Genomic DNA, 57,671 nt, shown 5'->3' with positions numbered 1-57,671 from the left:
GCGTAACAGCCATCCCTCTATCGCCCTGCAAGGTTTAGAAGCGAATCTGCCTAATAACCAAGACGCTCGTTTTGCAGTGGATGAAATCCATATTGAATTCGATTTGATTCAATCTCTTCTGAGTTTTAAACCGGTTGTCGCTGATTTAACGATCGATGATTTAGCGTTAGATATCCGCACAGTCGATCTTTTGTCGAAATCAGAAGACAAAGAGCCGCAAGCGAATGTCAGCAAAAATGAAACCAAGCTGATAGACCAATTAGACTCCCTGTTGCTACGTCAGTTTGAAGACTTCACCATCACAGATTCTCGCATTTGGTATAAATCTGTTTCAGGTGAAACTCGCCGTTTGGATATCGAGCAATTACGTTGGAGTAACCAAGGTAAGCACCATTTAGCAGAGGGCACGGTAAGCATTGCGGACGCAAGTCTCAACTCATTGTTAGTACGCGCTAACTTCAAAGATTACGGTTCTCTGCGTGATGTGTCGGGTGAGTTTTATGTCAGCGCGAAAGACGTCTCGGTAACGCCTTGGCTAACCACTTACATGCAAGATGAGTCTGGCGTTGAGTCAGGCAAAGTCAGCTTGAACACTTGGCTGACTCTCGATCGCAGTCAACCAAGTTATGCCTATGTCGACTTACAACCTTCCGAGTTAGTGTGGGACGAAAATGGTCGTCATGACCTGCTATTAGAATCTGGCATTTTCAAGCTATCTCCTGATAAAGAAGGCTGGAAAGTAAATGGTCACTCACTGCAAATTCGCACGGATGACAGACCATGGCCAGAGTTGGATGTTGCCTTTGATTGGCAACCGGATGGTTGGTTACTCAACCTTTCCCAATTAGATATTGAAGCGTTAACACCACTGGTTAAGTTGGCGCCAAAGTCTGAGTCCACCACCGATGTACTCAACAAGCTGGCACCAAAAGGACGAGTGGAAGACATTCGTTTATCAATGAATGGCGGCTTAGATACCTTGCGTTACTCTGCTGAGTTAGATGAACTGGGCTTAACGCAATGGGAACTGCTTCCTGGCTTTAGTCATGTGCAAGGTAAAGTATCGGGTAACCTAGAACAGGCAAAAGCGAAAGTTACCGTTATTGATGATGTCTTCCCTTACGGAGATGTATTCCAAGCGCCACTGAACATTAAACAAGGTGAAGTCGACATCATTTGGCAGCAAGATGAAGATGGCTGGCGTTTGTGGTCCGATAAAGTGACGGCGGCGACACCTGACTTACAAGTGCTGGGCGCATTCCGCCTCGATTTCCCGAAAGAGCAAAGCCCATTCCTTTCGTTTTATGCTGAAGCTGACCTCTACAACGCAGGTGAAACATGGCGCTACCTTCCGACTTTAGCGCTTGGGCAAGATCTCACGGACTACCTATCTACCGCGATTCAAGGTGGTAAGGTCAATACCGCAAAACTGCTTTGGTATGGCGAGTTGGCTAACTTCCCATATAAAGAGCATAACGGCATGTTCCAAGCATGGGTTGGATTGAAGAACGCGAAGTTCAGCTTCGATACTGCTTGGCCGACCATCACAGATTTACAGCTCGATTTGTTGTTTGAAAATGACGCCATGTACCTAGATTCGAAGTCTGCCACGTTAAATGGTGTGAAAGCGAAGCGAATCACAGGGCGTATCCCGGAGCTTGCAGAAGGTGGTCATATTGAAATCGAAGCCAAGGCTAGTGCTCCGGGTAATGAAGTTCGTGACTACATGATGGCAACGCCATTAGTTGACTCTGTTGGCGCAGCCTTGACCGCGCTGCAAGTCAGTGGTCCGGTATATTCTGAGTTCCAACTCAATATCCCATTTGATTCAGACCGAGATGCGAGAGCTTGGGGGTATGCCGATCTTAAGAACAACCGCGTAGATATCGATGCGCCGCCGATGACGTTAGAAAATGCAACTGGGCGTATTAAATTCGATAACGATGTAGTGACCACATCTGGCTTGTCAGCGGAGCTGTTGAAGCAACCAATCTCACTAGACTTCCGAGGTGAGAACGCTGAGCAAGGCTATAACGTAACCATCAATACCCTTGGTGATTGGGAGGTGGACCCACTTAAACCTTACCTTGGCGAGCGTTGGTTAAGTTTGGTTTCTGGTCATGCGCCGTGGCAAATGGACATCGATTTACAACTTAATGATGTCGGCTTTACATACCAAGTCGATGTGCTTGCTCAACTTAGTCAGCTCGCGAGCGAATACCCATATCCATTGGCGAAAAAACGTGGTGAGAAAGGACAAGCGAAACTGCAAGCTTCTGGCAACCAAGAAAGCATCTCGGCTCGATTACAAATCCCTAATGCGAAGTACCAGACGGAAATCGATATCTCTGGCGATGTACCTCAGCTAACCGCGACTAATCTGGTTATTGGTAATGGTGGCTTCAAGATCAGCCCAGTTGTGGGGCACGACGCTTCGATTCGTTTAGATGATTTGAGCCTCGATAAGTGGGCGGACTTAATGCACGTTCCACAAAGTACGACGCAATCAGTATTGTCGAGTATGAAAACGCCGACGATTCCGTTGCCAACGCGCGTCAGTATGGATGTGCAAAACCTAGAGCTCGGTGGTATTGAGTTCCACGACGTCGACTTAAATGCGCGTAAGAAGAACCTAAGTTGGCAGCTTGAAGTCGATAGCCAAGAGGTCAAAGGTAAAGCCAATTACCTCAAACCGTATGATCTGTCTGTTTCATTGGATCACCTGCACTTGTACATTCCGGGCTTCGATGAGATGACCAAGGAGCGCAGTTCTCTGTTTGCTAGCGAAGATCAAACGGCGCCACTTATCTCAAACTTTGACCGCAAGTTCCATGCAGAGATGCCAAACTTAACCTTGAGCATCGATGATTTTTGGCTGCAAGGTTACAAGGTCGGTAAGGTGAACGTGGATGTTGAACGTGGCAACAACCGACTTGAATGGAAGAATGTGAACTTTAGCAGTGGCCAAAACCGCGTTGATATGAGTGGTTGGTGGGAGCTGACGAAAGAACGCAGTCATTCAAACCTGACCATGAAAGTGAAGGGTGAAAACAACAGTGATTTAATGGAGCGGTTTGGTATCACTTCAGGTATCCAGCAAGCGCCGTTTGAAATCAATGCCAACCTTGATTGGGATGGCGCACCTTGGTCGATGAAAACGCAAAGCTTGCAAGGGGATGTCTCTACCGAGTTTGGTAAAGGCGTGATCACCGAAGTGAGTGGCGCGGCGCGATTACTGGGGCTGTTTAGTCTTGATTCGATTATTCGTAAGATGCAGCTCGACTTTACTGACGTGTTCGACAAAGGGATGGCATTCAACTCAATTACGGGTACAGGCAAAATCCAAGATGGCGTGTTTATCACCAACGATATTGTGATGGATGCGTTAGCGGGTGAGATGAAGATCCGCGGCATTGCCAATATGAACACACGTTTGGTGGATGCAGAAGTGAACTTCACTCCGGATATTACTTCGGGTTTGCCTATGTTGACGGCCTTTGCGGTAGCGCCTCAAACGGCGTTGTACGTACTGGCGATTTCGACCGTTATCTCTCCTGTAGTGGAAGTCTTCACGCAAGTAAACTACGAGGTGAAAGGCCCGCTAGATTCACCTACCGTAAAAGAGATTTCACGAAGCAAAGGTGAATACAAGTTGCCAGAAAAACTGCGTGAGCAAGCGAAGTAATTACGTGGTCAGTCTTCTGACGAACAAGGAATTGAATACATGGAACGTGTTGGCATCATTCAAATGACATCGGGTCCAGATATCGAGCAGAATCTGGACTTCATTGCCAAGCAATGTGCATTGGCAGCTGAGCAAGGTGTGAAGCTGGTTGTGACACCAGAAAATACCACACAATTTGCTAACCGAGAGGCGTATCACCAGAACGCAGAAACTTTGGGTGACGGTCCGACTCAACAGCGCTTATCTGAGATCGCACAGCACGACCAACTGACTTTAATCGTGGGCAGCATGCCGATTCGTACTGAACAAGGTGTGACTACCACGACATTGGTTTTCTCACCGCAAGGCGAGTGCATTGCTCACTACGATAAGCTGCATATGTTTGATGTGGATGTCGCTGACGGGCACGGCAGTTATCGCGAGTCGGATACTTTTACCGCTGGCAATCGCATCGTGACGGCAGAGACCAATATTGGTACGGTAGGCTTAAGTATTTGCTACGACGTACGCTTTCCTGAATTGTTTAAAGCGCTACGCTTAGCAGGAGCGCAAGTTATTGTGGTGCCCGCTGCGTTTACCGCTGTCACGGGAGAAGCGCATTGGGAAGTATTACTTCGAGCACGTGCGATTGAAACCCAATGTTGGATTCTAGCCTGCGGGCAAACGGGGACGCATTCGTGTGGTCGCCAAACTTGGGGACAATCCATGGTGATTGACCCTTGGGGGCGCGTTCACCAACAATTGAATGACCAAGTAGGATTGCTGGTGGCGGAGATAGATTTGTCACACAACCAGCAAGTAAGGCAGAATATGCCGCTGACTCAACACAGTCGCTTTCAAAATGAATTGAAACGGAAATAAAAGAGCTAACTATGAGCATAAACCAAATAGAACAGGCACTCCTTGCCCCAAACGGTCTGACAGAGCAAGACATCGCTGACACACTAGCGAGCATTGCGACGCGCCAGATCGATTATGCGGACATTTACTTTCAGTCCAGCTGGCACGAGTCTCTGGTTCTAGAAGACAGCATCATTAAAGATGGCTCTTTCAATATTGACTGTGGTGTCGGTGTACGAGCAGTCACAGGCGAAAAAACCGGTTTCGCCTATTCAGACCAAATTCAACTGGACGGTTTGAAGCAAAGTGCGATTGCCGCGCGTGGTATTGCGCAGCAAGGTCAAAACGGCAAAGTGCACGCATTCAAACGTTCTGATAACCAAGCTTACTACGATGCGGTAAACCCACTAGCAAGCTGGGAAAAGCAACAAAAAACCGAACTGTTGTTGTCTCTGGATGCGTACATTCGTACCAAAGAGCCAATGATCAAAGAAGTATCGATCAGCATCAGTGGTGTGCATGAGCAAATGTTGGTTGCTGCAACTGACGGCACTTACGCTGGTGATATTCGCCCGCTTGTTCGTCTTTCAATCAGTGTTCTTGCTGAAAAAGGCGATCGCCGTGAACGCGGCAGCGCTGGTGGCGGTGGTCGTTTTGGTTACGACTTCTTCCTATCTGAAACAAACGGCGTGAAACAAGCCTTCCAATTCGCTGATGAAGCGATTCGTATGGCGCTAGTGAATCTAGAAGCAGAAGCGGCACCTGCAGGCATGATGCCTGTGGTACTTGGCTCTGGCTGGCCGGGCGTATTACTGCACGAAGCGGTAGGCCACGGTTTAGAGGGAGACTTCAACCGTAAGGAGTCGTCAGTGTTCTCTGGCAAGATGGGTGAGCAAGTGACGTCTCCACTTTGTACTATCGTGGATGATGGCACGCTAAAAGACTTACGTGGCTCATTGAACGTCGATGATGAAGGTGTGAACGGTCAATACAACACGCTTATCGAAAATGGCGTGCTTAAGGGCTACATGCAAGATAAGTTGAACGCACGTCTAATGGGTGTAAATCCTACAGGTAACGGTCGCCGTGAGTCTTACGCGCATCTACCAATGCCACGTATGACTAACACTTACATGCTACCGGGTGAGCACACACCAGAAGAGATCATCTCTACGGTGAAGAAAGGTCTGTACGCACCAAACTTCGGTGGCGGTCAGGTGGACATCACTTCTGGTAAGTTCGTATTCTCAGCATCAGAAGCGTACTTGATTGAAGATGGCAAAATCACTCGTCCAGTGAAAGGCGCAACGCTTATCGGCTCTGGTATTGAAGCGATGCAGCAAGTTTCTATGGTGGGTAACGACCTAAGCATCGACAGAGGCGTTGGCGTGTGTGGTAAGGCGGGGCAAAGTGTACCGGTTGGCGTTGGTCAGCCTACATTGAAGCTCGATTCCATCACCGTGGGTGGTACTGAATAAACTTCATCTGAAGTAGAATTAAAAAGAGCGCTCATTGAGCGCTCTTTTGTTTTAGGGGGAGAGGATTCGCTATAGGTTCTCTTCCGCAAACTCAGCTAAGCGACTTCGCACCACACCATTGAGGTGAATATTGGCGCTGCCCTCAAAGTTCTTGAAGCGTTCTACCATATACGTCAAACCAGACGTCACTGGGGTTAGGTAGTGAGAGTCAATCTGTGCCAAGTTACCCGAACACACAATCTTAGTGCCTTCACCACAACGGGTGATGATGGTTTTGATCTGTGAAGCGGTTAAGTTTTGGCACTCATCGAGCAAGACGAACGCATTCTGGATCGAGCGGCCACGCATAAAGTTAATCGACTTAAACTGAATGTTGGCTTTATCACAGATGTACTTCATCGAACCTTCGGTGCAATGGTCGTTCTTGTGCAGCGCTTCCAAGGTATCGGTTACAGCTGCTAACCAAGGCATCATTTTCTCTTCTTCCGAGCCCGGCAAGAAGCCAATGGACTCACCAATGTCTGGCGTGTTACGCGTTACGATGATCTTATCGAACATGCCTTTTTCAATGGTTTGTTCCAATGCTGCCGCCATGGCAAGGAGCGTTTTACCACTACCTGCAGCGCCGGTCAGAATCACCAAGTCAATATCTGGATCGAGCAGGGCATCCATCGCCATGCCTTGATAGATATTCTTAGGTGTAATGTCCCAAGCGCGGCGATGCATCATGCGCTCACGACTCAGGTCGAGTAAGGTGAGCTTATCCTCATTGATGGTTTCTACTCGGCCTACAAAATCACTCTCTTCATCAATCACGTATTGATTAATAAAGGTCGGGTCGAACGGTTCGCGGCTAAGTTTATGGAACGTTTTTCCACCCAGCGCGTAGCTCTCAACTTCATCCACGCCACTCCAAAAATCGCCTTCACGTTGTTGGAAGCCTTTGGTGAGGTATTGGATATCATCAATCAGTTGGTCCGTACGATAGTCTTCAACGAAACGCACGCCAGCACCTTTGGCTCGCAAACGCATGTTGATGTCTTTGGTTACGAGCACGACTTCGCGTGGTGCGCGTTTGTTTTGCAGATAAAGCACCGCATTGAGTATGCGGTTGTCACCGGCTTTGTCGGCGAAGGCTTTGACGGTTTCCTGCAATTCGAAGTCCGCCAAAATAGAGATGGTGCCTTGGCTTGGGTTGTCTTTAGAAACGGGAATGCCTTCTGAGATTTCATCTGGCGTGGCTTCTCTAAATAAATCCTCCAAAGCGCGAATCGCAACGCGTGCATCCCGTGCAACATCGCGTTTGCTGTCTTTGATTCGGTCGAGTTCTTCCAACACAGTCATTGGGATGACGACATCGTGTTCTTGGAAAGAGAAGATGGCGAAGGGTTCATGAAGAAGAATGTTGGTATCGAGTACAAACAGTTTCCGATCGGTATCGCCCATAGCGTCTCCTTGCCGCAGCGCGGCTTTGCTGGCTAGTAGTTAAGAAGGAACAGACTTCCTAACTCTGATTGCTTGCAATAGAGGTTGTCGGGCAATGTCGGTTAGTGCGCAACCGAGTAGCAAGACAACTTACTGCAAACCCGTGTTGATCCTAATCGTGTACTTAATGCGCTCAAATCATGCACGATGACTCTAAGCGCCCCTCAATAGAAGTATACGTAATATTTACTTCTTACAACTTAATAATTGTCATGAGTTTTTTACAATTTGATTGCATTCCTAATTCAGGAAAAAAAGTTTGCCCTCTGGGCGGTTTCGGCGTGACCTAAATCACAGCTTCAAGTAAGATTAGCGACCTTTTTCTGCGTATAGGCTACGCCCGATTTATCATGTTCAGCTGGCTTAAAAATGCACAGCACAAAGTGGCATGACAAGCACGATTGGCATAGCAGAAGCCAGAATCAGATCTAAACTAATATCCATGCCCATCGGGATGGGTAGAGACCAACAAGAAACAACAACGAGGTAGTCAATTCATGACATTTGCTTTGGGGCAGCGCTGGATTAGCGATACGGAAAGCGATTTAGGTTTAGGTACCGTAGTAGCAATGGATGCTCGTACTGTGACATTGATGTTTGCAGCATCAGAGGAAAACCGAGTTTACGCACGTAACGATGCACCAGTTACCCGAGTAACGTTCAACGTCGGTGATGTCATCGATTGCCAAGAAGGTTGGTCATTAAAAGTTGAAGAAGTACTGGAAGATGAAGGTCTATACACCTATTTCGGTACTCGTGAAGACACGCAAGAAACGGCGATCGTGCTGCGTGAAATCTTCCTAAGCAACCACATTCGTTTTAACAAACCGCAAGACAAGTTGTACGCAGGTCAAATCGACCGCATGGACAACTTCGTACTTCGCTACCGTGCGCTACAAAACCAATTTGAACAGCACAAGAGCCCAATGCGTGGCCTGTGTGGTATGCGCGCAGGTTTGATCCCGCACCAGCTTTACATCGCGCACGAAGTCGGTCGTCGTCACGCGCCTCGAGTATTGCTAGCGGATGAAGTAGGTCTTGGTAAAACCATCGAAGCGGGCATGATCATCCACCAGCAAGTGCTGGCGGGTCGTGCCGAGCGTATTCTTATCGTGGTTCCTGAGACACTGCAACACCAGTGGCTCGTTGAGATGATGCGTCGTTTCAACCTGCACTTCTCTATCTTCGATGAAGAGCGCTGTATTGAAGCGTTCGCAGAAGCGGAGAATCCATTCGATACGCAGCAATACGTGTTGTGTTCACTGGATTTCCTACGTAAGAGCCGCAAGCGTTTTGAACAAGCGCTAGAAGGTGAGTGGGATCTATTGGTTGTCGATGAAGCGCACCACCTAGAGTGGAGCCAAGACAAACCAAGTCGCGAATACCAAGTGGTAGAAGGCTTAGCAGAACGCACTGCGGGTGTACTACTTCTGACAGCGACACCAGAACAACTTGGTCGTGAGAGCCACTTCGCTCGTCTACGTCTTCTAGATCCAGATCGTTTCTACGATTACGACGCATTTGTTGAAGAAGAAGAGCAATACGCACCAGTGGCGGATGCTATTACGTCGCTATTCTCTGGTGAGAAACTGCCTGACGAAGCGAAAAACCAAATTACAGAACTGCTTTCTGAGCAAGACGTTGAGCCGTTATTCCGCATTATCGAAAGCGACAGTGATGAAGAAGCGAAAGCGTCAGCGCGCCAAGAGCTGATTGATAACCTGATGGACCGTCACGGTACTGGTCGCGTTCTGTTCCGTAACACGCGTGCTGCAATCAAAGGCTTCCCGAAGCGTAATGTGCATCTAATGCCAATGGACATTCCGCAGCAGTACACCACATCAATGCGTGTATCAGGCATGATCGGTGGCAAGATGACACCAGAAGCACGTGCGGTGAAGAACCTTTACCCAGAAGAAATCTTCCAAGAGTTTGAAGGCGAAGATTCAAGCTGGTGGCAGTTCGACTCACGTGTGAACTGGCTACTTGAGAAAGTAAAAGAGAAGCGCAGCGACAAAGTGCTGGTTATTGCTTCTCGTGCAAGCACAGCGCTGCAACTTGAGCAAGCATTGCGTGAGCGTGAAGGTATTCGTGCAACTGTATTCCACGAAGGTATGTCGATCCTTGAGCGTGATAAAGCAGCGGCTTACTTCGCGCAAGAAGAGGGTGGCGCACAGGTTCTTATCTGTAGCGAAATCGGCTCAGAAGGTCGTAACTTCCAGTTTGCTAACCAACTTGTGATGTTCGATTTGCCGTTCAACCCAGACTTGCTAGAGCAACGTATTGGTCGTTTGGACCGTATCGGTCAGAAACGTGATATCGACATTCATGTACCTTACCTAAAAGGCACATCGCAAGCTATTCTGGCGCGTTGGTTCGATGAAGGTCTGAACGCGTTTGCTGAAACCTGTCCAACAGGTCGCGCGGTTTACGATAAGTACTCTGATGCGCTGATTGAAATGCTGGCGTCTGGCGATGTTTCAAACCTTGATGAAGTGATTGAAGAATCTGCGAAGATGAACAAAGAGCTGAAATCACAACTTGAGCAAGGTCGTGACCGCCTACTAGAGATGCACTCAAATGGCGGTGACAAAGCGCAGCAAATCGTTGAGAAAATCGCATCGACAGATGGCGACACAAACCTAGTGACATTCGCGTTGTCTCTGTTCGACACCATTGGCTTGAACCAAGACGACAAAGGCGAGAACGCACTTGTGGTAACGCCATCTGAACACATGATGGTGCCAAGCTACCCAGGCTTGCCATACGAAGGCGCGACAATCACGTTTGACCGTGATACTGCGCTGTCTCGTGAAGACATGCACTTCATCAGTTGGGAACACCCAATGATTCAAGGCGGTATCGATTTGCTGATGAGCGAAGGCGTGGGTACCTCTGCGGTTTCTCTACTGAAGAACAAAGCGCTACCAGTCGGCACTATCCTACTTGAACTGGTATACGCGGTGGATGCACAAGCACCAAAACGCAGCGGCATTGCTCGTTTCCTACCAAAGACACCAATTCGTATGATGATGGACGGTCGTGGTAATGATCTGTCTTCTCAGGTTGAGTTTGAAGGTTTCAACCGACAGCTTAGCCCTGTAAACCGTCACCTAGGCAGCAAGCTAGTGACATCAGTACAGAAAGACATTCACAGCCTAATCGAAGCGGGTGACGCATTGGTTGAGCAGAAAGTGGAAGAAGTTCGTAAGCAAGCGCATCAAGACATGCAACAAAGCTTGAATGCAGAGCTTGAGCGTCTACAAGCACTGAAAGCGGTTAACCCGAACATCCGTGATGAAGAAATTGAAGCGATTGAAGAGCAAATCAAAGAGCTAACAGGTTACATCAACCAAGCTCAGGTTCAGCTAGATTCGCTACGTCTGATTGTGGTCAGCCACAACTAATCAGCGTTCATACAAACGAAAAAAGGTCTTCAATTGAAGACCTTTTTCTTTATCTGAGCTTTGTTTACCCATGAGCTAAGTTAGTCGCTCGTAGATAATTACATCAACCACTTCCACCAAATAAACAGTGCTAAGAAGCCGAATAAGTAAATCAAACCCGCAATCGACAACCACTTCAATTTACGACCCAATGCCAATGGCTTAGGTAAGTCCGTTTTACTCACGAGAATGTAGTTCAATAGCGCGAAAAATGGTGTCGTCATAAATGCCAGTACCATGGCAAAGTCCAACATTGGCAGCAGTGCCGAAGCCCAGAACACCACAATACCTAAAGCTAGTAGCGATACGATCAGCATGATCGCAGACGTCGCTTTTGGATCGGTTTCTGGCTGTGAACGCAGCAGGCGTTGAGAGTCTGAAATGACGCGTGAGTAGCCATCAATCACCGTAATCGTACTGCCGAAGATACAGAAGAACGCAATCACTGCAATTAGGTAACGTGACCACTCACCAATGGTCGAAGCGTACAAGCCAACAAGCTGGTGGGAGAAGCCAACACCGGAACTCTTAAGTTCAATGCCTGAGCCGTGTAGCATTAGCGCACCTAGCGATACAAACACCAAAGCCAGTACCGCTGTGCCAATGTAGCCGACATTGAAATCAAACAGGGCAGATTTTGCCGTAACTTCTTGTTGGCTAGTTTGGCGTTTTAACCACGCAGACGTCAAACAAGAGATTTCGATTGGAGCAGGCATCCAGCCCATGGTCACAACGATAAAGCCGATTGCTGCAATTGACCACGGAGAAGGGGATTCAAAGTTCGCAACAGGCTCTACAGGGTTACCAAATGCAATCGCCACCGCCAGCAAAGTCGCAATGGTCAGTACTGTCATGATGGCTTTAGAGAGCGTATCTAGTGCTTTGTAATGACCAGCAAATAGGATCACCAAGCACGTGACCAATACGATGATGCTGAGTGATGCCATCGACAGTGAAAATGGAATGAAGTAGCCCAATAAGCTAGCACTGAACATCAACAGGGCTGCTGTATTGATTACCGCTGAAACAGCACTAAGAAACAAGAACAACCACAAGTATGGGCGACCAAGCTTTGCATAGCCTTCAACCAGAGTTTTACCTGTGCCCATGGTGTATTGCACGCCTGCTCGGAAGAATGGGTATTTAAAAAGGTTTACCAGCAGGATGAGCGCCGCGAGTTGCCAGCCGTAGATCGCCCCAGCTTTGGTGGATGCAACAAGGTGAGAGCCACCGACGGCGGCAGAGGCCATAAGAATGCCAGGACCAAGGGAGCGGAAGAATTGCGAGACTTTGGATTGGGGTTGATCGGATACTGCGGATTCCATTTATTATTGTCCTTTTTGTGTCAACTAGTGCTTATAAATAACATTACCGTTCAGCTTGTCAATTTATATTTACGAAGTGATTTTTTTAATTTTTCTCTTCGTTATTGACTTGGCTGTTTTTGTTATTTCTAAAAGTTATATCGATGGTAAAAAGAGGCAGGATTTAAGCGATTTTTCTGCATGCATCTTTGCATCTCTTGGGTATAATCAGCGCGTTTTTATTCTGTAGAGATCCAGCCCATGGCAATGCTTGAGTACAATCCACCAACCGACCCTTGGATTGATGTCGTTTTTGAAGATGAGCAAATTTTGGCGGTAAACAAGCCATCTGGTTTGCTTTCTGTGCCGGGGCGTCTTGCTGAGCATCATGACAGCATGTGGAGCCGCTTAGCCGAGCAATACCCTGACATTCAAGTTGTGCATCGCTTAGATATGTGCACTTCTGGCTTGATGGTGCTCGCTAAAAACAAACGTGCAGAAAGTGCGTTAAAAAAGCAGTTTCAATACCGATTAACGCATAAGATTTATTACGCGCGCGTTTGGGGACATTTAGAGCAAGAAGAAGGTGAAATCGATCTGCCGTTGATTTGTGATTGGCCGAATCGTCCATTGCAGAAAGTGTGCTTTGAAGATGGCAAACCTTCTAAGACGCTGTTCCAAGTAGCAAAGCGAGAAGAACATCCCGATGGTTCAAAGACGACGATTGTACGTTTGTTGCCGATCACTGGTCGCTCACACCAATTGCGTGTTCACATGCAAGCATTAGGTCACCCGATTGTGGGCGATGAGTTTTACGCAACTGAAGAAGCGAAAGCCTTCTCTGAGCGCCTTGAACTGCATGCCGCTGAGTTGAGCTTTTACCATCCGAAATGCCATTGGCTGCGCAGCATCTTTGTTCCTTGTGATTTTTACCCGGAAGCGGAAGCGATGATCTTTGACTATTTCGACCCAGCGCGTAAATTACCAGATTACAAAACACTGCCTCGCCCATAAATTCATCTTTAGGCAGTGAACAAGGAGTTGTTATGTCACTGCCTAAAGTGGTCTTCCTCGACCGCGCGACCATCCCCACTCAAATTCAAATACCTCGTCCAAGCTTTGCCCATGATTGGGTGGAATACGATCTGACTTCTTCTGAGAAAGTTGTTGAGCGTCTTGCTGATGCGGATATCGTGATCAGCAACAAGGTGGTGCTCGACCAATCTGTTCTCATTCAACTTCCTAACCTCAAGATGATTGCCGTCGCGGCAACGGGCTTTAATAACGTCGATATCAACTATTGCGCCGAGCACAATATCGCGGTTGCTAACGTGCGTGGCTATGCGACTCGGTCTGTACCAGAGCACGTTATCGCGATGCTGTTTGCCTTGCGTCGTAACTTGTTTGGTTATCATCAAGATATTGCTGCAGGTGAGTGGCAACGCAACAAGCAGTTCTGTTTCTTTACGCATCCGATTGGAGACGTCGCAGGCAGCACCTTAGGTGTGGTTGGCAGCGGCGCATTAGGTCAGGCAACGGCACAATTGGCAAAAGCATTGGGGATGAATGTGTTGTTTGCTGAGCGTAAAGGCGCAACGGAGTGCCGAGAAGGCTATGTTTCTTTTACCGAGATGTTGGAGCAAGCGGACGCTATCACTTTGCATTGTCCACTGAATGATGAAACACGTAATTTGATTGGCGAAGCCGAACTCAAGCTGATGAAGCCTACATCGATTTTGATTAATACCGGACGTGGCGGCTTGGTGGATGAACAAGCTTTAGTGGATAGCTTAAAACAAGGTGAGATTGCAGGGGCAGGGTTTGATGTCTTTACCCAAGAGCCAGCTGATGAGAGTAATCCGTTGATTGCCAATATGCACTTGCCGAATCTATTGCTGACACCACACGTCGCCTGGGGCAGTGACTCATCGATACAGCGTTTAGCTGAGATCTTGATTGAGAATATTAACGCCTTTGAACGTGGCGAAAACCTTAATCGTTTGGTGTAATGCCAGAAAATAGGAATGAAAAAAGCAGACACAAAGGTCTGCTTTTTGCTTTCTTAAACGTCGAATTAAATTTCTTCTTCTTCGTGCGCTTTTAGAATTTGGAAGATTTCGCGGTAAGATTTTGCTGGTTTACCGGCTTTCTTCTCTTTCGCTGCTTGGCGAGCAAGTTGGCGTAGACGCTGGCGATCCGCTTCTGGGTACAGTTCCATCACGTCATCAATCGCTTTATCGCCTTCTTCTACAACACGATCACGCAACGCCTCTAGCTTGTGCAGAGCGGCTGTCGCTTGTGAGTGCTTGTTGCGGACTTTGTCCAGTGCCGCTTGAATTGGCTCTGGATCTTCGTAACGCATTAACTTACCGATGCGTTGCAGTTGACGACGGCGTGCTTCGTTTTTAAAGCGCTGCGCATCAGCAATTGCTTCGCGTAGGTCTTCGCTCAATGGAAACTTTTCGAGAACTGCTGGCTTAAGGCCGACAAGCTCTTCGCCAAGCTTTTGCAGCTCTTCCATGTCTCGCTTCATCTCGGATTTACTTACCCAGATGATCTCTTCTTCTGGTTCCCATGGCGCTTTTTGATTCTTACGTGCCATTTCAGTTGCCTGTGTTTTGATTAATATTATGACTATTTTAACAAGAATCGTGGGGAGAAAGCGAAATTCTTGTTATTCTATTGTACATCGAATACATGATGTGAAAGACAATGGATATTAAACAGCAGGTTGCTGAGCAACGTACCGAGCTAGAACAAGCCGTTTCACGTGCACTAGAAATCGCTGCGGCGAAGTCTGATGCCGCTGAAGTCGCAATCACCAAGAGCACGGGTTTGAGTGTTTCCACTCGCATGGGTGACGTGGAAAACGTTGAATTCAACAGCGATGGCGCACTGGGCATTACTGTCTACCGTGGTCAACGCAAAGGCAGCGCTTCCACATCTGACTTGAGCGAAGCCGCTATTGAGCAAACGGTATTAGCGGCGCTAGACATTGCTCAATACACATCAGAAGACCCATTCGCAGGTCCCGCTCCAAAAGAATACATGGTGAAAGAGGTGCCTGACTTAGACCTTTTCCACCCAGACGCACCCGATCCAGATTACGCTGCACAAGTGGCGATTGCCGCTGAAAAAGAAGCGTTGAACTACAGCGATGCGATTAAGCAAAGCGATGGTGCGAGCTACGACAGTCACTACGGCGTAAAGGTTTACGGTAACAGCCACGGCTTGCTAGCAAGCTACGCATCGAGCCGTCATAGCACCAGCTGTTGTGTGATTGGTGTAGGTCAAAACGGTGAGATGGAACGCGATTACAGCTACACCGTTGCTCGCCATCGTGACGATCTTTGGTCACCAGAAATGGTCGGCCGCAAAGCGGCAGAGAAAACCATCAGCCGCCTTGATGCGCAAAAGCTTAAGACAGGCAAATACCCAGTAATGTTTGCTGCGGACGTAGCGACAGGCTTGATTGGTCACCTAGTGATGGCTATCAGCGGTGGCAACCTGTACCGCAAGTCTTCTTTCCTATTGGATCATCTTGGTAAGCAAGTATTGCCAGAGTGGTTCAACATTTCTGAGCGTCCACACGTACTACGTGGTCTGGCTTCAAGCCCATTTGATAGCGAAGGTGTATACACACAAGATCGTGAAATCATCACTGATGGTGTATTGGCTACTTACTTGTTAACCAGCTATGCGGCTCGCAAGATGAAGATGGATCCAACAGGTCACGCTGGTGGTATCCACAACTGGTACGTAAATTCTACCGGTCAGAACTTCGAGCAAATGCTGAAAGAGCTGGGCACGGGGTTACTGGTAACCGAAACCATGGGTCAAGGCGTGAACGTTGTGACTGGCGATTACTCTCGCGGTGCAGCTGGTTTCTGGGTTGAGAACGGTGAAATCCAATACCCAGTGTCTGAAATTACCATCGCGGGTAACCTGAAAGATATGTTCAACCAGATTGTTGCTGTGGGCAGCGACGTAGAAACACGTTCGCAAATCCAAACCGGTTCAATCTTACTGGATACTATGAAGGTTGCTGGTGAATAAGCTTGCTAACCGCTAGATACAAAAAAGCCTGATGTGTTCATCAGGCTTTTTTATTGCTCGTTATCTATAGGTCATTACTGATATTAAATCATTAAGGTTGCGAGACCGAGGAAGACCGACAGACCGATTACATCAGTCACGGTCGTTAGTGCCATACCACCAGCGAGGGCTGGGTCAATGTTCATTTTCTTCAGTAGGATTGGAATGGTAACGCCCGCAATACCTGCCACAAGCAGGTTGGTTAGCATGGCTGCAGAGATAATCCCGCCAAGCATCCAGTTACCTTTCCAAGCAACCACAATACCACCGATGATCAGCGCCCACATGATGCCGTTTAGCAAGCCGATGGCGGCTTCTTTCATCAAGAGTTCGCGTTTGTTCGAGTCACCGATATGACCGAGCGCTAAGCCACGGATAACAAGCGCTACGGTTTGGTTACCGGCCACACCACCCATGGAAGGCACGATGGTCATCAAAACGGCAATCGCGGCCATTTGATCAAGCGTGGCTTCGAACATGTTGGAGACAGAAGCAGCGGCTAGTGCAGCAAGTACGTTGGCACCTAACCAGATACTACGTTTACGCGCTGATTTAACTACCGGAGCGAAGGTATCTTCGTCGTCATCCATACCTGCCATACTCATCATTGAGTGTTCGGCATCTTCACGGATAACGTCGACCACGTCATCGATGGTGATACGACCGACGAGGTGCTGATTTTCATCGACAACAGGAGCTGAAACCCAGTTACGACGTTCAAACAGGCTTGCTACGTCGGAGTCACTGGTGTCTACTGTAATTGCATCATCGGCGTCTTCCATGACTTCACTGACTTTGACATCAGGCTGCGTCGTGATCAAAGTTGTGATAGGCAGTTCACCAATCAGTTTGCTGTCATCATCTATCACGTACAGTGCATCGGTCGCTTCGGGTAGTTCGCCTTTCATGCGTAGGTAACGCAGGACTACGTCGACATCAACGTCACCACGAATGGTGATTACGTCGGTGTTCATCAGTCCACCTGCGGTATCCTCAGGGTAGGATAGGGCGGTTTCCACGCGCAGACGATCGGCAGAGTCCATCTGGGAAAGAACTTCGCGTGAGACGTCGTCAGGCAAGCTACGCAGTACGTAAGCCACGTCATCGGTGTCCATGCCTTCTGTCGCTTCTGCAAGCGCTTCAGGAGCCATTTTGGACACAAGGCTGTCTTTAACGTCTTCGTTTAGCTCGTCAAGAATCTCACCGTAATCTTCTGGGTCGGTAAGTTGCCAAAGAACCTCACGACTTTTACGCGGAGAGGCTTCTAAAAGGTGGGCAATATCCTCAGGCTCCATGTCCTGAAGTTGGCGACGAACATGGACGAAGCGGCCGTTTTCCAGCGCTTCAGTGACTTCTTGGAGGGCTTGGTGAGCTTGGTCGAATTCTATTTGCTCTGCCATTCATTCCTCCCAATTCCTGATATTTACAATGCTTTGAATAATAACTTAATTCTAGGCACCTTTTAATAACAACTTATGAAAGTCGACAAAATTATTTATCGGAATTTAAGTAGGAGGTGAAACTTATGTGGGATATCTGGCTAGAGATAATAAAAAAGCGAGTGAATCACTCGCCTTCATCAAACTTATCTTCAATCAAATGACAAACCGCATCAAGGGCTTGCTCAGATTGATCGCCAGTGGCGTGGATAGTCACGTATTGTCCTTGGGCGGATTCCAGCATCAACAGCCCCATGACGCTGTCTGCGGTCGCGGTTTTGTCTTCTTCGTTGTCGATGGTGATTACTGCATCGAAGCTTTGCGCCAGTTCTACCAGTTTAACCGCAGCACGGGCGTGCAAGCCTAAGCGGTTTTGGATCAATACTTTACGACTTATTTCCACCGTTATTCCTTAACGTTCTTTTCCAATGAAGTGTGGCGAATTTGTACTTGATGGCCTTTGTCAGCGAAGAACTCACCGATTTTTTGAGTGAGATAAACCGAGCGATGTTTACCACCAGTACAACCAATCGCAACTGTGAGGTAGCTACGGTTGTTTTTCTCTAGCAGTGGTAACCAAGTCTCAATGAAACTCTCAATTTGGTATTTAAGATCAAGTACAGACTGGTGTTGTTCTAGGAAAGCACCGATGGGCGCATCTAAGCCAGTCAGCGGGCGCAATGCCGGTTCCCAATGTGGGTTTGGCAAGAAGCGTACATCGAACACGTAATCGGCATCAGAAGGAAGGCCGTATTTGAAACCGAATGATTCAAACACCATGACTAAGTCTTTACGATCACGACCTTGAACGCGCATACGGATCGTTTCGCTGAGATCATGCAAAGATTGACCGCTGCTGTTCAGCACTAAATCAGCGTGCGCTTTAAGTGGCATTAAGATCTCTTGTTCAAGCTCAATGGCCTGATCAAGCGATAATGACTGACTACCAAGCGATAACGGGTGAATCCGTCGCGTTTCACTGTAGCGAGTAAGGAGCGTTTCTTTATTCGCGTCTAAGAACAGTACTGTCACATCCAGTTCAGCTTTCAGCTTCTCTAGGGTGGTGTTCAGTTCTTTGAGTTTCTTAGGAATGTTTCGAATATCAATGCTTACTGCAACGTTCTGTTTGCTCTCTGATACGGATTGAACAAACGCGTCAAGCAAGTTTACTGGTAGGTTGTCTACACAGTAATACCCCAAGTCTTCTAGTACGCGCAGGGCAACACTCTTCCCGGCACCGGAATGCCCGCTAACAACGATTAATCGCATGGTGATCGTCCTGATTACTGATGAATCATAATGTCGTAGAGTTCTTCATCACTCTGAGCGTTACGCAGGCTCTTCAGCACTTGCTTGTTGCTCAGGCGTTCTGCCATAGAGGATAGTGTTTTGAGGTGCTCTTTGCACTGTTCTTCTGGAACAAGAAGAGCAAAAAGAAGGTCGACAGGTCGGTTGTCGATAGCATCAAACTCAATCGCCTCGTCACATTGCAGTAATACGGCGATGGCTTTGTCGCTAGATTGCATTCTTGCGTGAGGGATAGCAATACCGTTGCCGATACCTGTACTACCCATTTTTTCTCTGCTGAGCATACACTCAAACAGTTCTGTAGAATCTTGACCCGTGTTCTCAGCAACAATTTGGCTGATCATCTCTAGGGCACGTTTCTTACTTGTACAATGGACTGCACTTTTGGTGCAGTCCAGTGACAGTATCTCGCTCAATTGCATGATTAATGACTGTTTAGTTTTTCTTTGTGCTTGTTAAGTTGACGAACTAATTTATCCACCAGCGAATCAATTGCTGCATACATACTTTCGTCGTTCGATGACGCGTGGATTTCGCCCTGATTGATGTGGAGCGTAGCTTCCGCTATTTGGTTGAGTTTTTCAACTTTTAGTACGACTTGGACTTGGTTAATGTGGTCGAAGAACCTTTCGAGCTTCTGAAACTTAGATTGAACATAGTCTTGCATTGAATCGGTAAGATCAACGTGATGGCCTTGAATATTGATTTGCATAGACTTTCCTTTTCAGTTGGTGCCTTAAAGTAGGCGTTTACGCTGACTTGAAGGGGCGATACCCAAGGATTCGCGATATTTCGCTATCGTTCGTCTCGCGACTTGAATCCCTTGGTCAGCCAGAAGAGCAGCAATCTTGCTATCACTTAGTGGTTTAGCGGTATTCTCCGCTGCGACCAGTTTCTTGATAAGAGCACGAATTGCTGTGGACGAACATTCTCCACCATTGTCTGTACTAACATGGCTAGAGAAGAAGTACTTCAATTCAAAAATGCCACGTGGGGTATGCATAAACTTCTGTGTTGTCACACGAGAGATTGTCGATTCATGCATGTCCACATCCAATGCTACATCGTTTAGTACCATTGGTTTCATGGCTTCTTCACCATACTCGAAGAAATCTTGTTGATGTTCAACAATACATCTTGCAACTTTGAGAAGCGTCTCGTTTCTGCTTTCTAGGCTCTTAATCAGCCATTTTGCCTCTTGCAAATTGCTGCGAATGTACTGGCTATCCGCACTGTTGCCTTTGCCTAGTTGCGCATATTGTTGATTTACTTTTAGTTTCGGAATGCTGTCAGGGTTAATGGATACGGTCCACTTACCATGATCTTTAAATACAGACACATCCGGAATGACGTATTCAGTGTCATCAGGTGTGATACGGCTGCCTGGGCGAGGGTCAAGTTGTTGAATCAACTTCAATACTTCACGCAGATCAGCTTCTTTAAGCTTAGTCTCTTTGATAACAAGCTTGTAGTCGCGATTACCAAGGTGATCGATATGATCGCTAAGAATCATCTTCGCTTCAGCAAGCCATGGCGTGTCTTCAGGGAATGTCGCCAGTTGCAGTAGCAAGCACTCTTGTAGATTGCGAGAAGCAACGCCAAGTGGGTCAAACTGCTGAATACGCTTACGTACTGCTTCTACTTCATCCAATTCCACTTCTTCGTTGTCGAAGCTCTCGTGAATTTCTTCAGGAGAAAGGGTTAGGTAGCCGTAGTCGTCGATAGCATCGATGATCGCGAGGGCAATGGTGCGGTCGGTTTCACTGAAAGGTGTTAAATCTAACTGCCACATAAGGTAATCATGCAGCGACTCGGTAGTTTCACCTTGGTAGACAGGCATGTCGTCATCAAGCGCTAGGCCTGTGCTGCCGGTGTTTGCGCTGTAAACGTCATCCCAAGTGGTATCGATTTCTAGCTCAGAGCTGATTTCTGATTTCTCAATCACATCTGAACTGTCTGGCAGATCGGGCTCTGAGGCATCGTTGGCTTCGTTCGCACTGTTATCAGCAGATTCAGACGCTGATTTGTCTTCACCGTTTGCTTGAGGTTCTTCGTGGCCTTCTTCAACTTCCAGTAGCGGGTTGGAGTCCAACGCTTCTTGGATTTCTTGTTGAAGATCGAGCGTCGACAATTGCAACAAACGAATCGCTTGCTGCAGCTGCGGCGTCATGGCTAACTGTTGACCTAGCTTGAGTTGTAATGAAGGTTTCATTCAGTGTTACTTACCTTGTAATGCTCAGAATCTTACCGTTCCTAATGTAATCATAGACGGAATTGTTCGCCGAGATAAACTTGTTTCACCTGCTCGTTATTGAGAACTTCATCCGGAGTTCCCGATGCAATTAGGTGTCCTTGGCTTACGATATAGGCTTTTTCACAAACGTCCAAGGTTTCGCGAACGTTATGGTCAGTGATTAACACGCCAAGGCCGCGATCGCGCAAGTGTTCAATGATTTTTTTGATGTCGTTAACCGAAATTGGGTCAACACCCGCGAATGGTTCATCCAACAAAATGAATTGAGGGTTAGCGGCCAGTGCTCGAGCGATCTCTACGCGGCGGCGCTCACCACCCGATAGTGCCATACCCGCACTGGTGCGTATGTGCTGTATGTGGAATTCTTCCAATAAATCTTCAAGCTTATCTTGGCGTTCTTCTCGAGTAAGCTCTTGGCGAGTCTCGAGAACGGCCATGATGTTGTCTTCTACTGACAGCTTACGGAAGATCGACGCTTCTTGTGGTAGGTAGCCAATACCTAAACGAGAGCGGCTGTGCATCGGAAGGATACTGATATCTTGATTGTCGATAGTAATGGTGCCTTCATCACGTGGCACCAAACCCACAATCATGTAAAACGATGTGGTTTTACCCGCACCGTTTGGGCCCAAAAGACCAACAATTTGGCCAGACTCTACTTCGAGACTTACATCGGTAACGACCTTGCGCTTTTTGTAGCTCTTCGCAAGGTTCTTTGCGCTCAGTACTGCCATATTAGTTCTCGATTTGGTTCGGTTGTAGGATGGTGGTTACGCGCTCATCCTTCGAGCTGTCAGCGACGAGCTTCTGTTGACCAATTTGGTAACGGATCGACGAACCTTTGATGGTATTACCGTCTTGTGCTAGTTGCGCTTGGCCTTTCATGGTCAGTTCATCAGTAGAGATTCGGTAGTCTAACTCAGTTGCTTGACCACTGAGTGTTTTGCCATCGTCCATCAACTGAGAAAACTTCGCAGGTTTGCCAAAAGCTTGGATCTGCTTAATGGACTCAGTCTTAGGATCGCGAGTCACAACGATTCTGTCAGCATCGATATTGATGCTACCTTGCTTAAGCGACACATCACCTTTAAAGATCACCTGGTTACTCTTCATATCCACCTGTTGGGTGTCTGAATTGATGTAAACCGGCTGTTGAGTATCCGACTTAAGTGCTAACGCTTGTGGCGCTGCTAAAACCAATGCCAATAGGCTAAGGTGTAACGGTTTCATATCGACCTTGAACTTCATCAGTCAGAGTCGCAGTGTGAGCTTTTAAGTTGCCCTGCATTGCGCCTCCGGTAGTTTCAAATTGCGGTCCAACCAACATCACTTGTTGATCGGCTTTAAAATCACGATTGCTTAGATTGATGACCAGTTTGTCTGTTGCCATGGTGTCGAAACTCGCATCAGGCAATAGATTCTGCATAAGTACTTTGTCGTACAAGGTCAGAATTTGGTCTTCATCTAGTACTGCTCTTGTTGCAGTAACTTTCCACTCCACAACGCTACCTTCGCGGTAAACCATAAGCGTTGGGCTTTTAAAAATCGTGTCTCCACTCTTGGCATAATGATCCAAGTTAGTAGAACGGATGATGTAACTGCGGACACCATTTTCACCATAGGTGATGTTTTCTAGTCCAGTACCACTGAACATAGGCAGTTCTAAATTTGGTGCTACTTGGATATCTTCATTACCTTTTGGCGTGAGTAGGTAATAACCACACCAAGCGACAACAAAAACCAAGAGCAAATAAATAAGGCGAGTAAAACTCATAAAATAAAGGCCTTTATCTTAGCTCAGTACTTCCCTGACCATTGCCTTAATCTGTTAAATCAATTCGTTAAGTCTTTTGGGGGCGTGATCTTACATCACGCCTGCTTTAAGTAAATCATGCATATTCAGTGCGCCAACAATTTTATTGTCATCGCACAAGATCAGAGCATTGATGTTCTTGTGTTGCATTAAGTTTAGCCCTTCCACTGCCAGCATTTCTGGGGGCGCGGTGGTAGGGTTCTTCGTCATTACGTCACCGATCGCTGTGGTATGGATATCAATGCGTTTGTCCAGAGTACGGCGCAAATCACCATCGGTGAATATACCAAGCATAGCATCGTGCTCATCGACAATAGCGGTCATACCCAAGCCTTTTTCCGAAATCTCGAGTAAGGCGTCACGAATCAGAGCATCCGGTGATACTTTTGGTAGTGCATTACCGAAGTGCATTATATCAGACAGCTTAAGCAGCAATTTTCTTCCCAGTGCACCGCCAGGATGCGACAAGGCAAAGTCTTCTGCTGAAAAACCACGAGCTTGTAATAGCGCAACCGCAAGGGCATCGCCCATTACTAACGTCGCTGTTGTGCTGCTTGTCGGAGCAAGGCCCAGCGGACAAGCTTCTTTAGGGACTGTAATTTGCAAATGCAGATCGGACAGTTTCGCCATATTTGATTCTGGCTTGCCTGTCATGCTGATGATTTTGATGTTCAGGCGCTTCAAAACTGGGAATAGAGACAAAATCTCATGAGACTCTCCCGAGTTTGAAATCGCAATAACAATGTCACCAGCGCTGATCATGCCTAGGTCACCATGTGCAGCTTCGCCAGGGTGAACGAAAAATGCCGAAGTTCCAGTGCTTGCAAGGGTCGCAGCAATTTTGTTGCCGATATGACCTGATTTGCCCATGCCCATTACGACAACTTTGCCGTTATTGGAAAGAATCAATTCGCAAGCTTGTTCAAACTGCGCGTCAAAGTATTGGTCAAGTTGTTGTAAGGCCGTTACTTCGATATCGAGAACTTGTTTAGCAGCAGCGCGAAAATCAAATTGAGTGGACATATCAGTGCTCCAATTTGTCTTTACTTATTATGTTATTAAGCGGCCATGTTTGCGAATAGGTACACTTGGTAAGCCAAGAAACACACAAACAGGATGCCACCTTCAAGGCGGTTAATGCTGCGTGATTTGCCAAGACACATCGCTACTAAGAGTAGAGATACACCCAGCATCACCCAGAAGTCACGACCCATTGCGTACTCGCTCAAGGTTGAAGGGTTAATGATGCCTGGTAGGCCCATTACCGCAAGAATATTGAATACGTTTGAGCCGATGATGTTACCCACAGCCATGTCGTCTTCGCCTTTTAGAACGCCAGCAAGAGATGCGGCAAGCTCAGGAAGACTAGTACCAATGGCAATGATGGTTAGGCCGATAACGAGATCACTCATACCGAAGTATTTAGCAATAACCACGGCGTTATCAACCAGCATGCTTGCTGCCAAAGGAAGCAGTATCAAGCCAATCACTACCCACATAACGGCTTTTGAGTTGCTCACACCGTCTGGAACTTCAGACTCTTGCTCATCAACGAAAGCATCGCCCGCTTTTTGTTCTTTGCGGCTGATTTGCAGCATGGCAAATAAGAAGCCACCAAACAAAACAAACAGCAGTACACCTTCGTAGAAACCTAGATGACTGTCCCAAAGTAAAATACCCGCTAGAACCGTCACTGCTATCATCAAAGGCAGTTCACGACGAATAACGGCAGAACTGATAGAAAGTGGTTTAATTAGTGCAGTAATACCTAGGATCAGAGCGATGTTGGCAATGTTTGAACCCAGAACGTTACCTACAGCAGTGTCGGTTTTGCCATCCCATGCTGCAGTCGCAGAAACCATCATTTCTGGCGCTGAAGAGCCCATTGCTAGAATGGTCATACCGATCACTAGAGGTGAAATACCGACGTTGCGGGCCAGAGCGGCAGAACCAAAAACAAGTTTATCTGCACTCCAAACAAGTAAAACAAGACCGACGATAAGCAACGCTACGGCTTCGAGCATGATGATTCCTAAGTAATAAAATAAGTGAAATGAGTAACCGCTAATTTTGACCTTTTGCGGCCAAAAATGGAAGATAAACAACAAATAAATTAAAGGTTAGTAACGAAATTGTGTTTAATTGTTGCTCATATACTCGTCGTTTAGAATACGGTTAATCTGGCATGGGATATAAACACCTTCCTTTCATTTCGTCATATTTTATGAAGGTTTGCTTGAATTTCGCAGGCTTTATTTAATTGAACAGTGCTTTTAATTAACGTTCAATGTGCTTATGATTGCAGCCTAATAAGTGTACCGAAGTCACTTTAGGATATTCTCGACGTAATATCTTGAAAACAATCGGGGTTGAGTTGGATTGCAACTCTGTGAGAACCGCTCACAAACAGTAGAAGAGATAGTATGTCGAACAACGATTTAGTTACCGTTAACAATCTCACTTTTTCACGCGGCGAACGCAAGATCTTCGATGGTGTTGATTTGCATGTGCCAAAAGGAAAAGTGACCGCCATTATGGGGCCGTCAGGGATTGGTAAAACGACACTGCTGCGCCTGATAGGCGGGCAGCTTTATCCTGAGCAAGGAGAGATCTGGTTTGATGGCGACAATATCCCATCACTATCTCGCAAAAAGCTTTATCACGCTCGAAAGAAGATGAGCATGTTATTTCAGTCGGGTGCTTTGTTTACTGATTTGAACGTGTTCGACAACGTGGCGTTTCCTTTACGTGAACACACAGAACTTTCTGAAGAATTCATCCGTACCATGGTGCTGCTAAAGCTTGAGGCTGTTGGCTTACGTGGTGCAGCAAAGCTGATGCCTAGCGAATTATCTGGTGGTATGGCGCGACGTGCTGCGTTAGCACGTGCAATTGCGCTTGATCCAGACCTCATCATGTACGATGAACCGTTTGTAGGGCAGGATCCAATCACCATGGGTGTGCTGGTTGAATTGATCAGTAACCTTAACCGAGCATTAGGCGTGACTTCTATTGTCGTTTCCCATGATGTGCCAGAAGTGATGAGTATTGCCGATTGGGTTTACTTGATGGCTGACGGCAAAGTGATTGCCTTTGGTTCCCCTCAAGAACTGAGAGACAACCAAGACCCTCGCGTTCAGCAATTCTTAAAAGGTGAAGCTGATGGGCCAGTGCCATTCCGCTTCCCTGCTCAAAGTATCGAAAAGGACTTATTTGATGGCCGATAGCTTTATTCAATTTGTCGCTTCTCTGGGAAGACGTACGCTCGACATCTGTGAAGCATTTGGTCGCGCGACTTTAATGCTCATTGGCGCCTTGGTGACTCGCCCTCAGCCGATAAAAAACTTTCCGTTACTGATTAAACAGCTTTACTCGGTTGGCGTACAGTCATTGGCGATTATCGTCGTTTCGGGCTTGTTTATTGGTATGGTACTTAGTCTGCAAGGCTATGTTGTGCTGGTGGACTATGGTGCAGAAGGTAGCCTTGGTCAAATGGTGGCTCTATCGTTGCTACGTGAACTTGGCCCTGTTGTTACGGCGCTTTTGTTTGCTGGCCGTGCTGGCTCTGCTCTAACAGCAGAAATCGGACTCATGAAAGCAACGGAGCAGCTTTCTAGTATGGAAATGATGGCTGTTGATCCACTAAAACGTGTTATCGCACCGCGTTTTTGGGCTGGGGCTATCTCAATGCCATTATTAGCTATGATCTTTATGGCAGTTGGTATCTGGGGCGCTCAGCTTGTTGGTGTGGACTGGAAAGGCGTAGACCACGGCAGCTTCTGGGCTGCGATGCAATCTTCGGTTGAATTAGGTCAAGATATCGGTAACAGCATGATCAAATGTATTGTGTTCGCGATTACCGTTACTTGGATCGCTCTATTTAATGGCTATGACGCTATTCCAACTTCGGAAGGGATCAGCCGAGCAACGACGCGCACTGTTGTGCATTCTTCTTTAGCAGTACTGGGACTAGACTTTGTACTGACCGCATTGATGTTTGGGAATTAATCATGCAACAAACACGTAAAACAGAATTATGGGTTGGCAGCTTTGTATTAGCAGGAATTTGCGCGATTCTTGTGATGATTTTTCAGGTTGCTGACGTAAAAGGCATTGGCTCTGGCAATACTTACACCCTGAAAGCCGAGTTCGATAATATTGGTAGTTTGAAAGTTCGCTCTCCAGTGAAAGTTGGTGGCGTTGTTATCGGTCGTGTAAGTAACATTACACTTAACCCTGATAGCCTATTACCGGTCGTGAGCTTGTCGATTAACAGCCAGTATAACCAGTTCCCAGAAACGTCTAGTGTGCAAATTTTGACATCAGGATTGATTGGTGAGCAGTACATTGGCTTGGTTCCGGGCTTTGTTTTTGACGATGAAGAAATGCTTGTTGATGGTGATACCATCGAAGACACCAAATCTGCATTAGTATTAGAAGACCTGATTGGTCAGGTACTGTACAGCATTGGTGGCTCAGGCGATTCTGGTGACACGAGTAAGGAATAACCCATGTTTTCTAGACTATTACTTTCATTCGTAGCAGCGTTTACTGCTTTTGGCGCAGTGGCAGCTGAAGTAGATAAAACTCAGCCATATTCAATGATGAAGCAGGTTGCTGAAGTGACCTTTGAGCGTCTGAAAAACGAGCAACCGCAAATCAAACAAGATCCAAACTTGCTCAAAACTATTGTTGAAGAAGAGCTGATGCCTTACGTCAACGATCGCTATGCGGCATTGAAACTGCTTGGTCCAAACTTGAAAGGGGCGAAGCGTGAAGATGTGGGTGAATTCATCACAGCATTCCGTGCTTATTTGGTGACTTCATACGCGCAAGTGTTAACACAATATACGGATCAGCAAATTGAATTTGGTCCTGAGCCAAAACTGGACCCTTCTAAGCGTATTACGAGTATCAAAGTCGATATTATTGACGCGCCGCGTCCAAATATCAAACTTGAGTTCAAACTGCGTAAAGATAAGAAAACCGGTGAATGGTTAGCATTCGACATGGTTGCAGAAGGTATTAGCTTACTATCGAGCAAGCAATCAGAGTGGAATACTCAGATTCGCCAAGACGGTATTCTTGCGGTCGCAAAAGATTTAGAGAAACTGGCAGCACAGCCAATTCGCTTCGAGGCAGCAAAGTAATGGCGCAGTCTCATTCTCAGTGGCATTTACAAACAGACATTCTTAAGCTTACAGGGGCGCTGGATCGCGATACAGTGCCCGCATTGTGGGCGGTGGCACAGCAATGGCAACCTTCTCAAACCGAGCTAGAATGCTCGCTCCAAGAGATTGAACGCATTGACTCTGCGGGAATGGTGATGTTAATCCACTTATTAGAGCATGCAAAAAAGCAAAACTGTCATATAATGCTCAGTTTCGTGCCGGCGCAATTGCGCACTTTGTTTCAGCTGAGCAACGTTGAATCTTTAGTGGCCAAACATATACAGAATTATCAGGGGTAAATTGTGGATAGCGCAAAAGTACAACAGTTACTAGAAGAAGCACTAAACCTTCAAGAAGTGCATGTAAAAGGTGAAGGTAGCCACTATGAGGTGGTTGCTGTTGATGCTTGTTTCGATGGAATGAGCCGCGTTAAGAAGCAGCAGTTAATTTACGGTCCTCTGATGGATTACATCCAGCGTAACGACATTCACGCGCTATCGATCAAAGCGTTCACTCCAGAAGAGTGGGCTCGTGATAAGAAGCTAATGTCGCTTTAAGGTTTATTGATGGAAAAGTTTCGAGTTATTGGGTCAGATAAACCACTGGTTGGTGAAGTGACCATTTCAGGTGCAAAAAACGCAGCACTGCCGATTTTATTTGCGTCTATCTTGGCGGAAGAGCCTGTAGAAGTGGCGAACGTGCCACACCTTCGTGATATCGACACAACCATGGAACTGCTTAAGCGTCTTGGCGCAAAAGTAAGCCGTAATGGTTCCGTTCATGTCGATCCAAGCAGTATCAACGAATACTGTGCTCCTTACGATTTAGTAAAAACCATGCGTGCATCTATTTGGGCGCTTGGTCCTCTTGTAGCTCGATTTGGCCAAGGTCAGGTGTCTCTACCTGGCGGTTGTGCTATCGGTGCTCGTCCTGTTGATCTACACATTACTGGTCTAGAACAGCTTGGCGCAACTATCACACTAGAAGATGGTTACGTGAAAGCAGAAGTCGATGGTCGCCTTAAAGGCGCGCACATCGTGATGGACAAAGTGAGTGTTGGTGCAACGATCACTATCATGTGTGCAGCAGCGCTTGCTGAAGGCACAACAACGCTAGACAACGCAGCGCGTGAGCCTGAAATCGTTGATACAGCTGATTTCCTAAACACACTTGGCGCAAAAATCTCTGGTGCGGGTACAGATACCATCACTATCGAAGGTGTTGAGCGTCTAGGTGGTGGTAAGCACAGCGTTGTGGCTGACCGTATCGAAACCGGTACCTTCCTAGTTGCAGCAGCGGTTTCTGGCGGCAAAGTTGTATGTCGCAACACTAATGCACATCTGCTAGAAGCTGTACTGGCTAAGCTAGAAGAAGCGGGCGCCTTAGTAGAAACTGGTGAAGACTGGATTTCTGTTGATATGACTGACCGTGAACTGAAAGCAGTAAGCATTCGCACGGCTCCGCACCCAGGTTTCCCTACTGACATGCAGGCGCAATTCACGCTATTGAACATGATGGCGAAAGGCGGCGGCGTCATCACTGAAACTATCTTTGAAAACCGTTTCATGCACGTACCTGAATTGATGCGTATGGGCGCGAAAGCAGATATTGAAGGTAATACGGTTATCTGTGGCGACGTAGATTCTCTAAGTGGCGCACAAGTGATGGCAACGGACCTAAGAGCTTCGGCAAGTTTGGTGATCGCAGGTTGTATCGCAAAAGGTGAAACCATCGTTGATCGCATCTACCACATCGACCGCGGTTACGACAAAATCGAAAATAAACTGTCTGCACTTGGCGCAAATATTGAGCGTGTGAGTGAGGCAGGTTAAACTGCATCGCAGTTGACCTAGATATGAAGAGAGCCGAAACTCAGGTTTCGGCTTTTTTATATCGCGCTTTCTGTCATAGTTCATGACTATGTTCAAAGAGACAATAATAGCTGTAGCTGGCGCAAAGCCGGTTCCTGGAGAACAACAATGATTGCACTGTTACGTGTATTTGCTGTCGCAATTTTCGCAATTGTGATGTTTATTGGCGGTTGCGGTTACTGCCTACTAAGCCCTCGAAACCCTAAGCACGTGTTCACCTTTGGTCGTCTATTCGGCAAGATGTCGCGCGTCTTTGGTATCAAGCTTGAGCTGCGTCTTCCGGAAGATGCGTACTCTCGCGGTCAGCATGTTTACATTGCTAACCACCAAAACAACTGGGACCTTTTCACTGTCTCTTCTGCAGTAACACCAAAAGTTGTAACGGTAGGTAAAAAGAGCCTAGCGTGGATGCCGTTGTTTGGTCAGCTTTACTGGTTAACAGGTAACATCTTGATTGACCGTGCAAACCGCTCTAAAGCAAAAGGCACTATCGACCAAGTCGTGGACAGCATCAAAAACAGTGATGTTTCAGTATGGATGTTCCCAGAAGGTACACGTTCACGCGGCCGTGGTTTACTGCCATTTAAAACCGGTGCATTCCATGCGGCTATCGGTGCAGAAGTGCCAATCATTCCAATCGTGTGTAGCTCTACCGATCACATCAAATTGAACCGTTGGAATAACGGTCATGTGATCATTGAGATGCTACCACCAGTTAGCTCTGAAGGTTACGGCAAAGAAGGCGTACGTGAGTTAGCGAATGTTTGTCGCGAGCAAATGAAAGAGAAGTTGGCAGAGTTGGATGAAGAAGTGAAACAGCGCAACGCCGCTTAAGTTTTACTGTGACTTTATCGCCAAAGACAATAAAAAACGGGTAGCCTGAGCTACCCGTTTTTTTATGCTTGTCAGTAAGTGCAATTATTTGCGAACTGCAATTGCTTCAATCTCGATACCTACATCTTTAGGTAGACGAGCTACTTCTACACAAGAACGCGCAGGGTAGTTTGCTACTTCGTGCTCATCGAAGAACTTACCGTAAACTTCGTTCACTGTACCGAAGTCGTTTAGGTCTTTCACGAATACTGTCATTTTAACGATGTCAGTCACTTTAAGGCCTGATGCTTCAACAACAGCTTTTACGTTCTCTAGAGATTGACGAGCTTGCTCTGCGATGTCTGCAGACACTTCACCTGTCGCTGGGTTTACTGGGATTTGGCCAGAAGTTAGAACCATGTTGCCTAGATCTACGCCTTGAACGTAAGGACCGATTGCTGCTGGTGCAGACTCAGTGTGAAGTACTTTCGTCATTTGAATTGTTCCATCTGTTTAGGGGGAATAAAGAGTTTGCTCAAGTATCTTGAGCGTTCTTAAGAAGAATCAGTTTGCCTTTAAACATGAAGCACGTAAAGAGCAAAATACCCCGCATTAGCGGGGTATCAGTCAATTTATCGTTAGCAAGAATCGAAGCGAGAAATTAACGCTCAGTCACGATCTCACGTGCGAATACTTTCTCACAGTATTTACACTTCAGACGGATTTCTTCCTTCTTCTCGAACACTTGGAAGCTGCTTGCAACCGGCTCGTTGTGGGTAATGCAGTTAGTGTTTGGGCATTCAAACACGTTTTTAACTTGCTCTGGTAGCTCCAGCGCTAGCTTCTTCACAACTTCGTAGTTTTCGATTTGGTTTACTGTCGCGTGTGGTGCGTAAAGTGCCAGCTTGTTTGCCTGCTCTTCGTTGATGAACACGTTCTCAATCTTCAGCAAGTCTTTATGACCGAGTGCTGATGAAGGTAGGTTCAGACCGATAGTTACGCGTTGAGAAGAGTTGTGCATATCGAAAAGCTTCAGCACCTTAATACCAATTTGTGCTGGAATGTGGTCGATTACTGTGCCGTTTTTGATTGCTTCAACCTGCAATTGAGTTTCTTTAGCCATGTCTTTTTCTCCCTCGATTACAGTGTTTCGTTAAGAACCAGTGCCAACAACGCTTGGCGTGCGTAAACACCGTTTTCTGCTTGTTGGAAGTAGTAAGCGTGTGGTGTGACGTCGACGTCTGTGGTGATTTCATCCACACGTGGTAGTGGGTGTAGTACTTTCAAGTTCTCACGCGCACCTTCTAGTAGTGCCGCTGTTAGGATGTAAGCTGACTTGATGTGCGCGTATTCAGATTCATCGAAACGCTCTTTCTGTACGCGAGTCATGTACAGAATATCCAGCTCAGGAATCACGCTTTCCATATCTGTGTGCAGGCTGTACTGGATACCTGCTTCATCTAGTTCTTCGCATAGGTAATCTGGCATCGCAAGTGCTTCTGGTGCAACGAAGAAGAAACGGATGTTATTGAACTTCGCCAATGCTTGCGTCAATGAGTGTACGGTGCGGCCGTATTTTAGGTCACCAACGAACGCAACGTTCAGGTTGTCTAGACGACCTTGTGTTTCCGCGATGGTGTATAGGTCGAGTAGCGTTTGCGTTGGGTGTTGGTTTGCGCCATCACCAGCGTTGATAACTGGTACGCCGTTAGAGAACTCAGACGCCAAGCGCGCTGCGCCTTCTTGAGGGTGACGCATCACGAATGCATCGACGTAAGAAGAGATAACTTGAACTGAGTCAGACAGCGTCTCGCCTTTTTTCGCCAGAGAGGTGTTACCACCGTTATCAAAACCAATAACATCGCCACCGATACGTTGAATCGCTGTTTCGAATGACAGACGAGTACGTGTGGATGGCTCAAAGAAACAGCTCGCTACAACCTTGTTTTTAATCAGTTCTGGACGAGGTTCCTTTTTTAGCTGACCTGCAGTTTCTACAATCAGTTCCAGTTCTTCACGTGAAAGCTCTGGAATAGAGATGATGTGCTTCTGGTAAAGCGAGTTCGCCATGATCTTCTTCCCTATAACAGTGGTGACTATCCCCAAAATTACCCTGATGGAATTTTGGACATAAAAAAACCTCCCCAATTGGGGAGGTTTTAAAATTCAATAGAATTAACGAAAATAACAGCACGTAAGCGTAGTCGCTTAGCTAGAGCAAATCGCGTTTTTACGTCAGCAATCGGCGTGGTCATTTCGTAATCCTCAGACAAATTGCCGAGCATTATACGCTTAACTTTCGTGAGCGCAAGCGATTACATCATGGTTTTTGTTACCATTTTTAATGCTTTGGTTTAGCTGCCTAAGGTTGCCACCATCACGGCTTTAATCGTGTGCATGCGGTTTTCGGCTTCGTCGAAGACGATAGAGTATTCAGACTCAAATACCTCTTCGGTGACTTCAAGCCCTTTCATTCCGTATTTCTCTGCTACCTCTTTACCCACAGTCGTTTCATCGTTGTGGAAGGCTGGCAGACAGTGCATGAACTTCACGTGAGGGTTACCCGTTTGCTTAATCACATCCATATTGATTTGGTAAGGTGTCATCAGAGCAACACGCTCATCCCACGCTTCTGCCGACTCACCCATCGACACCCAAACGTCGGTATATAAGAAGTCACAACCTTTAACGCCTTCTTCAACGTTCTCAGTCAGCGTGATTTTCGCGCCGGTTTGTTGAGCAATTTCTTGGCAAGTTGCCACTAATGTTTCTTCTGGCCAGAACGCTTTTGGCGCTACAAGGCGGATGTCCATGCCCATTTTTGCTGCGCCAACCATGAGTGAATTACCCATGTTATTGCGAGCATCACCAAGGTAAGCAAACGTCATCTCATGCAGTTGTTTCCCACGTCCGTGCTCTTGCATGGTCAGGAAGTCTGCAAGGATTTGAGTAGGGTGGAACTCATCCGTTAAACCGTTCCAGACAGGTACACCAGCATAAGTACCAAGCTCTTCAACAATGGATTGACCAAAGCCACGGTATTCGATGCCATCGTACATACGACCAAGAACACGAGCGGTGTCTTTCATCGATTCTTTATGACCGATCTGTGAGCCAGAAGGACCGATGTAAGAGACTTGAGCGCCTTGGTCAAAGGCCGCGACTTCAAACGCACATCGGGTACGAGTAGAAGATTTCTCAAAGATTAGTGCGATGTTTTTACCTTGAAGTTTCTTCTGCTCTGTTCCTGCATATTTAGCTTTTTTCAGCTCTGCAGACAGTTCGAGCAAAAACTGGATCTCTTTGGTTGAGAAGTCCAATAGTTTCAAAAAGTTGCGATTACGTAGATTGAAAGCCATAGCTCGTCCCTTAGGTCGTTTGGTTGATAAAGAATAAAAGCATTAAAACATATAAATGCTTTTATTGTGAATAATTATTTTAATTAAAAACAAAAAAAGGTTGATGCATTCACATCAACCTTAGTCTCAATTGGTTTTATTTGGTGGGAGAGGTTTCTCAAATATCATCACGTTCGATTGGGCAGCTCATACAGCGTGCACCACCACGACCGCGACCAAGCTCGTTACCCGGGATAGTCAGGACTTCAATGCCAGCTTTGTCGTACTTCTCGTTAGTGTAGACGTTACGCTCGTAGCCAATCACAACACCAGGTTTCACCGTCAGTACGTTGTTGGCATCGTTCCATTGCTCTCGCTCAGCTTCGTAGCTGTCACCACCGGTTGTGATGATCTTCAATTGGTCTAAGTCAAGTGCCGATTCAATGGCATGCAGATAGTTGTGTGATGCTTCGACATGCATTTCACCGTTGCCTTTAGGTGTTAGGCGCCAAGTGTCTAAATCTTTACGCATGATCTCTGGGTATACCGAGAAAGTGTCCACATCCATGTGCGTCATGACCGTATCAAGGTGCATACACGAGCGGTGTTTTGGTAGGTCGATAGCAATCACTTCTTTCGCCTGACCAGATTTAAACAGGCTTGCCGCTAAGTTTTCTACACCTTGTGGGGTTGTGCGCTCAGACATACCAATCAGAACCGCACCTTTACCGATAACCAGTACATCACCACCTTCAACGTTGGCATTGTCGTAGTGCTGGTCTTCATCACCAAAGTAGTTAATGAAGTCTTGACCAGCGAAGGTTGGGTGCCAGCGATAAATCGCACGCAGATGGTTGGTCTCGCGTTGACGCGCAGGCATCATCATTGGGTTAAGAGAAACGCCGCCGTATACCCAACATGACGTGTCACGGGTAAAGAGGTGGTTAGGCAGAGGTTCGATCACGAAGTCCAGTGGGCGCTTCATCTTCGGCAACATTGATGAAGATTTGATTGGCAGTTCCGAGTAAGCCAAGCCGCCAAGGAGAATGCTTGCTAAGTGCTCATCGTCCATCTCTGCGAAGTACTGACGTAAATCACGAGCGAAAGTCGGACCGTAACGGAAGTCAGAGATCTGAGTATTCAACAACCATTGTTTTGCTTCTGGAACCGCAAGGGTTTCAACCAGCAGATCATGAAGCAGTAGTACTTCGACATCTTGTTCACGCAGTGTGCGCGCAAACGCGTCGTGTTCTTCACCTGCCGCTTCTACCGCTAATACGTCATCAAACAGTAGCTCATGGCAGTTCGATGGCGTTAGGTGGGTGAGGGCGCGCTCTGGGCGGTTTAATAGAACTCGTCTTAGTTGACCAACTTCTGATCCAACGTACAGCTTACTCATTTTGCATCCTTACAAATATTCCAGCCGTTAGTTATGACAAGCTTGGTGCAAAGATGCAAGTCTTAGAACTTTGCTTATATATTGCAAAAATATAATTTTTTGGCGTTATATTTTGTAAATGCTTCCTTGGTGTATTTTAATTCTATATTTTGTTGTTTGTTCATGAGTTTTAAAAAGTGCGTTTTTATTCTTTTTCGTTTGAGAAAGAAGTCATACATCAAAAGTGCATAAAACGTGCATAACCATTCTGAAATATGCAGTTTTTGGCTTTCTTTTATTCGTTAGGTCAGAATTACCGAGCCGTTGCTGTATTCACTCCAAGATCATAAACACGCAAACATGTCTAAAATTACTCGTCTTAGGTTCGATTAGGATCTTCTGAATATTAAAGATTAGCCGTTTTTGTTAATTTTTTGTTTCTGTGAGCGGGGTTTAGATTTGCGAGCAAAAATTATCATCAAGAATCACCGCAGTTTGGTGTTTGTTTGTGGCTTTTCATCGCAATCCGTGCCATATTTCACCGCATTAACGTACTCAGTTTAGAGTATAGTGTTTCCATCAAGTAACTAATCTGGAGCCAAAACATGTCTCACGAAGATGAATATCTATCAGTAGAAGAATTAATTGAGATTCAAAAGGAAGAGACTCGCGATATCATTGCAGCATTGCTAGAAGACGGCAGCGATCCAGATTCACTATACGAAATCGAGCACCACCTATTTGCTGAAGACTTCGATACGCTAGAAAAAGCGGTTGTTGAAGCGTTCAAGATGGGCTTTGAAGTTCTTGAAGCTGAAGAAACAGAAGATGAAGACGGCAACAAACTGCTTTGCTGTGATGCAACAATGGAATCTGCACTAAACGCAGAAGCAATTGATGCTCAGGTTGAGAAACTGGTTCATCTGGCAGAAAAATACGACATCATTTACGACGGTTGGGGTACTTACTACGAAGGCGAAGATGCGCTTTACCCTGAAGAAGATGATGAAGACGAAGAGTAATCCTCTTATTCAATCTAAGAAGCCAGCGTTTATCGCTGGCTTTTTTGTGCCTTGAAAATGATAACCGAAGATAACGATAAATAATTCTCATTGAGTTTGTCTGCTTATAGCCTGTAACCCTAAGTTACTTGTGTATATAATGCGTGAAAATTGATCTAGCTCAAGGTGTATATGCAACTCTCACTCGCCGGTTTATGGCAAGTCTCTCCACTGACGGACCTTTCTATCCCACAGGATGACATTACTTTCCCTGCTCCTTTGAGTCAGGTGTTGCCTGCAGAACTGACCGAAGAAGCGATTCGTCAGCAAGAGTGGCACCTGATGCACGACATTGAAGTGGATGAATCCATGATGGCATTTCCAGCGGTAGAAATGGTGTTGGGTGGTGTGGATTACCATGCTGAAGTGCGTTTGAACGGAGTAGCCTTGTTCGACTGTGACGGTTCACAAAGCGTGTACAAGAAAGACATTCGTCCGTTCATGCAGATGGGACGTAACCGTTTTGAGATCCTGTTCCTTGAGGAAGAAGAAGATCTTCTGCTGGATGAGGATAAACCAGAGTTGTGCTCACTTGCGGATCATGAATACCAACAGAGTGATGAGCGCTTAGGGGTATGGCAAGAGCCGTATCTGCAGTTTATTCGCAATGTGCGTTTAGACCGTGTAGCAACCGAGCAGATTTGGCACCACGGTGGTGGTTGTGAGTTTAAGGTAGACTTGTACTATCAAACTTTTGCGCCGGGCTTAGTATCGGCATCGGTTAAGTTTAATGGCATGACTTACCATATTCCTATCGATGTCCGAGCGGATCATGCGAGTGCTTTATTCCAGATCGAAGCGCCAAAGTATGCCGATCTTAATGATCCCGATCCAAAAGATCTCTACGAACTCGTGGTGGAGTTGGATGGGCAACGCCAAGCATTTACAGTGGCACTTAGCCAAGAGCTCTGTGTTACCCATCTTGTACTGTAAGTTTTGGGATAAAGCGCTATAACGTTTTAAGCATCACGACTTCACATGCATCATGCCCTGTTTGTCCTAGCGGGGCATCGAGATGCTCAAAGCCTAGTTTTTCATACAAGCCTACCGCTTCTCTTAGACATTCTGTCGTTTCTAAATAGCACTGCTGATACCCAAACTGTTTCGCCAGTTGTAAGCTCAATGCGACGATGCGTTTGGCTAAACCGTGCCCTCGTGTTTGAGGTAAGAAGTACATCTTTTGCAGTTCACACACATTTGGCTCACCAGCTAAAGGTGCAAAGCCGCCGCCACCCACAATGTCGCCTTGGTACTCGACTACCCAGTAGGCTGCGCCTTGTTGGTCGTAAACCGAGTACATGTCATCAAGCGTTGGATCGGCCACACCATAACCTTTATCTGCGGTTAAACCGTATTCTGCAGAGACTTTACGAATCACGTCCGCAACTTGCGAGTTATCTGCTTTGGTAAGAGGTCGAAGAACGTATTCCTCAGCCTGGCACACTTTCGTTAGCCCTTTTAGGTAAGTCTCTAGACCAAGTTTGAGTTGCTCTTGCTCGCTGTCATCCAGTTGGGTAAGCAGTTGTTCAAAGAAGCTGTTTTGCTGCTGGTCTAGTTGCGATAACGCCTGTTGCCCTTGTTCTGTAAGCGCGACAAGTTGGCTACGTTTGTCTTTTGGGTTTTCGATGCTCTCAACCAAGCCTAATTTAATCAGACCGGTAACGGTTCGGCTCGCATTGGACTTGTCGACATTAAGCTGCTGTGCCAGTTGATTGATAGTTAACGGTTGCAGTTGGATTTCACCTAATGCGTGCGCTTGTACTGGAGTATGAGCGACATCGCCGCATTGTTTATCGAGCATACCAAGCAATCGGACGGCTTGACGGGAGTAGTGTCGGAGTTGACGAGCATTCATTATCACTTACCTCTAAAAATAAAGTTGCGCACCGCAATTAAATTAATTGCGGTGCGCAACTTTGTCAATGGTAAATGTTATTTTGCTCGTTAGGAGGCGTATTGAGCCTCCATGTTTAAGCGTGTTGGTGTAAGCAGAATTGTGGTGCTTGGCTATCTGATTTACGCATCCATACTTTCTCGTGAAAGTAGTAAGCCACTGTGTTCAAGCTTGGCTCTAGCATCGCCATGATACCGCCGACAAACGCATCACCTGTTAGCAAGTAAACCACGCTAAAGGCAACACTGAAGTGGATGGTGGCAAAGCTTGCGGTTTTTAATTTGGTCATCCACTGACGAGCTTTAAGCGCTGGGACTTTTGCCCATGCCTTTTCATGAAAGTAGAAAGCGACGGTGTTCACTGAAGGCTCAATCATGGCAATTAAACTACCAATTAGAATGTCGCCAGTAAGCACGTAAGCGACACTAAACGCGATAGTAAAATGGAGTGCTGCAAAGGTTAGTGTCTTTTTCATGATAATTACTCAATCGTTGTGTTGTTTCGATAGGTCTATTATTGAGAATAATTATCATTAAATCTAATGGGCAGTTAAGATTAGTTTGATAGGTAAAAACTATTAAATAGGAGGAAGAGTAGGGGAGAAGAGTGGATATCTTTGAAAGCTTTCCGAGCTATAAAATGCAAAAAGGGTTGATGCTTTCACACCAACCCTTTGATTCTTTTATTCTAGCTTTTAGCGATTAAAGTGCAGCGATCGTTGTCTTCTGCTCTTCTAGCTTAGCTAGTGTCTCTTTGTAGCCTTCAAGCTTCTCACGCTCTTTAGCAACAACCGCTTCAGGTGCTTTCGCTACGAAGCCTTCGTTACCTAGTTTGCCTTCGATACGCTTGATTTCGCCGTGAGTTTTCTTGATTTCGCCATCTAGACGAGCAAGCTCAGCGTCTTTGTCGATCAGACCCGCCATTGGGATCATCAGCTCAGACTTAGCAACCAATGCTGTCGCACACGCTGGCGTTTCTTCGTCAGCAGCAAGTACGCGTACAGATTCTAGTTTCGCTAGAGACATCAGTACTTGTTTGTTTGCTTCTAGACGCGCTGCGTCTTCTGCGTTTGCAGCTTTCAGCATAACGTCAAGCGGCTTACCAGGGTTGATGTCGTATTCAGCACGTAGGTTACGGATGCTGGTAATGAACGCTTTCACCCATTCAATATCGTCTAGCGCTTCTTGGTTGAAGTTTGCTTCGTCGAATTGAGGCAGCGCTTGCAGCATGATTGTCTCGCCTTCTACACCTTCAACTAGTGGCTTGATGCTTTGCCAGATAGTTTCAGTGATGTAAGGAATCACTGGGTGAGCTAGACGTAGAGTCTTCTCAAGAACCGTGATTAGTGTACGACGAGTGCCACGCTGTTGTGCTTCAGTACCTTTCCATAGAACTGGTTTAGTTAGCTCTAGGTACCAGTCACAGAATTGGTTCCAGATGAATTCGTAAAGCGTGTTAGACGCCATATCTAGACGGAAGTTGTCGATATGGTTGTTGAACGCTTTCGCTGCAAGTTCAAACTGAGACTCGATCCACTTGTCCGCTAGTGAGTATTCAATCTCACCACCGTTGAAGCCACAATCTTGCTCTTCTGCGTTCATCATTACGTAACGGCTTGCGTTCCATAGTTTGTTACAGAAGTTACGGTAACCCTCAAGACGCTTCATATCCCAGTTGATATCGCGACCTGTTGATGCCATTGCTGCAAGAGTGAAACGTAGTGCGTCTGTACCGTATGCTTCGATACCGTTTTCAAACGTTTTACGAGTGTTCTTCTCGATCTTCTTCGCTAGCTGAGGCTGCATCATGTTGCCACAACGCTTCTCTACTAGAGACTCTAGGTCGATACCATCGATCATGTCGATTGGGTCAAGTACGTTACCTTTCGACTTAGACATCTTGTCGCCGTTTTCGTCACGAATTAGACCAGTAACGTAAACCGTCTTAAATGGTACTTGTGGTTTGCCGTTTTCGTCTTTCACGAAGTGCATGGTCATCATGATCATGCGTGCAACCCAGAAGAAGATGATGTCGAAACCAGTTACTAGTACGTCTGAAGGGTGGAATACTTTCAGATCGTCAGTTTGCTCTGGCCAACCTTGAGTACCGAACGTCCATAGTGCAGAAGAGAACCATGTATCCAGTACGTCTTCGTCTTGGTGAAGTTCAATGACTGACTCTAGGTTGTTATTCTTACGAACTTCTTCTTCGTCACGACCTACGTAAACATTACCTTGGTTGTCGTACCAAGCTGGGATGCGGTGACCCCACCATAGCTGACGAGAGATACACCAGTCTTGAACGTCACGCATCCAAGAGAAGTACATGTTTTCGTATTGCTTAGGAACGAATTGGATGTCGCCGTTTTCTACTGCTTCAACCGCTGTTTTCGCTAGAGGTGCAGTACGTACGTACCATTGGTCAGTTAGCATTGGTTCGATAACCACGCCACCACGGTCGCCGTAAGGAACTTGTAGATCGTGATCTTTCACTTCTTCAAGTAGGCCTAGCTCGTCGAATTCAGCAACGATAGCTTTACGAGCGGCAAAACGCTCCATACCGTGGTACTTAGCTGGTAGCTCAGTGCTGTAAGCGTCGCTTGCTTCGCCGTTGGTGTTGAATACTTCAGAAGCGTCACGGATGTTCGCGTCGAAAGTCAAAATGTTGATCATTGGTAGCTGGTGGCGCTTACCAACTTCGTAGTCGTTGAAGTCGTGCGCAGGTGTGATTTTCACACAGCCAGTACCTTTTTCCATATCTGCGTGCTCATCGCCCACGATTGGGATGCGACGATCAACGATAGGAAGGATGATTTCTTTACCGATAAGATCTTTGTAACGTGGATCTTCTGGGTTAACTGCAACACCAGTATCGCCTAGCATGGTCTCTGGACGAGTCGTTGCAACAACGATGTAGTCTTTGCCATCTGCTGTTTTAACGCCATCTGCTAGTGGGTAGCGGAAGTGCCACATGTTGCCTTTAGTGTCTTTGTTCTCTACTTCTAGATCTGAAATCGCTGTGTGTAGCTTTGGATCCCAGTTAACTAGACGCTTACCGCGGTAGATTAGATCGTCTTCGTATAGACGTACGAACACTTCTTGAACGGCGTTAGATAGACCATCGTCCATCGTAAAGCGCTCACGATCCCAGTCTACAGATGCGCCAAGACGACGAAGCTGCTTAGTGATAGTGCCGCCAGATTCGCCTTTCCATTCCCAGATTTTGTCGATGAAAGCTTCACGACCGTAATCGTGTTTTGTTTTGCCTTCTTCTGCAGCGATCTTACGCTCAACAACCATCTGAGTTGCGATACCTGCGTGGTCCGTACCTACTTGCCAAAGAGTGTTTTTACCCTTCATGCGCTCACAACGGATAAGCGTATCCATGATCGTATCTTGGAACGCGTGGCCCATGTGTAGGCTACCAGTGACGTTCGGTGGCGGGATCATGATGCTGTATGATTCTTTAGTAGTGTCACCGTGTGGCTTAAAGTAGCCTTTCTCTTCCCAAGTCTGATACAGAGCTTGTTCGATTGAAGTTGGGTTGTATGTCTTTTCCATAGCGCTCTTTTAATGGATACGTTGATGGTTGAATCTAAGTCAATCTTTATAAGTGAACTCTCTGAGTGGAGAGCTTAACTATAAGGATTGACCGTTAAGGATATTGAATTTCGATCGTTTGCAGTTGATAACCTGCCTGACGGTAAATTTTATACCTTTCTCTTGCGAGCTGTTTAGCTTTTTCTTCGCAAGGCACGAAGTCTACCACTTGAGCAAACTTGTTCGCAAAGGTTGTCTCATTTTCCGCCAAATTAATTACCAACTGACGATTCCAGTTAGGTTTTACACCTTCATGGCCGATTTCAATATTGGTGGCGTATTTCGGTCCTTCGCCTACAAGATTATGTGCCATGAACTGGTCTGCATCAATTTGCCAAAAGGCTTCAGCGAGCTGCTCTGCATGCGGTTTGTCTTGGCAGTTCAGATATACTTTTGCGCCTTGGCGAGCAAAGTGCTGAGCCAAAAACACGATGTATTCTTCAAAGCCAGCCTGCGTTGCTTGCGGGCTCTCTTCGTTAATGATGTAGAAGGTTGCAGTTTGCATCATTCTCTCACTTGCCGTTGGTCTCTTCCTGAAACCATATTAAATCTGATTTTCAATCAAGAAAATCGAGGTAATAAAAAAGGGCCTTGCGGCCCTTTTAGATGTTGTTCAGAAATTACTCTTCTGTCTCTTGGCCGCTGCGGTTCAAAAGGAATTGGACAAGCATTGAGACAGGACGGCCCGTTGAGCCTTTCGCTGCGCCTGATTTCCACGCAGTTCCTGCGATATCGACGTGTGCCCAGTTGTACTTTTTAGCAAACTTAGACAGGAAGCAACCCGCAGTGATAGTACCAGCAGGACGACCACCGATGTTTGCCATATCAGCAAATGGGCTCTTCAACTGCTCGTGGTACTCGTCTGCCATTGGTAGACGCCATGCACGGTCACTCGCTTGCTCAGAAGCGTTTACTAGCTCATGAGAAAGTGGGTTGTGGTTAGAGATTACGCCGCTAATATGGTGACCTAGTGCGATAACACAAGCACCAGTTAGCGTTGCAACATCTACTACACAGTCTGGTTCGAAACGCTCTACGTAAGTCAGTGCGTCACAAAGAACAAGACGACCTTCCGCATCCGTGTTCAGAACTTCTACGGTTTGACCTGACATGGTTGTTAGGATATCACCTGGACGGTAAGCGTTGCTGCCTGGCATGTTTTCACAGCCTGCTAGAACACCAATAACGTTAATTGGTAGGTTTAGCTTCGCTAGCGCTTTCATTGTACCGAATACAGATGCTGCACCACACATGTCGTACTTCATCTCATCCATACCTTCACCAGGTTTTAGAGAGATACCGCCTGAATCGAACGTCAGACCTTTGCCGACTAGTACGATAGGTTTTGCTTCTGATTCTGGGTTACCTTTGTATTCGATAATCGACATCATTGATTCGTTCTTCGAACCACGACCTACTGCTAGGTAAGATGTCATGCCCAGTTTTTCCATCTCTTGCTCACCAATGATCTTGGTGGTTACAGTTTCGTAATCGTCAGCAAGGCGACGTGCTTGAGAAGCAAGGTATGCTGGGTTTGCGATGTTTGGTGGCATGTTGCCAAGATCTTTTGATGCTTTCACACCAGATGCGATAGCTAGACCGTGAGTGATTGCTTTCTCGCCTAGGTTTAATTCACGACGCGTTGGTACGTTGAATACTAGCTTACGCAGTGGACGACGAGTTTCTGGCTTAACGCTCTTGAACTGATCGAATGTGTAAAGACCATCTTTAGTCGCTTCTACTGCCTGGCGAACTTTCCAGTAAGTATCACGACCCTTAACGTGTAGTTCAGTTAGGAAACATACTGCTTCCATAGAACCTGTTTCGTTAAGTGTGCTGATCGTCTTTTGAATGATTTCCTTGTACTGGCGCTCGCCTAGCTCACGTTCTTTACCACAACCTACGAGTAGAACGCGCTCTGACAAAACACCTGGTACTTGATGCAGTAGCAGCATCTGACCAGGTTTACCCTCTAGATCACCACGGCGAAGTAGTGAACTGATGTAACCGTCACTGATTTTATCAAGTTGCTCGGCTACTGGAGAAAGGCGACGTGGTTCAAACACACCAACAACGATACATGCGCTACGTTGTTTCTCTGGACTGCCACTTTTAACACTGAACTCCATGCGTACTCCTACATCCTGAAGACAAATTGCTCTAAATGTTAGATAATGATCGCTTACTTGTTGAATTTAAGCTCAGGTCTTACCAACAGAGCTGATTTAAGCGCTAACATCTAGTTTATAATTTTTAAAAAAATAAATGGTTCAACGGGAAACTATAGTGATTCGACCAAAAAAACAAGTTTTGTATAGGTAATTTCAGCGTGATTATTGTTAGATATTTGATCCGCGAAACACTCAAGAGCCAATTTGCGATTTTCTTCGTGCTTTTTTTGGTGTTTTTGAGTCAGAAGTTTATCAGTGTTCTTGCTGACGCTTCGGACGGGGATATTCCTGCTGGATTAATTTTCTCAATTGTTGGTTTAAACATGCCAGCAATGGGGCTATTAATGCTGCCATTGAGTTTGTACATCGGCATATTGATCACGTTTGGTCGTTTATATGCAGAAAGTGAAATCGTGGTGATGAACGCGACAGGTATTGGGAATAAATTCCTAGTACAAGCTGCGTTGTACTTGGCGATCATTACTTCTGGTGTTGCGGCGTTTAACGCATTATGGCTATCACCTTGGTCGCAAGACCGCGTAGAGCAGCTTTATGAACAAGTCGCTGCCGAAAACAGCGTTGATCTACTAAAGAAAGGTCAGTTCCAAGGCACGCCAGATGGTTCTTCGGTTGTTTTCATCGATGACATTAAAGACAGCACGTTAAGTAACGTGTTTGTAGCACAGATGCGCCCACGTGATTCTATCTTGCCTAGCGTGATGTTCTCTTCTTCTGGTGAAGTAAAAGAATTATCGGATGGCCGTCAGATCATCACCATGCATGAGGGTACGCGTTATGAAGGTGTGCCGACTCGTGTTGAGTACATGGTGACTAAGTTTGATCAGTACGAAGGTGTGATTGGTCAACGTGAGGTGAAGCAAAAAGGACGTGATTGGGAAGCATACCCAACGGCGGACTTGATTGGCCATCCAGATCCTGAAGCGCAAGCTGAGCTGCAATGGCGTATCTCATTGTTCGTATGTATTCCACTATTAACGATGCTGGTTATTCCTTTATCCGCAGTGAACCCACGTCAGGGGCGTTTCGCTAAAATGGGACCTGCCATCTTGATTTACCTAGCGTACTTCCTTGCAATCAGTGCAACGAAATCGGCGTTAGAGGATGGTGCGATTCCTGCTGCTATAGGTATGTGGCCAATCAATGCAATGTTGTTGATAGTGGCTATCTTGGCAAACATGATGGACAGCGTTCCTGTTCGACGAATGAAAGACAAATTCCGCAAGAAGAGGCTCGCGTAAGCTGTGTTTAAACTCTTAGACCTTTACATAGGTAGAACGATCATCTCTACCACTGCCTTGGTTCTGGCGACCTTCGTTGGCTTGTCGGGCATCATCAAATACGTAGAGCAGCTGCGTAAAGTCGGCCGTGGTGCTTATGACTTAATGCATGCGCTTTACTTTGTACTGTTGAGTATTCCTCGCGACATCGAAATGTTCTTCCCAATGGCAGCGCTACTGGGTGCCTTAATTGGCTTGGGCATGCTGGCGTCAAGCTCTGAGCTTGTGGTAATGCAAGCAGCAGGCTTCTCTAAGTTGGACATCGGCTTATCGGTGCTTAAAACGGCTGTACCATTGATGCTTATCGTTATGACGTTGGGTCAGTGGGGCGCACCAGAAGCTCAAAAGATGGCGCGTGATTTACGTGCGTTTGCTTTGTCTGGCGGTAGTATTGTTTCCGTTCGGGCAGGGGTATGGGCTCGTGATGCCAATGACTTCATTTTTATCGGTAAAGTAGAAGACGACAAACTCTACGGCTTGAACATGTGGCGTTTCGATGAAGATAAGAACTTAGACAAAGTTATCTTCGCAGAAGAAGTCGACTACCAACAAGATAACAATTGGTTGATGCGTTATGTGCAAATCACCGATATGGAAAATGAAAACGTCATTACTAAGCGCGATTTAGAGCAGATGGAATGGCACACCTCATTAGCGCCAGATAAGCTTGCGGTGGTAACGGTGAAGCCAGAAGAACTTTCTTTAAGTGGCTTGTATGACTATGTGACCTATTTGAAAGCGTCAGAACAAGATGCTTCACGTTATGAACTGGCATTTTGGCGCAAGCTATCTCAACCGCTCTCTATTGCGGTAATGATGCTGATGGCGTTGTCGTTTGTTTTCGGTCCATTGCGTAGTGTCACCATGGGGGCAAGGGTGCTCTCAGGGGTAGTTGCAGGTTTTACCTTCTACATATCCAGTGAGTTCTTTGGACCTCTTACCTTGGTATACGGCATTCCACCAGTGTTCGGTGCATTGGCCCCTAGCTTAGTGTTCCTAGCAATCGCGGTATCCTTGCTAAGAAGAAAACTGTAGGCTTTCAAAAGCGATAAACATAAAAAAGGAAGACACTGTGCCTTCCTTTTTTCTATTCTGTTTACGCTGTTTCGTTATTTTGCTTTCGGCAAGACAACGACTTCAGTTTTTGCCCAGATATCGTGGAAGCCACGTTTTTGTGGGTCGATTGGCACAGTTAAGTTAGCCAAACCAAAGCCCGACGTACCCAAACGAATTAACGCCTGAGTGACCGTAATTGGTGCACCATCCTTACTGTTACGAATTTGCATTTTCCAAGCTCGCATCCCTAAGGTTTGTCCTGCTCGAGTCCAGAAGAAGACAAAGAAATATACCCAGACTGCCGCCAGGTAGAATGTAAATAGTGGGCTTAATACAGGATGTTTTCCTAGCATGTCAGCTGCATCTGCATATTCCCCGTAGCTCAGCAATCCTGCTGCATTCAGCGCAAAGACGATTGCCATTACAACACCTGCAGCCATCATTTCAATCGCCAAGATAATCAGCGTGTCGTAGAACAACGCCGCTAATCGACGAAAGAAGCCTGCTGGTGGAAGAGTTGTAGAAGTCGTCATAGTTCCATCACTTACCTTTAAAATTGTGCGTCAGGATATAGATTCCGCTTGTTGGTGAAAAGAGAGCTAACGCACAGAGTCTCTAATTACGAAGAAATCACCGTAGCAGAAGACACTTTATATCCATCCTTCCACTTAACAAAGCTATCCAGTTCAAACTTCGCGCTACCCAGCCTGTGAAATCATCAAACATACGGTACCTTGCTGAGTTAACGAAATTACGAATGACGTGATAGAGGTACAGGATGATCGTAATTACTGGCGCGAGTAGTGGCTTAGGTGCGCAGTTAGCTAAATTGTATGATGCTCAAGGCGAAGAAACACTGTTAACTGGACGTAGTGAAGAGAAGTTGGCGACTCTTGCTCAACACCTCTCCAATAAAGCGCAAACGCGCAGCTGTGATTTGGTGGATACAAGCCAAGTCGAGAATTTGTTTGATGAGCTGCCTAAAGCGCCTTCTACGCTGATTCACTGTGCGGGAAGTGGGTATTTTGGTTTATTAGCTGAGCAAGACCCGCAAGAGATTCAAAAGCTGATTGAAAATAACCTCACTTCGGCGATTAATATCCTTCGAGAGTTGGTCAAACGTTATCAAGATCAGCCAGTAAACGTTGTGATGGTGATGTCAACAGCAGCACAGCAGCCTAAGGCACAAGAATCGACCTACTGCGCGGTGAAGTGGGCTGTCAAAGGTTTGATTGAATCCGTTCGTATGGAATTAAAAGGCAAACCAATGAAAATTATCGCTGTGTATCCCGGAGGTATGGCGACGGAATTTTGGGAGACGAGCGGTAAGTCTTTAGACACCAGTAGCTTTATGAGCGCAGGCGATGCCGCAACGATGATTCATGGTGCGCTATCAAATATTGGTAATGGTTACGTTTCGGATATTACCGTTAACCGTTTATAGGGCTAAAGGGGAGGCCTTGTTACCAAGTTAGATGGCAGACTGAACTGTGATGAGATCTCCTTTGTCACACTTTGTGGCGAAATTATCAGCAAACGATAGTTATTTAAGGTTTTTCTGCTTGCGCAGGTCAAAAGCTTACGTATAATGCCAACCATCAAAGGGCAATAGCCCAGAGATGCCGGTGTGGTGAAATTGGTATACACGACGGATTCAAAATCCGTTGCCTTCGGGCGTGGCGGTTCAAGTCCGCCCACCGGTACCATACATAGAAAGGCCGCTTTTATAGCGGCCTTTCGTCGTTTTGGGTGTTTGAAAATGGCGGAAGAAAGTTAGCGTTGCCTTCGCGGTGGCGGCAGGAATGCCTGTCCAATCAACTCCGCCCAACGGTACCATATTCTAAGACAGAGCCTCGACGAAAGTCGGGGCTTTGTTGTATCTGGGGTTTGTGAATTCAAATCCAGCGTGGCGGCAGGAATGCCAGTCCAATCAGCTCCGCCCAACGGCACCATATTCTAAGACAGAGCCTCGACGAAAGTCGGGGGCTTTGTTGTATCTAGGTTTTGTGAATTCAAATCCAGCGTGGCGGCAGGAGTGCCTGTCCAATCAAGTCACCCACTGGTACCATACATAGAAAGGTCGCTTTTATAGTGGCCTTTCGTCGTTTTGGATGTTTGAAAATGGCGGAAGAAAGTTAGCGTTGCCTTCGCGTTAGTAGCAGGAATGTTTGTCCAGTCAGGTCGGTGCGCCGATACGGTAGATCAAGGCGGTGCCTCGAAGTTTCTGAATCCTCGAAACAAAAAAAGCGCGAGGGGTATGCCTCGCGCAAACTACTACATGGTGATAGTAGGAACAGCCTATAGAGCTGTGAACAAGGTGTTCTTTGTATTCGGAGTCCAGTCTGCTTGTGATACGTGCGGTACGTTGACTAGATAGCGTAGGCCTTGGTAAGTCACGACATCACCTGCTTCATAAGAAACGTTAAGTGTCCAGTTGGTAGCAGGATCTGCATTGGTCCAAAGGCTAGAGGTAGAAGACGGTGCCCAGTCTTGTTGCGCGATGTGTGCTGTCACTGCTTTGTAAACAGTGCCAGAATGCGTTACGTAATCACCGGCATCATACGCGTTGCCGACCTGCCAAATAGGCGTGTAGTTATCAATGGTATCGAATACGTAACCTGCTTCTTTAGCGATTCGAAGGAATTTTGCTAATTTAGGAAGGTTTTGAGTCGCCCCCATACCACGCTTGCCATCTTCGTATAGGAATTCGTGTGTTAAGACCACGACTTTGTCAGCATGTAAAGGCGTGCCACAAGGGAAGCCATGGGCTTTTGAGTTGATCGGATTGATCGTGGTTGGTGCGCAACTGTTTAATGCGGCATCAACGTAGCCAAGAAATGCTTCTGCTTCCGTTAAACTGTTAGCTGGCATTGGAATTCCCCAGTTTTCTGGTGCCCAATCTACATCCCAACCATGTGTTTGATATCCTTTATTCGCCAAGATGTTTTGTACTTCAATAGAAGCTTTTACACTGTTTGATGGATTATCAAGATCGCAGACGTAGCCGGGTTCCCAAGGCTTTAAATCATCAGAGGTTGCACATAATCCGTCGGCTTTAAAATCTTTTGTGATACGCCAGCCATTGGTATAAGGCAAGCGAGCCAGTTCTTCGCCAAGGTAGTTCGGGTAACTGTTGATGTTAGGCAGGTATCTCTCAAACACGACTAAGTTATCTGCAAATGTCGAAGCATCGTAAACAGGATCTTGGTAAGCATTGATTTGGTGATCGCCGGTTGCATTACATTCTGCACCACTCGTTGGGCCAAATTCATCAACACAGTTGTGCACCATATGAGCATAGCTGTGGTTCGCGACGACATGCCCTGTATCAAGCGCCAGTTTCAAAGCTTCCAGTGCGCGATCTTCGTTCTCATCACCAATGCCATCTAAGTGCCAAGCATTAAAGTAAAAAGTACCTTTAACGCCTTGTTCATTAAGCACATTAATCACATCAATAGAAGCGTTAATAGGACCGTCATCAAAGGTTAAATATATTGTGCCTTTTGGTGTAGTTTGGGCAAATGAAAATTGAGATAGCGCAGTACCTAAAAGTGTAACCATAGCCAGTTTATTTAATTTCATTCTCTATTCCTTTTTAGAAATTAATTATGACGTTGTCAGTAGTAATATATTGATAGTTATAAATATAAATTAATGCATTTTGTTATTTTGTTGGCTTTTATCCTAGACCTAAATAATTAATAAAAAATAGGCTGTATTTTCTAAAATGAGATTTGGTTCACGAACAATGCAACCGGTTGCGCTTTTTTGCGTTGGTTATTTTTGCTACAGTTTTTGTAGATTGAAATTTACACAACGGGAGTAAGGCTATGAAAAAAATTCTTTTGTGCTGTAGTGCTGGGATGTCGACCAGTATGTTGGTTAAAAAAATGGAGCAAGCAGCTGAAAAACAAGGTATTGAATGCAAGATAGATGCGCTATCAGTGAATGCGTTTGATGAAGCGATTAAAGAATATGACGTCTGCTTGTTGGGGCCACAAGTGCGATTCCAACTAGAAGAGCTTCGCAAAACAGCAAATGAACACGGCAAAAATATTGAAGCGATTTCCCCTCAAGCTTACGGAATGATGAAAGGGGAAGAAGTACTACAACGAGCATTAGAACTTATTAACTAATTCAATAATTTAAATAAAAGTAAGAATTTTAACTGAATATAAATATTCGGTGCGGAATTCTTTTGTCTGAAATAAGGATGGAATCTATGAAGCTTTATGATGCGATTATCGGAATCGTCGAAAAGCATATAGCCCCAATTGCGGCTAAAGTGGGTAATCAACCTCATGTTAGAGCAATGAGAGACGGATTTATTGTGGCAATGCCGTTTATTATTGTCGGCAGTTTTATCTTAATTTTTGCGTTTCCCCCATTTGCTGAAGGTACCACGTTTACTTTAGGGCAAATATGGTTGGATTTCGCGACAACGCATTTCGATACCATAATGATGCCCTTTAATATGTCTATGGGGATCATGACCATATTTGTCTCGCTTGGGGTCGCCTACAGTTTGGCGAAGGCGTACAAGATGGACGGCATTACCAGTGCAGTTTTGTCACTCATGAGCTTTTTATTGGTTGCTGCTCCTGCCAAAGATGGTGCTTTAGCGATGAATCACATGGGAGGAACAGGGATCTTTACAGCGGTTATGTGTGCTTTCTTCTCAGTTGAACTGTACCGATTTATGAAGAAGCATAACATTACTATTCGTATGCCAGAGCAGGTACCGCCAGCTATCGCTCGTTCTTTTGAAGTTTTACTGCCAGTCTTGGCAATTTTCATTACGCTCTATCCGTTGAGTATTTTTGTTCAAACTCAATATGACATGTTGATCCCTGATGCCGTGATGGCAATGTTCAAACCATTGATCAGCGCTTCTAATACTTTACCAGCGATTATTGGTGCGCTGCTTGTGTGTCAGTTGTTGTGGTTTGCAGGTATCCACGGGGCTGCAATCGTTGTTGGTCTGTTATCCCCAATCTTCTTAACTAATATCAGTGCGAATATTGATGCCTTTGTTGCTGGTCAGCCTATTCCAAACGTATTCACTCAACCTTTCTGGGATTTCTATATCTTCATTGGTGGTTCGGGTGCAACACTGGCGCTAGTCCTGCTGATGTCTTTCAGTCGTTCAGCGCACCTCAAAAGTATTGGTCGCATGAGTGCTGTTCCGGGGTTCTTCCAAATCAATGAACCAGTCATTTTTGGTAGCCCTGTAGTGATGAACCCAATTCTATTTATTCCATTCGTATTTGCTCCAATCTTGAACGCAACCATCGCATATTTTGCTGTGCATCTTGGTTTTGTTGGTATGGGTGTCGCGACCACGCCTTGGACAACGCCAGCGATTATTGGTGCGTCATGGGGAAGTGGTTGGACATTCTCACCTGTTTTGTTGGTTATTGGCCTGCTTATTCTTGACCTCTTTATTTACCTGCCGTTCTTCAAGATGTTTGAGAAACAGGTACTTGAGCAAGAATTACCGACCAATAAAGAATCCAAAGAAGCAGAGCAGCCTTCGGGTGAAGGCGTGACGGCTTAACTATTAATTGGGCTGTGACTTGGCAGCCCTTCTTTTCGGAGAGAAGACATGGAACAAGAATTAGTTGTGATGGAAATCATCTGCAATGCTGGTGAGGCTAGAAGTCTAAGTTACGAAGCGTTACGTCTATCGAGAGAGAAAGACTTCGTTGCCGCAGAGGAAAAGCTTTCTCAAGCTAGAGAGTGCATTAACAAAGCACACTTGATTCAAACTCAATTGATCGAAGAAGACCAAGGAGAAGGCAAAGTACCAATGACGTTAGTGATGGTACATGCTCAAGACCATTTGATGACCACAATATTGGCGCAAGAAATGGCCGTTGAAATCGTCGCGCTGAATAAGCAACTCGCTGAGAAGTAAGGAAACCATTATGCCAAGAGATGCGATAAAGCTTGCCATTATTGGTGGCGGCAGCAGCTATACACCGGAACTGGTAGAAGGGGTGATCAAACGTTTGGAGTTTTTGCCAGTCAAACAGATGCACTTTGTGGATATTGAAGCAGGCGCTGAGAAGCTAGAGATCATCAAGGGCTTAGCTCAGCGTATGGTGGATAAAGCTGGTGCAGATATTGAAATCAAAGCTGGATTTGACCGACGTGAGGCGATCAAAGGTGCTGATTTTGTTATGACTCAATTCCGAGTTGGTGGTTTAGCTGCACGAGCTAACGATGAGCGTATCCCAATTAAGTACGATGTCATCGGTCAAGAAACAACAGGTCCTGGTGGATTTGCTAAAGCATTACGAACTATTCCCGTGATTCTGGATATTTGTAAAGATATTGAGGAGCTTGCGCCAAATGCTTGGATGCTGAATTTTACCAATCCTGCAGGTTTAGTCTCTGAAGCGGTGAGCAAGTACTCTAAGGTTAAAAGTATTGGTTTGTGCAATGTCCCTGTCTCGATGGAGATGATGATAGCTGAAATGATGGAGTGTGAACCGAAGGAGCTTCAACTCGAGTTTGCAGGCTTGAACCATCTTGTTTGGGTGCTAAAAGCTTGGTTGAAAGGCGAAGACATTACTCAAACGGTACTAGAGAAAGTCGGTGACGGTGCCAATTTCAGTATGAAGAATATTTGGGAAGAACCATGGGATCCTGCATTTCTAAAAGCGTTAGGCGCAATACCATGTCCTTATCATCGTTACTTCTATCAAACCGACGCGATGCTAGCAGAAGAAAAGCAAAGTGCAGGGGAGCAGGGGACACGTGCTGAGCAGGTGATGGAAACAGAAAATGCACTCTTCAAACTTTACCAAGATCCAAATTTAGACCACAAACCTAAGGAATTAGAAGAGAGAGGTGGCGCTTATTACTCTGATGCTTCTTTAAATCTTGTGGATTCGATTTACAACAATCGTAACAGTATTCACGTTGTTAATGTGCTAAATAATGGTGCAATCAATGGCTTAGCTGATGATGCCGTTATTGAATGCAGTGCCGTTATCGGAAGTTGGGGGGCAAAACCTCTGGCTGTTGGTAATTTATCTACCAATATCAGTGGATTGCTTCATCAAGTAAAAGCCTATGAACAACTCGCAATAGAAGCGGCGGTTGAGGGGAGTTATGACAAAGCCTTAATGGCATTAACTAACAACCCGTTGGTTCCAGACATTGGTCGTGCGAAATCCATCTTAGATGAAATATTGGAAGTGAATGCGCCATACCTGCCGCAGTTTAAACTGACGACTTTGTAACTCGAGGAACATCGCGAATGAAAGTGATTTTTAACGCAGATGATTTTGGTTTAACTCAAGGTGTAAACAACGGCATTATCAAAGCGCATCAACAGGGTGTTGTGCTATCGACAACCATGATGATAGGTATGGACGCAGAGCAACACGCTGTTGAGTTAGCGAATCAGAATCCGAACTTAAAAATTGGCGTCCACCTTCGTTTTACTGCAGGGAACCCTCTAACTGGCCATCCAAATCTTACCAGTGGTGGGGAGCAGTTTGTTCGTTTTAATGAGTTATGGAAGAAGCGTGATTTCCAAGAAGAGGCGGTTTACCAAGAAGCCGTTGCTCAAGTTGAGCATTTTCTTTCATTGGGATTACCGCTTAGCCATATAGATAGTCATCATCATGCTCATACTCATCCTCAATTATTACCAGTGATTCGAAGAGTGGCTGAGCAGTATCGAGTACCGTTGCGTGGTAGCGGTTTGTGTCATGTCGACTGTGATACCACGTATCATTTTACCGATGAGTTCTATGATCAGGGAGTGAGTTTAGATGGTGTTATGGCGCATCTAAAAAGTCTTAAGTCTCAATATGATGTGGTTGAAGTGATGTGTCACCCTGCTGATGTCGATCAACACTTATTGTCTATTAGCGGCTACGCTCTGCAGCGAGAGTTAGAACTTCAGGTGCTGACCTCTCCAATATTAAAGCAAGAGCTGGCCGAGCACGGTATGAGCATCACGGATTATTCGACTCTCATTTCTACTCGTAAATTTGCCAGTGTATGATTAAGGCTGCCAGCATTGCCCCCCTACACACCTTACGATTTGCTGGCAGTCACTTTCTGGTATTGTCTCCATTAACAAAAAGCAGTTGGATTGAATAAGCACGATGGCAAGGATTAAAGATGTCGCTGAACTTGCGGGAGTAAACCGCTCTACCGTTTCTCGCATTATTAATGGAGAGGGAAAGTTCAGAGAAGAAACAAAGAAAAAAGTTGAAGCTGCGATGGCTGAACTTAACTACCGCCCTAGTGCTATTGCCCGTTCGCTTGCAACTTCATCTAGCAACATGGTTGGTTTGTTGGTGACGTACTATACCGGTGGATTCTTTGGTGAGATGATGGAGCAAGTGCAGACCGAATTGGACATGCATAAGAAGTTCCTAATTACAGCGCAAGGGCACCATTCGGCGGAAGGGGAAAAGGAAGCCATTCAGCGTTTTAATGATCTGAGGTGTGATGGTTATGTGCTTCATAGCCGCTATCTATCTGATGATGATTTACGAGAACTCGCCAAGTTGCCAACGCCGTTTGTGTTACTCGATCGTTATGTCGAAGGCATAGAAGAGCGTTGTGTCACCTTCAACCATCATCACGCCAGTCGAATTGCCGTTGAACATCTAATTGCTGGTGGTCATAAGCATATCGCTTGTATCAGCGGTCCTTCTCAACGTCATAACAGTTTATTGCGAAAACTCGGCTATGTAGATGCAATGAAAACGGCTGGCATTAATATAGACGAAAGCTGGTGTGAAGAAGGCAATTACGGACGCCAAAGTGGTTATGATGCAATGGCCGCTATTTATCGCCGCCATCCTGAAGTGACGGCTGTGTTTTCATGTAGTGAAGAGATGACGGTCGGAGCGATGCAGTTCTTGCATGAAAAACGTATCCCAGTGCCAGAACAAATCTCATTGGTGAGTTTTGATAGTGTGGATTTGTGTGAAAGCTTATATCCAACGGTGTCTGCCGTACACTTCCCAATCAGCGAGATGGCTAGAGTGGCAGTTCAAACATTAATGGGGTTAATCAAAGATCAGCAACCACACACCAAGCCAGTATTTGAAGCGGAGTTAAAACTACGCAAAGCGGATCGAACTCTTTTCTAACACCTCTTTATTACTCTCTGTGCGAGTTTGTTGATGACATGCACAGAGAAGCTTCATTCATCTCCCTTATTGATGAATTCATTTACAAAATCTACTAGTATTATAGGCTTATCAATAAAGTCTTATCAGCAGTGGAACAGTGGCAGCAATTAAACTTACAGTGGATCGTATTCAGCCCGGGTTACATATCCGTCTTCCGCTAAAGTGGAACGATCACCCATTCCTACTTAACAGCTTCAAGATTAAAGACCAGGAACAAGTGGAGATGATTCGTCACCTTGGTGTGAAGTTTGTGTACTTTAATCCGGAACAAAGCGATGTATCTCCCCTTCCTGCTAATCAGCCTCAAGCCGAAGTAAAGAAAGGTGATGCCTTAGATCTTGAAGCTCAAAAATTATGGCAAGAGAAGCAAAAACGAATTGAAAAGCTGAGTGCTTATCGTCGTCGCGTCATTCAATGTGAAAAAGAATTCGAACGCTCACTCGCTCGAATGCGTTCTGTGATGACGAAAATTCGTAACCGTCCCGCAGATGCGGTAGGGGAAGCGAAGCAACTGATCGACGACATCGTTGAGAAGTTAATGTGCGATGACAATGTGACGTTGCACTTAATGAACGGCAAGAACGAGTTCGAAGATATCTACTTCCACTCTCTTAACGTTGCGGTTATTGCGATGATGATTGGGCGAGCGAAAGGCTATTCTGCCGAGCAACTTAAAGCACTTTCGTTTGCTGCTTTATTTCATGATATGGGCAAGATCAAAATTCCAACCGCTATATTAAGGAAGCAAACGCCACTGAGTGAGCCCGAAAGCAACTATCTAAAGCTGCACACCAAGTACGGCCTAGATATGGCTAACCAGATTGAAGATTTTCCTGAAAGCGCAAAAACCGTGATCGCCCAACATCATGAACTACGCGACGGCTCTGGCTACCCTGAGGGTTTGAAGGGGGATGAGATTGATGAGCTCGCACAGGTGATTATTGTTGCTAATGCTTTTGACAATCTGTGTCATACCCCAATCGCTTCTGAACAGAAAATTCCATATACAGCACTTTCCCACTTATATAAGAACTGCAAGCACCTATATAAAGAAGAGAACCTTAATATCTTAATTAAGTTTATGGGAGTATTCCCTCCAGGGACGGTAGTTCAGCTTTCTAACAATATGGTGGGCTTGGTTATCTCAGTGAACGCATCTCACCTATTGTTCCCGAATGTACTGGTCTATGATCCTGCTGTTCCAAGAACGCAAGCGCCAATCATTGACCTTGCATCTAAGGATATAAAGATAGTTAATGCGATTCACCCGTCTAAATTGCCGGAAAAAATCAAAGAGTATCTTAATCCGCGCTCACGCATTTCCTACTTCTTTGATAGCGATGAATAGTTATCCACAGCTTTTTGTGGGTAAATTGTAGAGATCCTGAGTGTTATTTCTGGGTAATTTTAAGGTTGGATGGAAAGTGTTCGCTTGGCATGTTTTTTTAGAAAAAATGCATTTTTAGTCTTGCCAAAGAAAATCTTCTCCCTATAATGCGCATCCATCGACACGGCAGACGCCACAAGGCTTCAGCAGGGTCGAAGAGGTGAAAAGCTTCTACGAAAATTAGTTGAAAAAAGTGTTTGACACTCTCAATTATCTCGCTAGAATGCACCTCCGCTTTGAGAGAAAAACTTCTTGATAAGCAAGCTCTTTAACAATATAGACCTATCAATCTGTGTGGGCACTCGTTGATGATAATCCAA

At 46.0% G+C, this 57,671-nt stretch carries 54 protein-coding genes and 1 tRNA gene (1 of these 55 running past the window's edge); 28 read left to right on the top strand and 27 right to left on the bottom strand.

The genetic code is table 11. From position 1 onward, the window contains the following. The 3 genes in view from VCHENC03_RS03040 to tldD are tightly spaced (at most 39 nt apart) and all read left to right on the top strand, a layout consistent with a single transcriptional unit that may run on beyond the window. On the top strand, positions 1-3,685 hold the 3' portion of the coding sequence (locus VCHENC03_RS03040; RefSeq protein WP_009707645.1) for a YhdP family protein. It extends 194 nt beyond the left edge of the window; the window shows 3,685 of its 3,879 coding nt (coding positions 195-3,879); its start codon lies off the left edge, out of view; its stop codon occupies positions 3,683-3,685. Positions 3,686-3,724: 39 nt separating this feature from the next. After that, positions 3,725-4,546, top strand: coding sequence for a carbon-nitrogen hydrolase family protein (locus VCHENC03_RS03045; protein ID WP_009707644.1), 822 nt, complete (start codon positions 3,725-3,727; stop codon positions 4,544-4,546). Between the two features lie 11 nt (positions 4,547-4,557). Beyond that, entirely contained in the window at positions 4,558-6,003 is a 1,446-nt protein-coding gene (gene tldD, locus VCHENC03_RS03050) for a metalloprotease TldD (protein ID WP_005438159.1), read from the top strand. A gap of 69 nt (positions 6,004-6,072) precedes the next feature. Here tldD and VCHENC03_RS03055 read toward each other — a convergent pair whose 3' ends face one another. Beyond that, complete coding sequence (locus tag VCHENC03_RS03055) at positions 6,073-7,449, bottom strand: PhoH family protein (RefSeq protein ID WP_005438161.1); 1,377 nt, start codon at positions 7,447-7,449, stop codon at positions 6,073-6,075. 536 nt (positions 7,450-7,985) lie between these two features. Between VCHENC03_RS03055 and rapA the strand changes: the two genes are divergently transcribed. After that, complete coding sequence (gene rapA / locus VCHENC03_RS03060) at positions 7,986-10,895, top strand: RNA polymerase-associated protein RapA (RefSeq protein ID WP_009707643.1); 2,910 nt, start codon at positions 7,986-7,988, stop codon at positions 10,893-10,895. 98 nt (positions 10,896-10,993) lie between these two features. Here the strand turns inward: rapA and VCHENC03_RS03065 are convergent, their stop codons facing one another. After that, positions 10,994-12,259, bottom strand: coding sequence for an NRAMP family divalent metal transporter (locus VCHENC03_RS03065; RefSeq protein ID WP_009707642.1), 1,266 nt, complete (start codon positions 12,257-12,259; stop codon positions 10,994-10,996). 240 nt (positions 12,260-12,499) lie between these two features. Here VCHENC03_RS03065 and rluA point away from each other — a divergent pair, with 240 nt between their 5' ends. Together rluA and VCHENC03_RS03075 are read left to right on the top strand one after the other, a co-directional pair. Then, complete coding sequence (gene rluA / locus VCHENC03_RS03070) at positions 12,500-13,252, top strand: bifunctional tRNA pseudouridine(32) synthase/23S rRNA pseudouridine(746) synthase RluA (protein WP_009707641.1); 753 nt, start codon at positions 12,500-12,502, stop codon at positions 13,250-13,252. 32 nt (positions 13,253-13,284) lie between these two features. Continuing rightward, positions 13,285-14,247: a D-2-hydroxyacid dehydrogenase gene (locus VCHENC03_RS03075; RefSeq protein ID WP_009707640.1), complete on the top strand. Its 963-nt coding sequence runs from the start codon at positions 13,285-13,287 to the stop codon at positions 14,245-14,247. A 65-nt stretch (positions 14,248-14,312) separates the two neighbouring features. Here the strand turns inward: VCHENC03_RS03075 and yjgA are convergent, their stop codons facing one another. After that, positions 14,313-14,840 carry a ribosome biogenesis factor YjgA gene (yjgA, locus tag VCHENC03_RS03080; RefSeq protein ID WP_005442209.1) on the bottom strand — a complete coding sequence of 176 codons (528 nt, stop codon included), beginning with the start codon at positions 14,838-14,840 and terminating at the stop codon, positions 14,313-14,315. A gap of 110 nt (positions 14,841-14,950) precedes the next feature. Between yjgA and pmbA the strand changes: the two genes are divergently transcribed. After that, positions 14,951-16,294, top strand: coding sequence for a metalloprotease PmbA (gene pmbA / locus VCHENC03_RS03085; RefSeq protein ID WP_005442211.1), 1,344 nt, complete (start codon positions 14,951-14,953; stop codon positions 16,292-16,294). A gap of 83 nt (positions 16,295-16,377) precedes the next feature. On the opposite strand, the gene mgtE is transcribed toward pmbA, so the two are convergent. The 11 genes from mgtE to VCHENC03_RS03140 form a co-directional block, all read right to left on the bottom strand. Next, on the bottom strand, positions 16,378-17,733 hold the full coding sequence (gene mgtE / locus VCHENC03_RS03090; protein WP_005444378.1) for a magnesium transporter: 1,356 nt from the start codon (positions 17,731-17,733) through the stop codon (positions 16,378-16,380). Positions 17,734-17,899: 166 nt separating this feature from the next. Then, entirely contained in the window at positions 17,900-18,175 is a 276-nt protein-coding gene (locus tag VCHENC03_RS03095; protein WP_005442213.1) for an HPr family phosphocarrier protein, read from the bottom strand. Positions 18,176-18,177: 2 nt separating this feature from the next. Then, positions 18,178-19,041, bottom strand: a complete 864-nt coding sequence (gene rapZ, locus VCHENC03_RS03100) for an RNase adapter RapZ (protein ID WP_005442214.1) — start codon at positions 19,039-19,041, stop codon at positions 18,178-18,180. 14 nt (positions 19,042-19,055) lie between these two features. Next, a complete protein-coding gene (gene ptsN / locus VCHENC03_RS03105; protein WP_020195889.1) occupies positions 19,056-19,502 on the bottom strand; it encodes a PTS IIA-like nitrogen regulatory protein PtsN in 447 nt (148 codons plus the stop codon). A gap of 2 nt (positions 19,503-19,504) precedes the next feature. After that, a complete protein-coding gene (gene hpf / locus VCHENC03_RS03110) occupies positions 19,505-19,792 on the bottom strand; it encodes a ribosome hibernation promoting factor (protein ID WP_005432838.1) in 288 nt (95 codons plus the stop codon). Between the two features lie 24 nt (positions 19,793-19,816). After that, positions 19,817-21,292 (bottom strand): RNA polymerase factor sigma-54, encoded by a 1,476-nt coding sequence (locus VCHENC03_RS03115; protein WP_005442216.1) that lies wholly within the window; start codon positions 21,290-21,292, stop codon positions 19,817-19,819. A 50-nt stretch (positions 21,293-21,342) separates the two neighbouring features. Then, positions 21,343-22,068, bottom strand: a complete 726-nt coding sequence (gene lptB / locus VCHENC03_RS03120; protein ID WP_005432855.1) for an LPS export ABC transporter ATP-binding protein — start codon at positions 22,066-22,068, stop codon at positions 21,343-21,345. 1 nt (position 22,069) lies between these two features. Further along, on the bottom strand, positions 22,070-22,564 hold the full coding sequence (gene lptA / locus VCHENC03_RS03125; RefSeq protein ID WP_005436379.1) for a lipopolysaccharide transport periplasmic protein LptA: 495 nt from the start codon (positions 22,562-22,564) through the stop codon (positions 22,070-22,072). Then, complete coding sequence (gene lptC, locus VCHENC03_RS03130; RefSeq protein ID WP_009707639.1) at positions 22,545-23,108, bottom strand: LPS export ABC transporter periplasmic protein LptC; 564 nt, start codon at positions 23,106-23,108, stop codon at positions 22,545-22,547. Before lptC ends, lptA begins: the two co-directional genes overlap by 20 nt. A gap of 90 nt (positions 23,109-23,198) precedes the next feature. Then, positions 23,199-24,170, bottom strand: a complete 972-nt coding sequence (kdsD, locus tag VCHENC03_RS03135; protein ID WP_009707638.1) for an arabinose-5-phosphate isomerase KdsD — start codon at positions 24,168-24,170, stop codon at positions 23,199-23,201. Between the two features lie 35 nt (positions 24,171-24,205). Further along, the gene (locus VCHENC03_RS03140) at positions 24,206-25,171 is read right to left on the bottom strand and encodes a calcium/sodium antiporter (RefSeq protein WP_009707637.1); all 966 of its coding nucleotides are present in this window, start codon (positions 25,169-25,171) and stop codon (positions 24,206-24,208) included. A gap of 399 nt (positions 25,172-25,570) precedes the next feature. Between VCHENC03_RS03140 and mlaF the strand changes: the two genes are divergently transcribed. From mlaF to VCHENC03_RS03180, 8 genes are all read left to right on the top strand, one after another. Further along, positions 25,571-26,374 carry a phospholipid ABC transporter ATP-binding protein MlaF gene (gene mlaF, locus VCHENC03_RS03145; RefSeq protein ID WP_009707636.1) on the top strand — a complete coding sequence of 268 codons (804 nt, stop codon included), beginning with the start codon at positions 25,571-25,573 and terminating at the stop codon, positions 26,372-26,374. Next, the gene (gene mlaE / locus VCHENC03_RS03150) at positions 26,364-27,155 is read left to right on the top strand and encodes a lipid asymmetry maintenance ABC transporter permease subunit MlaE (protein WP_009707635.1); all 792 of its coding nucleotides are present in this window, start codon (positions 26,364-26,366) and stop codon (positions 27,153-27,155) included. The genes mlaF and mlaE overlap by 11 nt, the downstream gene beginning before the upstream one ends. Before the next feature lie 2 nt (positions 27,156-27,157). Further along, positions 27,158-27,655 carry an outer membrane lipid asymmetry maintenance protein MlaD gene (gene mlaD, locus VCHENC03_RS03155; RefSeq protein ID WP_009707634.1) on the top strand — a complete coding sequence of 166 codons (498 nt, stop codon included), beginning with the start codon at positions 27,158-27,160 and terminating at the stop codon, positions 27,653-27,655. 3 nt (positions 27,656-27,658) lie between these two features. Beyond that, entirely contained in the window at positions 27,659-28,297 is a 639-nt protein-coding gene (gene mlaC / locus VCHENC03_RS03160; RefSeq protein ID WP_005436387.1) for a phospholipid-binding protein MlaC, read from the top strand. Continuing rightward, positions 28,297-28,617, top strand: coding sequence for an STAS domain-containing protein (locus VCHENC03_RS03165; protein ID WP_005436388.1), 321 nt, complete (start codon positions 28,297-28,299; stop codon positions 28,615-28,617). The genes mlaC and VCHENC03_RS03165 overlap by 1 nt, the downstream gene beginning before the upstream one ends. Positions 28,618-28,620: 3 nt before the next feature. After that, positions 28,621-28,875, top strand: a complete 255-nt coding sequence (ibaG, locus tag VCHENC03_RS03170; protein ID WP_005432865.1) for a BolA family iron metabolism protein IbaG — start codon at positions 28,621-28,623, stop codon at positions 28,873-28,875. 9 nt (positions 28,876-28,884) lie between these two features. Further along, positions 28,885-30,150 (top strand): UDP-N-acetylglucosamine 1-carboxyvinyltransferase, encoded by a 1,266-nt coding sequence (murA, locus tag VCHENC03_RS03175; protein ID WP_005436390.1) that lies wholly within the window; start codon positions 28,885-28,887, stop codon positions 30,148-30,150. A gap of 147 nt (positions 30,151-30,297) precedes the next feature. Continuing rightward, positions 30,298-31,023, top strand: coding sequence for a 1-acylglycerol-3-phosphate O-acyltransferase (locus tag VCHENC03_RS03180; RefSeq protein WP_009707633.1), 726 nt, complete (start codon positions 30,298-30,300; stop codon positions 31,021-31,023). 84 nt (positions 31,024-31,107) lie between these two features. Here VCHENC03_RS03180 and VCHENC03_RS03185 read toward each other — a convergent pair whose 3' ends face one another. From VCHENC03_RS03185 to arcA, 6 genes are all read right to left on the bottom strand, one after another. Beyond that, a complete protein-coding gene (locus tag VCHENC03_RS03185) occupies positions 31,108-31,497 on the bottom strand; it encodes a RidA family protein (RefSeq protein ID WP_005432832.1) in 390 nt (129 codons plus the stop codon). Between the two features lie 166 nt (positions 31,498-31,663). Continuing rightward, positions 31,664-32,125, bottom strand: coding sequence for an aspartate carbamoyltransferase regulatory subunit (pyrI, locus tag VCHENC03_RS03190; protein WP_009707632.1), 462 nt, complete (start codon positions 32,123-32,125; stop codon positions 31,664-31,666). 17 nt (positions 32,126-32,142) lie between these two features. After that, the gene (gene pyrB / locus VCHENC03_RS03195; protein ID WP_005441998.1) at positions 32,143-33,072 is read right to left on the bottom strand and encodes an aspartate carbamoyltransferase; all 930 of its coding nucleotides are present in this window, start codon (positions 33,070-33,072) and stop codon (positions 32,143-32,145) included. Between the two features lie 89 nt (positions 33,073-33,161). Next, positions 33,162-33,287 (bottom strand): hypothetical protein, encoded by a 126-nt coding sequence (locus VCHENC03_RS28185; RefSeq protein WP_005432831.1) that lies wholly within the window; start codon positions 33,285-33,287, stop codon positions 33,162-33,164. 69 nt (positions 33,288-33,356) lie between these two features. Further along, positions 33,357-34,361: an ornithine carbamoyltransferase gene (locus VCHENC03_RS03200; RefSeq protein ID WP_009707631.1), complete on the bottom strand. Its 1,005-nt coding sequence runs from the start codon at positions 34,359-34,361 to the stop codon at positions 33,357-33,359. 157 nt (positions 34,362-34,518) lie between these two features. Further along, on the bottom strand, positions 34,519-35,739 hold the full coding sequence (gene arcA / locus VCHENC03_RS03205) for an arginine deiminase (RefSeq protein ID WP_009707630.1): 1,221 nt from the start codon (positions 35,737-35,739) through the stop codon (positions 34,519-34,521). Between the two features lie 584 nt (positions 35,740-36,323). Here arcA and rraB point away from each other — a divergent pair. After that, entirely contained in the window at positions 36,324-36,740 is a 417-nt protein-coding gene (gene rraB, locus VCHENC03_RS03210) for a ribonuclease E inhibitor RraB (RefSeq protein ID WP_005432867.1), read from the top strand. Positions 36,741-36,911: 171 nt separating this feature from the next. Next, complete coding sequence (locus VCHENC03_RS03215; protein WP_009707629.1) at positions 36,912-37,712, top strand: glycosyl hydrolase 2 galactose-binding domain-containing protein; 801 nt, start codon at positions 36,912-36,914, stop codon at positions 37,710-37,712. A 16-nt stretch (positions 37,713-37,728) separates the two neighbouring features. Here the strand turns inward: VCHENC03_RS03215 and VCHENC03_RS27130 are convergent, their stop codons facing one another. From VCHENC03_RS27130 to pepA, 5 genes are all read right to left on the bottom strand, one after another. Continuing rightward, on the bottom strand, positions 37,729-38,634 hold the full coding sequence (locus VCHENC03_RS27130; protein ID WP_009707628.1) for a bifunctional helix-turn-helix transcriptional regulator/GNAT family N-acetyltransferase: 906 nt from the start codon (positions 38,632-38,634) through the stop codon (positions 37,729-37,731). A 115-nt stretch (positions 38,635-38,749) separates the two neighbouring features. Next, positions 38,750-39,148, bottom strand: a complete 399-nt coding sequence (locus VCHENC03_RS03220) for a DUF2061 domain-containing protein (protein ID WP_005441986.1) — start codon at positions 39,146-39,148, stop codon at positions 38,750-38,752. Between the two features lie 226 nt (positions 39,149-39,374). After that, a complete protein-coding gene (locus tag VCHENC03_RS03225) occupies positions 39,375-42,233 on the bottom strand; it encodes a valine--tRNA ligase (RefSeq protein ID WP_009707627.1) in 2,859 nt (952 codons plus the stop codon). A 94-nt stretch (positions 42,234-42,327) separates the two neighbouring features. Further along, positions 42,328-42,777, bottom strand: a complete 450-nt coding sequence (locus tag VCHENC03_RS03230; protein WP_009707626.1) for a DNA polymerase III subunit chi — start codon at positions 42,775-42,777, stop codon at positions 42,328-42,330. Positions 42,778-42,892: 115 nt separating this feature from the next. Beyond that, positions 42,893-44,401 (bottom strand): leucyl aminopeptidase, encoded by a 1,509-nt coding sequence (pepA, locus tag VCHENC03_RS03235; RefSeq protein ID WP_005432840.1) that lies wholly within the window; start codon positions 44,399-44,401, stop codon positions 42,893-42,895. A 200-nt stretch (positions 44,402-44,601) separates the two neighbouring features. Between pepA and lptF the strand changes: the two genes are divergently transcribed. Both lptF and lptG read left to right on the top strand, forming a co-directional pair. After that, positions 44,602-45,702: an LPS export ABC transporter permease LptF gene (gene lptF, locus VCHENC03_RS03240; RefSeq protein ID WP_009707625.1), complete on the top strand. Its 1,101-nt coding sequence runs from the start codon at positions 44,602-44,604 to the stop codon at positions 45,700-45,702. A gap of 3 nt (positions 45,703-45,705) precedes the next feature. Continuing rightward, a complete protein-coding gene (lptG, locus tag VCHENC03_RS03245) occupies positions 45,706-46,776 on the top strand; it encodes an LPS export ABC transporter permease LptG (RefSeq protein ID WP_005441983.1) in 1,071 nt (356 codons plus the stop codon). 74 nt (positions 46,777-46,850) lie between these two features. On the opposite strand, the gene VCHENC03_RS03250 is transcribed toward lptG, so the two are convergent. Next, positions 46,851-47,330, bottom strand: a complete 480-nt coding sequence (locus VCHENC03_RS03250; RefSeq protein WP_005441982.1) for an RDD family protein — start codon at positions 47,328-47,330, stop codon at positions 46,851-46,853. Between the two features lie 245 nt (positions 47,331-47,575). Between VCHENC03_RS03250 and VCHENC03_RS03255 the strand changes: the two genes are divergently transcribed. After that, the gene (locus VCHENC03_RS03255; RefSeq protein WP_005441980.1) at positions 47,576-48,241 is read left to right on the top strand and encodes an SDR family NAD(P)-dependent oxidoreductase; all 666 of its coding nucleotides are present in this window, start codon (positions 47,576-47,578) and stop codon (positions 48,239-48,241) included. A gap of 177 nt (positions 48,242-48,418) precedes the next feature. Then, positions 48,419-48,503: transfer RNA gene (locus tag VCHENC03_RS03260), tRNA-Leu, on the top strand. A 592-nt stretch (positions 48,504-49,095) separates the two neighbouring features. On the opposite strand, the gene VCHENC03_RS03265 is transcribed toward VCHENC03_RS03260, so the two are convergent. Further along, on the bottom strand, positions 49,096-50,379 hold the full coding sequence (locus VCHENC03_RS03265) for a carbohydrate-binding protein (RefSeq protein WP_009707624.1): 1,284 nt from the start codon (positions 50,377-50,379) through the stop codon (positions 49,096-49,098). Positions 50,380-50,627: 248 nt separating this feature from the next. On the opposite strand from VCHENC03_RS03265, the gene VCHENC03_RS03270 reads away from it, so the two are divergent. The 7 genes from VCHENC03_RS03270 (at position 50,628) to VCHENC03_RS03300 (ending at position 57,312) form a co-directional block, all read left to right on the top strand. Further along, entirely contained in the window at positions 50,628-50,933 is a 306-nt protein-coding gene (locus VCHENC03_RS03270) for a PTS sugar transporter subunit IIB (protein WP_032803056.1), read from the top strand. 86 nt (positions 50,934-51,019) lie between these two features. Further along, complete coding sequence (locus VCHENC03_RS03275) at positions 51,020-52,354, top strand: PTS sugar transporter subunit IIC (RefSeq protein WP_009707622.1); 1,335 nt, start codon at positions 51,020-51,022, stop codon at positions 52,352-52,354. 48 nt (positions 52,355-52,402) lie between these two features. After that, a complete protein-coding gene (locus tag VCHENC03_RS03280) occupies positions 52,403-52,714 on the top strand; it encodes a PTS lactose/cellobiose transporter subunit IIA (protein WP_005441971.1) in 312 nt (103 codons plus the stop codon). 10 nt (positions 52,715-52,724) lie between these two features. After that, entirely contained in the window at positions 52,725-54,047 is a 1,323-nt protein-coding gene (locus tag VCHENC03_RS03285; RefSeq protein ID WP_009707621.1) for a 6-phospho-beta-glucosidase, read from the top strand. Positions 54,048-54,064: 17 nt separating this feature from the next. Next, positions 54,065-54,820, top strand: a complete 756-nt coding sequence (chbG, locus tag VCHENC03_RS03290) for a chitin disaccharide deacetylase (protein ID WP_009707620.1) — start codon at positions 54,065-54,067, stop codon at positions 54,818-54,820. A 103-nt stretch (positions 54,821-54,923) separates the two neighbouring features. Continuing rightward, positions 54,924-55,922: a LacI family DNA-binding transcriptional regulator gene (locus VCHENC03_RS03295; protein WP_009707619.1), complete on the top strand. Its 999-nt coding sequence runs from the start codon at positions 54,924-54,926 to the stop codon at positions 55,920-55,922. A gap of 139 nt (positions 55,923-56,061) precedes the next feature. After that, positions 56,062-57,312, top strand: coding sequence for an HD-GYP domain-containing protein (locus VCHENC03_RS03300; RefSeq protein ID WP_032803053.1), 1,251 nt, complete (start codon positions 56,062-56,064; stop codon positions 57,310-57,312). Positions 57,313-57,671: the final 359 nt, after the last annotated feature.

This window comes from Vibrio sp. HENC-03 (assembly GCF_000305755.2).
Lineage (GTDB): Bacteria > Pseudomonadota > Gammaproteobacteria > Enterobacterales > Vibrionaceae > Vibrio > Vibrio owensii.
The sequence above is the reverse complement of the archived record's forward strand: the minus strand, read 5'-3'. Positions and strand labels throughout refer to the sequence as shown.

Excerpts from the sequence above, each read along its gene's own strand:
- VCHENC03_RS03270 (WP_032803056.1), top strand. The coding sequence starts at position 50,628 with ATGAAAAAAATTCTTTTGTGCTGTAGTGCTGGGATGTCGACCAGTATG.
- VCHENC03_RS03230 (WP_009707626.1), bottom strand. The coding sequence starts at position 42,777 with ATGCAAACTGCAACCTTCTACATCATTAACGAAGAGAGCCCGCAAGCA.
- pyrB (WP_005441998.1), bottom strand. The coding sequence starts at position 33,072 with ATGGCGAACTCGCTTTACCAGAAGCACATCATCTCTATTCCAGAGCTT.
- lptC (WP_009707639.1), bottom strand. The coding sequence starts at position 23,108 with ATGAGTTTTACTCGCCTTATTTATTTGCTCTTGGTTTTTGTTGTCGCT.
- rraB (WP_005432867.1), top strand. The coding sequence starts at position 36,324 with ATGTCTCACGAAGATGAATATCTATCAGTAGAAGAATTAATTGAGATT.
- yjgA (WP_005442209.1), bottom strand. The coding sequence starts at position 14,840 with ATGGCACGTAAGAATCAAAAAGCGCCATGGGAACCAGAAGAAGAGATC.
- mgtE (WP_005444378.1), bottom strand. The coding sequence starts at position 17,733 with ATGGCAGAGCAAATAGAATTCGACCAAGCTCACCAAGCCCTCCAAGAA.
- ptsN (WP_020195889.1), bottom strand. The coding sequence starts at position 19,502 with ATGCAATTGAGCGAGATACTGTCACTGGACTGCACCAAAAGTGCAGTC.
- mlaE (WP_009707635.1), top strand. The coding sequence starts at position 26,364 with ATGGCCGATAGCTTTATTCAATTTGTCGCTTCTCTGGGAAGACGTACG.
- VCHENC03_RS03115 (WP_005442216.1), bottom strand. The coding sequence starts at position 21,292 with ATGAAACCTTCATTACAACTCAAGCTAGGTCAACAGTTAGCCATGACG.
- VCHENC03_RS03280 (WP_005441971.1), top strand. The coding sequence starts at position 52,403 with ATGGAACAAGAATTAGTTGTGATGGAAATCATCTGCAATGCTGGTGAG.
- VCHENC03_RS03275 (WP_009707622.1), top strand. The coding sequence starts at position 51,020 with ATGAAGCTTTATGATGCGATTATCGGAATCGTCGAAAAGCATATAGCC.
- tldD (WP_005438159.1), top strand. The coding sequence starts at position 4,558 with ATGAGCATAAACCAAATAGAACAGGCACTCCTTGCCCCAAACGGTCTG.
- VCHENC03_RS03295 (WP_009707619.1), top strand. The coding sequence starts at position 54,924 with ATGGCAAGGATTAAAGATGTCGCTGAACTTGCGGGAGTAAACCGCTCT.
- VCHENC03_RS03200 (WP_009707631.1), bottom strand. The coding sequence starts at position 34,361 with ATGGCTTTCAATCTACGTAATCGCAACTTTTTGAAACTATTGGACTTC.
- hpf (WP_005432838.1), bottom strand. The coding sequence starts at position 19,792 with ATGCAAATCAATATTCAAGGCCATCACGTTGATCTTACCGATTCAATG.
- VCHENC03_RS27130 (WP_009707628.1), bottom strand. The coding sequence starts at position 38,634 with ATGAATGCTCGTCAACTCCGACACTACTCCCGTCAAGCCGTCCGATTG.
- rapZ (WP_005442214.1), bottom strand. The coding sequence starts at position 19,041 with ATGCGATTAATCGTTGTTAGCGGGCATTCCGGTGCCGGGAAGAGTGTT.
- mlaD (WP_009707634.1), top strand. The coding sequence starts at position 27,158 with ATGCAACAAACACGTAAAACAGAATTATGGGTTGGCAGCTTTGTATTA.
- chbG (WP_009707620.1), top strand. The coding sequence starts at position 54,065 with ATGAAAGTGATTTTTAACGCAGATGATTTTGGTTTAACTCAAGGTGTA.
- VCHENC03_RS03055 (WP_005438161.1), bottom strand. The coding sequence starts at position 7,449 with ATGGGCGATACCGATCGGAAACTGTTTGTACTCGATACCAACATTCTT.
- VCHENC03_RS03220 (WP_005441986.1), bottom strand. The coding sequence starts at position 39,148 with ATGAAAAAGACACTAACCTTTGCAGCACTCCATTTTACTATCGCGTTT.
- pmbA (WP_005442211.1), top strand. The coding sequence starts at position 14,951 with ATGGATATTAAACAGCAGGTTGCTGAGCAACGTACCGAGCTAGAACAA.
- VCHENC03_RS03140 (WP_009707637.1), bottom strand. The coding sequence starts at position 25,171 with ATGCTCGAAGCCGTAGCGTTGCTTATCGTCGGTCTTGTTTTACTTGTT.
- rluA (WP_009707641.1), top strand. The coding sequence starts at position 12,500 with ATGGCAATGCTTGAGTACAATCCACCAACCGACCCTTGGATTGATGTC.
- VCHENC03_RS03065 (WP_009707642.1), bottom strand. The coding sequence starts at position 12,259 with ATGGAATCCGCAGTATCCGATCAACCCCAATCCAAAGTCTCGCAATTC.
- VCHENC03_RS03255 (WP_005441980.1), top strand. The coding sequence starts at position 47,576 with ATGATCGTAATTACTGGCGCGAGTAGTGGCTTAGGTGCGCAGTTAGCT.
- pyrI (WP_009707632.1), bottom strand. The coding sequence starts at position 32,125 with ATGGCTAAAGAAACTCAATTGCAGGTTGAAGCAATCAAAAACGGCACA.
- VCHENC03_RS03165 (WP_005436388.1), top strand. The coding sequence starts at position 28,297 with ATGGCGCAGTCTCATTCTCAGTGGCATTTACAAACAGACATTCTTAAG.
- murA (WP_005436390.1), top strand. The coding sequence starts at position 28,885 with ATGGAAAAGTTTCGAGTTATTGGGTCAGATAAACCACTGGTTGGTGAA.
- lptB (WP_005432855.1), bottom strand. The coding sequence starts at position 22,068 with ATGGCAGTACTGAGCGCAAAGAACCTTGCGAAGAGCTACAAAAAGCGC.
- VCHENC03_RS03185 (WP_005432832.1), bottom strand. The coding sequence starts at position 31,497 with ATGACGAAAGTACTTCACACTGAGTCTGCACCAGCAGCAATCGGTCCT.
- VCHENC03_RS28185 (WP_005432831.1), bottom strand. The coding sequence starts at position 33,287 with ATGCTCGGCAATTTGTCTGAGGATTACGAAATGACCACGCCGATTGCT.
- VCHENC03_RS03075 (WP_009707640.1), top strand. The coding sequence starts at position 13,285 with ATGTCACTGCCTAAAGTGGTCTTCCTCGACCGCGCGACCATCCCCACT.
- lptA (WP_005436379.1), bottom strand. The coding sequence starts at position 22,564 with ATGAAACCGTTACACCTTAGCCTATTGGCATTGGTTTTAGCAGCGCCA.
- pepA (WP_005432840.1), bottom strand. The coding sequence starts at position 44,401 with ATGGAGTTCAGTGTTAAAAGTGGCAGTCCAGAGAAACAACGTAGCGCA.
- VCHENC03_RS03045 (WP_009707644.1), top strand. The coding sequence starts at position 3,725 with ATGGAACGTGTTGGCATCATTCAAATGACATCGGGTCCAGATATCGAG.
- kdsD (WP_009707638.1), bottom strand. The coding sequence starts at position 24,170 with ATGTCCACTCAATTTGATTTTCGCGCTGCTGCTAAACAAGTTCTCGAT.
- VCHENC03_RS03215 (WP_009707629.1), top strand. The coding sequence starts at position 36,912 with ATGCAACTCTCACTCGCCGGTTTATGGCAAGTCTCTCCACTGACGGAC.
- VCHENC03_RS03225 (WP_009707627.1), bottom strand. The coding sequence starts at position 42,233 with ATGGAAAAGACATACAACCCAACTTCAATCGAACAAGCTCTGTATCAG.
- mlaF (WP_009707636.1), top strand. The coding sequence starts at position 25,571 with ATGTCGAACAACGATTTAGTTACCGTTAACAATCTCACTTTTTCACGC.
- rapA (WP_009707643.1), top strand. The coding sequence starts at position 7,986 with ATGACATTTGCTTTGGGGCAGCGCTGGATTAGCGATACGGAAAGCGAT.
- VCHENC03_RS03285 (WP_009707621.1), top strand. The coding sequence starts at position 52,725 with ATGCCAAGAGATGCGATAAAGCTTGCCATTATTGGTGGCGGCAGCAGC.
- VCHENC03_RS03250 (WP_005441982.1), bottom strand. The coding sequence starts at position 47,330 with ATGACGACTTCTACAACTCTTCCACCAGCAGGCTTCTTTCGTCGATTA.
- mlaC (WP_005436387.1), top strand. The coding sequence starts at position 27,659 with ATGTTTTCTAGACTATTACTTTCATTCGTAGCAGCGTTTACTGCTTTT.
- VCHENC03_RS03180 (WP_009707633.1), top strand. The coding sequence starts at position 30,298 with ATGATTGCACTGTTACGTGTATTTGCTGTCGCAATTTTCGCAATTGTG.
- VCHENC03_RS03265 (WP_009707624.1), bottom strand. The coding sequence starts at position 50,379 with ATGAAATTAAATAAACTGGCTATGGTTACACTTTTAGGTACTGCGCTA.
- arcA (WP_009707630.1), bottom strand. The coding sequence starts at position 35,739 with ATGAGTAAGCTGTACGTTGGATCAGAAGTTGGTCAACTAAGACGAGTT.